This is a genomic window from Arthrobacter sp. AG1021, from assembly GCF_003633665.1.
Taxonomy (GTDB): domain Bacteria; phylum Actinomycetota; class Actinomycetes; order Actinomycetales; family Micrococcaceae; genus Glutamicibacter; species Glutamicibacter soli.
Genome location: NZ_RBLB01000007.1, coordinates 285,417 through 342,145, shown reverse-complemented (window position 1 = coordinate 342,145; position 56,729 = coordinate 285,417). Strand labels below are relative to the sequence as shown.

At 65.0% G+C, this 56,729-nt stretch carries 54 protein-coding genes (2 of these 54 cut by a window edge); 37 read left to right on the top strand and 17 right to left on the bottom strand.

The genetic code is table 11. The features are described 5' to 3' along the window. Both DFO58_RS07080 and DFO58_RS07075 read right to left on the bottom strand, forming a co-directional pair. Positions 1-93: the start of a heparan-alpha-glucosaminide N-acetyltransferase domain-containing protein gene (locus DFO58_RS07080; protein WP_147407216.1), read on the bottom strand. The gene continues 1,329 nt to the left of window position 1, outside the view; 93 of the gene's 1,422 nt are visible here — the first part of the coding sequence; it begins with the start codon at positions 91-93; its stop codon lies off the left edge, out of view. Between the two features lie 166 nt (positions 94-259). Beyond that, positions 260-1,588: a dicarboxylate/amino acid:cation symporter gene (locus DFO58_RS07075; RefSeq protein WP_231735985.1), complete on the bottom strand. Its 1,329-nt coding sequence runs from the start codon at positions 1,586-1,588 to the stop codon at positions 260-262. A gap of 350 nt (positions 1,589-1,938) precedes the next feature. Here DFO58_RS07075 and DFO58_RS07070 point away from each other — a divergent pair, with 350 nt between their 5' ends. Further along, positions 1,939-2,235: a metalloregulator ArsR/SmtB family transcription factor gene (locus DFO58_RS07070; RefSeq protein ID WP_120989873.1), complete on the top strand. Its 297-nt coding sequence runs from the start codon at positions 1,939-1,941 to the stop codon at positions 2,233-2,235. Further along, positions 2,232-2,621 (top strand): VOC family protein, encoded by a 390-nt coding sequence (locus tag DFO58_RS07065; RefSeq protein ID WP_120989871.1) that lies wholly within the window; start codon positions 2,232-2,234, stop codon positions 2,619-2,621. The genes DFO58_RS07070 and DFO58_RS07065 overlap by 4 nt, the downstream gene beginning before the upstream one ends. 91 nt (positions 2,622-2,712) lie before the next feature. On the opposite strand, the gene DFO58_RS07060 is transcribed toward DFO58_RS07065, so the two are convergent. Further along, positions 2,713-4,383: a DUF885 domain-containing protein gene (locus DFO58_RS07060; protein ID WP_120989869.1), complete on the bottom strand. Its 1,671-nt coding sequence runs from the start codon at positions 4,381-4,383 to the stop codon at positions 2,713-2,715. A gap of 182 nt (positions 4,384-4,565) precedes the next feature. On the opposite strand from DFO58_RS07060, the gene DFO58_RS07055 reads away from it, so the two are divergent. Further along, positions 4,566-5,786, top strand: coding sequence for a multidrug effflux MFS transporter (locus DFO58_RS07055; RefSeq protein ID WP_120989867.1), 1,221 nt, complete (start codon positions 4,566-4,568; stop codon positions 5,784-5,786). Positions 5,787-5,825: 39 nt separating this feature from the next. Then, positions 5,826-6,398, top strand: coding sequence for a TetR/AcrR family transcriptional regulator (locus DFO58_RS07050; protein ID WP_120989866.1), 573 nt, complete (start codon positions 5,826-5,828; stop codon positions 6,396-6,398). 103 nt (positions 6,399-6,501) lie between these two features. On the opposite strand, the gene DFO58_RS07045 is transcribed toward DFO58_RS07050, so the two are convergent. Both DFO58_RS07045 and DFO58_RS07040 read right to left on the bottom strand, forming a co-directional pair. Beyond that, the gene (locus tag DFO58_RS07045) at positions 6,502-6,723 is read right to left on the bottom strand and encodes an acyl-CoA carboxylase subunit epsilon (protein ID WP_286163513.1); all 222 of its coding nucleotides are present in this window, start codon (positions 6,721-6,723) and stop codon (positions 6,502-6,504) included. A 49-nt stretch (positions 6,724-6,772) separates the two neighbouring features. Then, complete coding sequence (locus DFO58_RS07040) at positions 6,773-8,383, bottom strand: acyl-CoA carboxylase subunit beta (RefSeq protein WP_113606733.1); 1,611 nt, start codon at positions 8,381-8,383, stop codon at positions 6,773-6,775. 195 nt (positions 8,384-8,578) lie between these two features. Here DFO58_RS07040 and DFO58_RS07035 point away from each other — a divergent pair, with 195 nt between their 5' ends. From DFO58_RS07035 to DFO58_RS07005, 7 genes are all read left to right on the top strand, one after another. Then, positions 8,579-9,436 carry an NAD(P)-dependent oxidoreductase gene (locus tag DFO58_RS07035; protein WP_120989862.1) on the top strand — a complete coding sequence of 286 codons (858 nt, stop codon included), beginning with the start codon at positions 8,579-8,581 and terminating at the stop codon, positions 9,434-9,436. Between the two features lie 42 nt (positions 9,437-9,478). Then, positions 9,479-10,345: a biotin--[acetyl-CoA-carboxylase] ligase gene (locus DFO58_RS07030; protein ID WP_052772278.1), complete on the top strand. Its 867-nt coding sequence runs from the start codon at positions 9,479-9,481 to the stop codon at positions 10,343-10,345. A 147-nt stretch (positions 10,346-10,492) separates the two neighbouring features. Then, a complete protein-coding gene (locus DFO58_RS07025; RefSeq protein WP_146955887.1) occupies positions 10,493-10,981 on the top strand; it encodes a hypothetical protein in 489 nt (162 codons plus the stop codon). Beyond that, on the top strand, positions 10,978-12,186 hold the full coding sequence (locus DFO58_RS07020; protein ID WP_047118516.1) for an adenylate/guanylate cyclase domain-containing protein: 1,209 nt from the start codon (positions 10,978-10,980) through the stop codon (positions 12,184-12,186). The genes DFO58_RS07025 and DFO58_RS07020 overlap by 4 nt, the downstream gene beginning before the upstream one ends. After that, a complete protein-coding gene (locus DFO58_RS07015; RefSeq protein WP_047118517.1) occupies positions 12,186-13,145 on the top strand; it encodes a protein phosphatase 2C domain-containing protein in 960 nt (319 codons plus the stop codon). Before DFO58_RS07020 ends, DFO58_RS07015 begins: the two co-directional genes overlap by 1 nt. A gap of 203 nt (positions 13,146-13,348) precedes the next feature. Further along, positions 13,349-15,619 (top strand): NAD-dependent DNA ligase LigA, encoded by a 2,271-nt coding sequence (ligA, locus tag DFO58_RS07010; protein WP_286163512.1) that lies wholly within the window; start codon positions 13,349-13,351, stop codon positions 15,617-15,619. 4 nt (positions 15,620-15,623) lie between these two features. Continuing rightward, the gene (locus DFO58_RS07005) at positions 15,624-16,421 is read left to right on the top strand and encodes an inositol monophosphatase family protein (RefSeq protein WP_053797562.1); all 798 of its coding nucleotides are present in this window, start codon (positions 15,624-15,626) and stop codon (positions 16,419-16,421) included. 28 nt (positions 16,422-16,449) lie between these two features. Here the strand turns inward: DFO58_RS07005 and DFO58_RS07000 are convergent, their stop codons facing one another. Then, positions 16,450-17,016 (bottom strand): hypothetical protein, encoded by a 567-nt coding sequence (locus tag DFO58_RS07000; RefSeq protein WP_147407215.1) that lies wholly within the window; start codon positions 17,014-17,016, stop codon positions 16,450-16,452. 189 nt (positions 17,017-17,205) lie between these two features. Here DFO58_RS07000 and DFO58_RS06995 point away from each other — a divergent pair, with 189 nt between their 5' ends. After that, entirely contained in the window at positions 17,206-17,667 is a 462-nt protein-coding gene (locus tag DFO58_RS06995; protein ID WP_147407214.1) for a hypothetical protein, read from the top strand. Between the two features lie 84 nt (positions 17,668-17,751). On the opposite strand, the gene DFO58_RS06990 is transcribed toward DFO58_RS06995, so the two are convergent. The 3 genes from DFO58_RS06990 to DFO58_RS06980 form a co-directional block, all read right to left on the bottom strand. Continuing rightward, entirely contained in the window at positions 17,752-18,117 is a 366-nt protein-coding gene (locus tag DFO58_RS06990) for an SRPBCC family protein (protein WP_353616380.1), read from the bottom strand. A 9-nt stretch (positions 18,118-18,126) separates the two neighbouring features. Continuing rightward, positions 18,127-18,933: a glucosamine-6-phosphate deaminase gene (locus tag DFO58_RS06985; protein ID WP_120989858.1), complete on the bottom strand. Its 807-nt coding sequence runs from the start codon at positions 18,931-18,933 to the stop codon at positions 18,127-18,129. Between the two features lie 114 nt (positions 18,934-19,047). Next, positions 19,048-20,283 (bottom strand): glycoside hydrolase family 3 N-terminal domain-containing protein, encoded by a 1,236-nt coding sequence (locus DFO58_RS06980; RefSeq protein ID WP_120989857.1) that lies wholly within the window; start codon positions 20,281-20,283, stop codon positions 19,048-19,050. A gap of 38 nt (positions 20,284-20,321) precedes the next feature. On the opposite strand from DFO58_RS06980, the gene DFO58_RS06975 reads away from it, so the two are divergent. Together DFO58_RS06975 and DFO58_RS06970 are read left to right on the top strand one after the other, a co-directional pair. Beyond that, positions 20,322-20,855, top strand: a complete 534-nt coding sequence (locus DFO58_RS06975; RefSeq protein WP_120989855.1) for a GNAT family N-acetyltransferase — start codon at positions 20,322-20,324, stop codon at positions 20,853-20,855. Positions 20,856-20,902: 47 nt separating this feature from the next. Next, the gene (locus tag DFO58_RS06970; protein WP_120989853.1) at positions 20,903-22,813 is read left to right on the top strand and encodes a penicillin-binding transpeptidase domain-containing protein; all 1,911 of its coding nucleotides are present in this window, start codon (positions 20,903-20,905) and stop codon (positions 22,811-22,813) included. Between the two features lie 56 nt (positions 22,814-22,869). Here DFO58_RS06970 and DFO58_RS18185 read toward each other — a convergent pair whose 3' ends face one another. Then, a complete protein-coding gene (locus DFO58_RS18185; RefSeq protein ID WP_146955883.1) occupies positions 22,870-23,460 on the bottom strand; it encodes a hypothetical protein in 591 nt (196 codons plus the stop codon). Positions 23,461-23,867: 407 nt separating this feature from the next. Beyond that, entirely contained in the window at positions 23,868-24,227 is a 360-nt protein-coding gene (locus DFO58_RS06960) for a hypothetical protein (protein WP_120989851.1), read from the bottom strand. Between the two features lie 69 nt (positions 24,228-24,296). On the opposite strand from DFO58_RS06960, the gene DFO58_RS06955 reads away from it, so the two are divergent. The 4 genes from DFO58_RS06955 (at position 24,297) to gatB (ending at position 28,289) form a co-directional block, all read left to right on the top strand. Beyond that, a complete protein-coding gene (locus DFO58_RS06955; RefSeq protein WP_147407213.1) occupies positions 24,297-24,848 on the top strand; it encodes a 1,4-alpha-glucan branching protein in 552 nt (183 codons plus the stop codon). Between the two features lie 85 nt (positions 24,849-24,933). Continuing rightward, on the top strand, positions 24,934-25,230 hold the full coding sequence (gene gatC / locus DFO58_RS06950) for an Asp-tRNA(Asn)/Glu-tRNA(Gln) amidotransferase subunit GatC (RefSeq protein ID WP_047118529.1): 297 nt from the start codon (positions 24,934-24,936) through the stop codon (positions 25,228-25,230). Continuing rightward, complete coding sequence (gene gatA, locus DFO58_RS06945) at positions 25,227-26,774, top strand: Asp-tRNA(Asn)/Glu-tRNA(Gln) amidotransferase subunit GatA (RefSeq protein ID WP_120989849.1); 1,548 nt, start codon at positions 25,227-25,229, stop codon at positions 26,772-26,774. Before gatC ends, gatA begins: the two co-directional genes overlap by 4 nt. A gap of 6 nt (positions 26,775-26,780) precedes the next feature. Next, a complete protein-coding gene (gene gatB / locus DFO58_RS06940) occupies positions 26,781-28,289 on the top strand; it encodes an Asp-tRNA(Asn)/Glu-tRNA(Gln) amidotransferase subunit GatB (protein WP_047118531.1) in 1,509 nt (502 codons plus the stop codon). 74 nt (positions 28,290-28,363) lie between these two features. Here the strand turns inward: gatB and DFO58_RS06935 are convergent, their stop codons facing one another. Then, positions 28,364-28,720, bottom strand: coding sequence for a hypothetical protein (locus DFO58_RS06935; RefSeq protein ID WP_147407212.1), 357 nt, complete (start codon positions 28,718-28,720; stop codon positions 28,364-28,366). A gap of 23 nt (positions 28,721-28,743) precedes the next feature. On the opposite strand from DFO58_RS06935, the gene DFO58_RS06930 reads away from it, so the two are divergent. The 8 genes from DFO58_RS06930 to DFO58_RS06895 all read left to right on the top strand — a co-directional run bounded on the left by DFO58_RS06930 (position 28,744) and on the right by DFO58_RS06895 (position 37,828). Continuing rightward, positions 28,744-29,652, top strand: coding sequence for an aminoglycoside phosphotransferase family protein (locus tag DFO58_RS06930; RefSeq protein ID WP_052772281.1), 909 nt, complete (start codon positions 28,744-28,746; stop codon positions 29,650-29,652). A gap of 101 nt (positions 29,653-29,753) precedes the next feature. Continuing rightward, positions 29,754-30,941 (top strand): ROK family protein, encoded by a 1,188-nt coding sequence (locus tag DFO58_RS06925; RefSeq protein ID WP_082123823.1) that lies wholly within the window; start codon positions 29,754-29,756, stop codon positions 30,939-30,941. Positions 30,942-31,064: 123 nt separating this feature from the next. Continuing rightward, a complete protein-coding gene (locus DFO58_RS06920) occupies positions 31,065-32,663 on the top strand; it encodes an ABC transporter substrate-binding protein (protein ID WP_047118534.1) in 1,599 nt (532 codons plus the stop codon). 85 nt (positions 32,664-32,748) lie between these two features. Continuing rightward, entirely contained in the window at positions 32,749-33,672 is a 924-nt protein-coding gene (locus tag DFO58_RS06915) for an ABC transporter permease (RefSeq protein ID WP_047118535.1), read from the top strand. Then, on the top strand, positions 33,669-34,574 hold the full coding sequence (locus DFO58_RS06910; RefSeq protein ID WP_052772282.1) for an ABC transporter permease: 906 nt from the start codon (positions 33,669-33,671) through the stop codon (positions 34,572-34,574). Before DFO58_RS06915 ends, DFO58_RS06910 begins: the two co-directional genes overlap by 4 nt. After that, entirely contained in the window at positions 34,574-35,578 is a 1,005-nt protein-coding gene (locus tag DFO58_RS06905; RefSeq protein ID WP_047118537.1) for an ABC transporter ATP-binding protein, read from the top strand. The genes DFO58_RS06910 and DFO58_RS06905 overlap by 1 nt, the downstream gene beginning before the upstream one ends. Beyond that, positions 35,571-36,608 carry a dipeptide ABC transporter ATP-binding protein gene (locus DFO58_RS06900; protein ID WP_120989847.1) on the top strand — a complete coding sequence of 346 codons (1,038 nt, stop codon included), beginning with the start codon at positions 35,571-35,573 and terminating at the stop codon, positions 36,606-36,608. The genes DFO58_RS06905 and DFO58_RS06900 overlap by 8 nt, the downstream gene beginning before the upstream one ends. Before the next feature lie 38 nt (positions 36,609-36,646). After that, the gene (locus DFO58_RS06895) at positions 36,647-37,828 is read left to right on the top strand and encodes a Gfo/Idh/MocA family oxidoreductase (protein ID WP_120989845.1); all 1,182 of its coding nucleotides are present in this window, start codon (positions 36,647-36,649) and stop codon (positions 37,826-37,828) included. A 73-nt stretch (positions 37,829-37,901) separates the two neighbouring features. Here DFO58_RS06895 and DFO58_RS06890 read toward each other — a convergent pair whose 3' ends face one another. The 4 genes from DFO58_RS06890 to DFO58_RS06875 form a co-directional block, all read right to left on the bottom strand. Then, on the bottom strand, positions 37,902-38,579 hold the full coding sequence (locus DFO58_RS06890) for an HAD family phosphatase (RefSeq protein WP_047118540.1): 678 nt from the start codon (positions 38,577-38,579) through the stop codon (positions 37,902-37,904). A 203-nt stretch (positions 38,580-38,782) separates the two neighbouring features. After that, on the bottom strand, positions 38,783-39,391 hold the full coding sequence (locus DFO58_RS06885) for a GNAT family protein (protein ID WP_047118541.1): 609 nt from the start codon (positions 39,389-39,391) through the stop codon (positions 38,783-38,785). A 91-nt stretch (positions 39,392-39,482) separates the two neighbouring features. After that, on the bottom strand, positions 39,483-40,670 hold the full coding sequence (locus tag DFO58_RS06880; protein WP_183043122.1) for an MFS transporter: 1,188 nt from the start codon (positions 40,668-40,670) through the stop codon (positions 39,483-39,485). A 229-nt stretch (positions 40,671-40,899) separates the two neighbouring features. Continuing rightward, positions 40,900-41,805 carry a LysR family transcriptional regulator gene (locus DFO58_RS06875; RefSeq protein ID WP_053797580.1) on the bottom strand — a complete coding sequence of 302 codons (906 nt, stop codon included), beginning with the start codon at positions 41,803-41,805 and terminating at the stop codon, positions 40,900-40,902. Positions 41,806-41,939: 134 nt separating this feature from the next. Between DFO58_RS06875 and tdh the strand changes: the two genes are divergently transcribed. From tdh to DFO58_RS06845, 6 genes are all read left to right on the top strand, one after another. Next, entirely contained in the window at positions 41,940-42,992 is a 1,053-nt protein-coding gene (gene tdh, locus DFO58_RS06870; RefSeq protein WP_053797581.1) for an L-threonine 3-dehydrogenase, read from the top strand. A gap of 32 nt (positions 42,993-43,024) precedes the next feature. Next, positions 43,025-44,224 (top strand): glycine C-acetyltransferase, encoded by a 1,200-nt coding sequence (locus tag DFO58_RS06865; protein WP_120989843.1) that lies wholly within the window; start codon positions 43,025-43,027, stop codon positions 44,222-44,224. Positions 44,225-44,294: 70 nt separating this feature from the next. Then, positions 44,295-45,311, top strand: coding sequence for a LacI family DNA-binding transcriptional regulator (locus tag DFO58_RS06860; RefSeq protein ID WP_047118545.1), 1,017 nt, complete (start codon positions 44,295-44,297; stop codon positions 45,309-45,311). 134 nt (positions 45,312-45,445) lie between these two features. Further along, entirely contained in the window at positions 45,446-46,804 is a 1,359-nt protein-coding gene (locus DFO58_RS06855; protein WP_047118546.1) for an extracellular solute-binding protein, read from the top strand. Between the two features lie 68 nt (positions 46,805-46,872). Further along, positions 46,873-48,012: a sugar ABC transporter permease gene (locus tag DFO58_RS06850; RefSeq protein ID WP_047118547.1), complete on the top strand. Its 1,140-nt coding sequence runs from the start codon at positions 46,873-46,875 to the stop codon at positions 48,010-48,012. Next, entirely contained in the window at positions 48,009-48,956 is a 948-nt protein-coding gene (locus DFO58_RS06845) for a carbohydrate ABC transporter permease (protein WP_053797584.1), read from the top strand. Before DFO58_RS06850 ends, DFO58_RS06845 begins: the two co-directional genes overlap by 4 nt. A gap of 858 nt (positions 48,957-49,814) precedes the next feature. On the opposite strand, the gene DFO58_RS06840 is transcribed toward DFO58_RS06845, so the two are convergent. Then, complete coding sequence (locus DFO58_RS06840; protein ID WP_120989841.1) at positions 49,815-50,432, bottom strand: HutD family protein; 618 nt, start codon at positions 50,430-50,432, stop codon at positions 49,815-49,817. A gap of 203 nt (positions 50,433-50,635) precedes the next feature. Between DFO58_RS06840 and DFO58_RS06835 the strand changes: the two genes are divergently transcribed. The 5 genes from DFO58_RS06835 to DFO58_RS06815 all read left to right on the top strand — a co-directional run. Then, entirely contained in the window at positions 50,636-51,475 is an 840-nt protein-coding gene (locus tag DFO58_RS06835; protein WP_047118549.1) for an IclR family transcriptional regulator, read from the top strand. Positions 51,476-51,687: 212 nt separating this feature from the next. Beyond that, a complete protein-coding gene (gene hutU / locus DFO58_RS06830) occupies positions 51,688-53,367 on the top strand; it encodes a urocanate hydratase (RefSeq protein ID WP_120989839.1) in 1,680 nt (559 codons plus the stop codon). A 4-nt stretch (positions 53,368-53,371) separates the two neighbouring features. Next, entirely contained in the window at positions 53,372-54,721 is a 1,350-nt protein-coding gene (locus tag DFO58_RS06825) for a YjiH family protein (protein ID WP_120989837.1), read from the top strand. 10 nt (positions 54,722-54,731) lie between these two features. Next, complete coding sequence (locus DFO58_RS06820; RefSeq protein WP_120989835.1) at positions 54,732-56,009, top strand: allantoate amidohydrolase; 1,278 nt, start codon at positions 54,732-54,734, stop codon at positions 56,007-56,009. After that, on the top strand, positions 56,006-56,729 hold the 5' portion of the coding sequence (locus tag DFO58_RS06815) for a formimidoylglutamate deiminase (RefSeq protein ID WP_120989834.1). The gene runs 506 nt beyond the window's last position; only the first 724 of its 1,230 coding nucleotides appear in the window; it begins with the start codon at positions 56,006-56,008; its stop codon lies off the right edge, out of view. Before DFO58_RS06820 ends, DFO58_RS06815 begins: the two co-directional genes overlap by 4 nt.

Below are 56,729 nucleotides of genomic sequence, written 5' to 3'. Positions count from 1 at the left end.
TGGGGGCCGTCCAAAATTCTGCAGCCGGGTTCTGAAGCTTGCCTGGGAATGCGCGGGAGCTACCGGATCTTCGCTCTGTTCGATGGTCGTCACAAGCTGAATCTTATAGTCGATTTCGTGTGTGACCTGTAACAATTTGGATACTTTTATTGCCTTGACGTCGCTTTGCCATTTCCCGGCAAGAGCTCTGGGGGCTTAACCGAAGTGACCACCAAACCCCAAAGGGTTTGGTGGTCAAACGACGGCGAATATTCGGGAGCTAGGCCTTGGCTGGCTCCAGTTCCTCGGACAGGTTGTCCTCGGCGAACGGATTCCCGTTGCGCGGCGCGTTGTAGAGGTCCAGATCCAGGATGCCTTCGCGCTTGGCGACGATGGTCGGGACCAGCGCCTGGCCGGCGACGTTAACCGCGGTGCGGCCCATGTCCACGATCGGGTCCACTGCCAACAGCAGGCCTACGCCGGCCAATGGCAGTCCCAGGGTGGACAGCGTCAGGGTCAGCATCACGATGGCCCCGGTGGTGCCAGCGGTGGCCGCCGAGCCCAGAACCGAAACCAGGGCGATCAGCAGGTAGTCGGCCAGCGTCAGGTCGATCTGGAAGAACTGGGCCACGAAGATCGCGGAGATCGCCGGGTAGATCGCCGCGCAGCCGTCCATCTTGGTGGTGGCGCCCAGCGGCACGGCGAAGGAAGCGTAGCCCGAGGGCACGCCGAGGTTGCGCTCGGTCACGCGCTGTGTCAGCGGCAGGGTGCCGATCGAGGAGCGGGAGACGAAGCCCAGCTGGACCGCCGGCCAGACGCCGGAGAAGTACTGCTTGATGGACAGACCGTGCAGGCGGACCAGGACCGGGTAGAGCGCGAAGAGCACCAGGGCCAGGCCGACGTAGATCGCCAGGGTGAACTTGCCCAGCGCGCCGATGGTGTCCCAGCCGTAGGTGGCGACGGCGTTGCCGATCAGGCCCACGGTGCCGATTGGCGCAAGACGGATGATCCACCACAGCACCTTCTGGATGATGGCCAGGATCGATGCGGAGAAGTTCAGGAACGGCTCGGCGGCCTTGCCGACCTTCAGCGCCGCCACGCCCACGGCGATGGCGATCACCAGGATCTGCAGCACGTTGAAGCTGACCGAGGTGCTGGCGACGCCGTCCTCCATCCGGGTGCTGGCGCCCAGGCCCAGGAAGTTCGACGGGATCAACCCAGTGAGGAAGCCCAGCCAGTCGCCGGTTTTGCCGGTGTACTCTTCCGGGGTTCCTTGCCCGGTGTTGGCTCCCGGCTGGAAGACCAGTCCGAGGGCCATGCCGATGGTCACGGAGATCAGCGCGGTGATGCCGAACCACAGCAGGGTCTGCCAGGCCAGTCGGGCCGCGTTGGTGACCTTGGAGAGGTTTGCAATCGAGGCGACCACAGCGAAGAAGATCAGCGGTATGACCGCCGTGCGCAGCAGGGCCACGTAGCTTGAGCCAATGATCTGCAGGGCTTCACCCAGACCGTTGGGCTGTTCGGCAGTGCTGCCGGTGTACTTGGCGGCCAGGCCGAGCAACAGGCCGACGATGAGAGCCGCGATGATCTGCGGCCCAAAGCTTGTCATCCAACGTGGTAGTCGGGAAGAAGGTGCGGTTTTTGACATGTCACACACCGTAGGCCTTAAATTCCCGGGGCGCGCAGTTTCTGTTACGCAACATGACGAATGCGGATTTCCTGTGATTTGTAACGCCCCTGGAAAGCGGGATTGAGCCGCGGATCACTGCCAAGTGGGGAATTTTCTGCCGGGATTTCGAAATATGACGGCTGGATTAGACGGCATGAAACGTGAGCGCTACACGCTAAACGCGGGTGGTGGTTGACAACGCGGCGCTCCGGCCAACAGGTCTCCGCTAAGCGGGAAAAGCCTCGCCGCGAACATTGACAGGCAAGTGGATACTTGCCTATTCTCGTTGCATGGCGGATCTATTCAAGGCTCTGGCAGACAGCACGCGGCGCATCATCATGGACGAACTCGCACAGCGCGATGGCCAGACCCTGTTCGAAATCTGCGGGCGGCTGGCCATGATCCACGAGCTGGCCATGAGCCGGCAGGCCGTCTCGCAGCATCTGGCGGTGCTGGAAGACGCCGGTCTGGTCATCTCGCGCCGGGAGGGCCGCTATAAGTTGCACCACCTGGATACCGCTCCGCTGCGGGAGATCGCCGAACGGTGGCCGCAAACCCATACCAACGACCAAGGGAGGAACCAATGAAGATCTATATCACCAGCGTCTTTGTCGACGACCAAGCCAAGGCGCGCGAGTTCTATACCAAGGTGCTGGGTTTCGTGGTCAAGCACGACATCCCGGTGGGGGAGGACAGCTGGCTGACGCTGACCTCGCCGGACGCGCTCGCCGGTCCCGAGCTGCTGCTGGAGCCCTCCGGCCACCCGGCGGTGGCTCCGTTCCGCGAAGCGCTGGTCAGCGACGGCATCCCATTCACGTCCTTTGCCGTGGAGGATGTCAAAGCCGAATACGAGCGAATGCTTGCCCTGGGTGTCGTCTTCACCCAGCCGCCCACGGAAATGGGTCCGGTCACCACCGCGGTCTTCGATGACACCTGCGGCAACCTGATCCAGCTGTCCAACTACAAGGACTGAATTCGCGGCAGTCCGCAAACGGCGACAGGGTTCCCTCGACCGCGTGGTCGAGGGAACCCTGTCGCATTCATATAAGTTTTCCGGCGGCTTCTCAGCCGTCCAGCAGTGCGCGCTTGAGCGTGTCCAGGCCGACCGAACCCAGCTTCAGCGCCCGGGTGTGGAAGGCCCGCACATCGAAGTTTTCGCCCTCGCGGGCGGCCAGCTCATCGCGGATCTGCTCCCACAGGCGCTGCCCGACCTTGTAGCTCGGAGCCTGCCCCGGCCAGCCCAGGTAGCGCGTGAATTCGAAGTCCAGCTGTCCGGGGGAATCGTCGAAGTTGGCGCGCAGGAAGTCGTAGCCCTTCTCCGGGGTCCAGATTCCTTCGCCCCATGCGGCGGGGATCTCCAGCTCGAGATGCACACCGATGTCGAAGACCACGCGGGCCGCGCGCATCCGCTGCGCGCCGAGCATTCCCATGTAGTCTCCCGGGTCGTCCAGGTAGCCCAGCTGCTGCATCAGCCGCTCCGAGTACAGGGCCCAGCCTTCGCCGTGTCCGGAAACCCAGCACAGGTTGCGGCGCCACTTGTTCAGCGTGTCCGCCTGCAGTTGCGCGGTGCCGATCTGCAGGTGGTGGCCCGGAACGCCCTCGTGGTACACCGTGGTGAGTTCGGACCAGGTGGTGAACTCGTCCTCGCCCGGCGGAATGGACCACCACATGCGTCCGGGGCGGGAGAAGTCCTCGGACGGGCCGGTGTAGTAGATGCCACCGTCCTCGGTCGGGGCGATCATGCACTCGATGCGGTCCATCGGCGCCGGGATGTCGAAGTGTGTTCCGGCCAGGTCCCGGACCGCGGCGTCCGCCTTGGACTGCATCCATTCGCGCAGCGCGTCCTTACCGGCGAGCTTGCGCTCCGGATCCGCGTTCAGGATCTCCTTGGCCTCCGCGATGGAGGCACCGGGCTTGATCTGCTGCGCCACGCGTTCCTGCTCGGCGATGATCCTGCCCAGCTCCTCGACGCCCCAGGCGTAGGTCTCCTCGAGATCGACTTCGGCGCCCAGGAAATCGCGCGAGGCGAGGGCATACTGCTCGCGTCCCACGGCGTCCTTGGCCGGGGCCGCGGGCAGCAGCTCCTCTTCCAGGACCGAGGCTAGTTTGCGGTAGGCAGCCTTGGATGCGTCGGCGCCGGAGGCCAGGGCTTCGCTCAGCGAGGCATCCAGCTTGGCGCCGTCAGCCGCCAGCTCGTCGAAGAAGCCGCCGTCCTTGGCGTAGTCCGTCGACTGCTCCATGACGATCTTCACCTGGCGGCGTGCGGCGACCAGCCCCTTGGAAGCAGAGTCGCGCAGGGACTCGATGTAGCCGTCCATGGCGGCCGGCAGATTCGCCAGTCGCCGGGCGATATGCCCGAAGTCCTCGGCCGAGTCCTGCGGCATGAGGTCGAAGATGGCGCGGATCCCCTGGGCCGGGCAGGCGATGTTGTTCAGTTCGGTGCGGCCGGTGGCAATGATCTCCAGCTCCAGCCCCAGGCGTTCCTGCATGGCATCGAGGGTGACCTTGTCGATGTCGTCCACGGGCTGCAGCTCCCCGAGCTTGGCCAATGTGTTGCGGGCGGCCTCGGCGTAGCGCCGGGTTCCCTCGGGGGAGTAGTCGCCGTACAGGCTTTCGTATCCGGGCAGTCCGAGTTCCGCCCCGAAGTCCGGGTAGATCCGCAGGGTGTGCTCGAAGTGTTCATCTGCTACGGCGTCGATGGCCGTGGCGGCGCGAGGTGATGTCTCGTTGTTCATGCGGCAAGCCTAGTTGATCTGAAACAGATGTTAAAGAGATGAAGTGAAAATGAATCGGCGGTGCCCACCGGCGTCTGAATGGCGCCTCGGAGGAAACGGGGCTATGGTGGTTAACTATTGCCTACCTATCGATAGGTAGGAATCGAGAATCACCTCGCGTCAACCTTTTTGAGGAGAAGCAGATGCCCACAACCCAGACCGCCGCCAAGGTCGGTGCCTGGTTCGCCATCTCGCTGGCTCTGGTCACCATCCTGGGGCCAGCCGGCACCGATATGTACCTTGCGTCCCTTCCTGACATCGTCGCGGACCTGAAGGGCACCGAATCCATGGGCCAACTGACCTTGACGGTCTACCTGCTCGCCATGGGTGTCGGGCAGCTGGTCTTCGGCCCGCTCACCGATGCCTTTGGCCGGCGCAAGCCGCTGCTGGCGGCGCTGGTCGCTTTCCTCGCAGCCTCCTTGTGGGCGGCCGGCAGCCCGAGCCTCGAGGTTCTGCTCGGAGCTCGTGCCCTGCAGGGGCTGGCCGCGGCGCTCACCTTGGTGGTGGCGCTGAGCATGGTGCGCGACGCAGCCCAAGGGGTGCGGGCGGCGCAGCTGTTCGCCCTGCTGATGACCATCGAGGGTTTGCTGCCGGTGCTGGCACCGACCGCCGGCGGATTCATCGACCAGCACTTCGGCTGGCGCATGGTGTTTTTGGTGCTGGCCGGCCTGACCGCCATCGCCACCGTGAACACCACCTTCACCATGCCCGAAACCCTTCCCAAGTCCTCGCGGATCCAGCTTCGCCCGAGGGAAATCCTGCGCACCTACGCGCGCATCGCCAAGGACCCTGCCTTCCTGCTGCCCACGCTCGGGCTGTCCTTGGTCTTCTTTTTCCTGTTCGGCTACATCGGCGGCGCGCCGTTCGTCTACCAGGGCGAGTTCGGCCTGGACGCAGGGCAGTTCGGGCTGCTCTTCGGCTGCACCGGGCTGGCAGTGATGCTCGGCGCCATTGTCACCGGGCGGATGGTTTCCCGCTGGGGCGCGGCCAAGCTCGCGTTCATCGGCACCGCGCTGGTGCTGGGCGGGGCGGTGCTGGCTTTCGCCCTGCATGCGGCCGGGCTGGGGCTGGGCGGCATCGTGGCTGGCATGTTCCTCTCCCTGTTCGGCCTGGGGGTTGCCGAGTCGACGCTGATGGCGTTGGCCATGGGCTCGCAGGACGTTTCGCTGGGTTCAACCGCCGCCCTGCTCGGCGCCCTGCAGCTGACCATTTCCTCGGCGGCCACCCCGCTGTCCGGCCTCGCGGTCGAAGCCGGGGTTCCTGCCTGGCTGGGATTCCTGATGGCAGGCGCGGCGGCGGCTCTTGTTATTGTGGGTATCAGCGCCAAGCGGGCGCCGGTGCTGACCGATTTGGAAAGCCACTAGGAACCACGAGCACGGATCAAGCGGAGCACTCAGCGCACCATGTCACTTTCCCCCTCGGCCCAGAAGATCTGCGACGTCGCGGTCAAGCACTTCGCCCAGTTCGGCTACGACGCCTCGTCCCTGGCAGCCATCGCCGAGGGGGCGGGCATGCGCAAGCCCTCGCTTTATGCGCACTTCGCCGGCAAGGACGCGTTGTTCCTGCAGGTGCTGGAAACCGCGCTGGACGAGGAGAAAGTGGTGGCCCGCGCGGCCCTGGCCGCAGGGGGCGGGTCTTCGGAGGTTCCGGGAGACGGCTATATCTCCGGGCTCCAGGAGCGCTATGACGGTTCGCCGCACTTCCAATTCCTGCTGCGGACCGTCTACGCGCCGCCGGTGGCCCTGCGCGAGCAGGTCATCGAGAAGTACCGCGGCTACGAGTCCGAGCTTCGGGCGGCCTTTATGGAAGGCCTTGACTCGAACCTCGCGGAGGACCGGGCGATTCTGCTGGCCGAGGCGTTTCTCGGAGTGGTCGACAGCCTGCAGGTCGAGTTGATCTACAACGCCCCGCAGACCTTCGAGGTGCGGCGCGATGCCATGCGCCGGATGCTGGGGACGTTCGCCGCGGCGCTGTGACGCAATATTGCCACCGGCACGAAGCGGCCATGCAGTCATAGTGCAGACAAGAATGCCGGAGCATCCCAAGGGAGGTGCTCCGGCATTCTTGTCGCTGGCGTGCTTAGCGGCGTCCCAGGTTCCAGGACAGGCGCGGGGTGCTCAGCGCATTGCGCTTGCGCAAGCGCGTCACGCGCTTGGCCGCCGGCACGGCGCGTGCGGTCTGCTGCTCCTGGCAGTCCAGCGCCATCAGCAACGCGGTCACCGCGGCCAGCTCTTCGGGCGTCGGGTTGCCGCGGGTGACGGTCAGCTGCGCGGCAGCGGAGGCGTAGGCCTGCTGATCCATGGAAGAACTCCTTGTGCGTCGTGGAAGAAGGGTGTGTGCCGTTGGGTCCTTACAGCGGGATGTTGCCGTGCTTCTTCGGAGGCAGGGTGGCATGCTTCTCGCGCAGCGCGCGCAGCCCGCGTACCAGCTGCAGGCGGGTCTCGCTCGGGGCGATGACCGCGTCCACGTAGCCAAGCTCGGCGGCCTGGTACGGGTTGAGCAGCTCGGCCTCGTAGTCGTCGATGATCTGCTTGCGGCGCGCCTCGACGTCTCCGCCCTCGGCCTCCACCGCCGCCAGGTCGCGGCGGTACAGGATGTTGACCGCGCCCTGCGCGCCCATCACGCCGATCTGTGCGGTAGGCCAGGCAAGGTTCAGATCCGCGCCCAGCTTCTTGGAGCCCATCACGATGTACGCTCCGCCGTAGGCCTTGCGGGTGATCACGGTCAGCTTCGGCACGGTGGCCTCGGCGTAGGCGAAGAGCAGCTTGGCGCCGCGGCGGATGATGCCCTGGAATTCCTGGTCCTTGCCGGGCAGGAAGCCTGGCACGTCCACCAGGGTCACGATCGGGATGTTGAAGGCGTCGCAGTGGCGCACGAAGCGCGCCGCCTTCTCCGAGGCGTTGATGTCCAGGGTGCCGGCGAACTGCATCGGCTGGTTGGCCACCAGGCCTACGGTACGGCCCTCGATGCGGGCGTAGCCGATCAGCACGTTGGGCGCGTACAGCGCCTGCATCTCGAAGAACTGCCCGTCGTCCACCACGGACTCGATGACGGTGCGCATATCGTAGGGCTGGTTGGCCGAGTCCGGGATCAGGGTGTCCAGTTCCAGGTCGTCCTCGGTGACCTCCAGCTCTTCGTCGAATTCGGCGATCAGCGCATCGGAGAGGTTGGAGGAGGGCAGGTAGTCCAGCAGGTCCTTGCAGAACTCGATGGCGTCTTCCTCATCGGCGGCCAGATAGGTGGCGGTGCCGGTGTTGGCGTTGTGCTGGCGCGCGCCGCCCAGGGTCTCCATATCGATTTCCTCGCCGGTGACGGTCTTGATGACGTCAGGTCCGGTGATGAACATGTGGCTGGTCTTGTCGACCATGATCACGTAGTCGGTCAGCGCGGGGGAGTAGGCGGCGCCGCCGGCGCTCGGGCCCATGATCAGCGAGATCTGCGGGACCACGCCGGAGGCGTGCACGTTGTTGCGGAAGATGTCCGCGAACATGGCCAGGGAGGCCACGCCTTCCTGAATGCGGGCGCCGCCGCCGTCCAGGATGCCGATGACCGGGCAGGAATTGCGCAGCGCGAATTCCTGGACCTTGACGATCTTCTCGCCGTTGACCTGCGAGAGGGAACCACCGTAGACGGTGAAGTCCTGCGAGTAGACGGCGACCTGGCGGCCGTCCACGGTGCCGTAGCCGGAGACCAGGCCGTCGCCCATCGGCTTCTTCTTCTCCATGCCGAAGGCGGTCGAGCGGTGGACTGCCAGGGCATCGAATTCTACGAAGGAACCCTCGTCCAGCAGCATCTCGATGCGCTCGCGGGCGGTGTGCTTGCCGCGCGCATGCTGCTTCTCGACGGCTGCCTGTCCACTGGGTGCTTCGGAGAGCTTTTGGCGGCGGCGGAACTCAGCGAGCTTGCCGGCGGTGGTGGACAGGTCGATTGCTTCGTCTGCCTCGGTACGGCCCTGCGTCATGCCCTGGTCTCCCTCGGATCGGTCTCAATGTGTAGGAATGGCACAAGAAAATTGCCAACCAAGCCAGTCTAACTGGGAAAACAGCCAGTTTGTTTGTAGGAATCTTACAAATTGGGGCAATCCTGAGCATGACCCACCCCAGAATAAGTTACTCAACAGTAGCTTGCGCGCCCCATCTGCCGTAACCTAGATCACATGACTATTGAATCGCGAACCCTCATCGCCCCCGAGCATTCCCGGCTGGCCGGGCGCACCATCCTGATGAGCGGCGGCAGCCGCGGCATCGGCCTGGCCATCGCGACCGCCGCTGGCCGGGCGGGTGCCAATGTGGTGCTGCTGTCCAAAACCGACACGCCGCACCCAAGCCTGGAAGGCACCATCCATACCGCCGTGCAGCAGATCAACGACGCCGGTGGCAAAGGACTGGCCGTGGTGGGCGACGTGCGGGTGGACGAGGACGTGCAGCGCGCGGTGCAGCAAGCCATCGATGCCTTCGGCGGCATCGACATCGTGGTGAACAATGCCTCGGCGATCAACCTGGCCAAAACCGACCAGCTGGACATGAAACGCTACGACCTCATGCAGGACATCAACGTGCGCGGCACCTTCCTGCTGTCCAAGACCGCGCTGCCGCACCTGCGCGAGTCCGCTCACGCCCACATCCTGACGCTCTCCCCGCCGCTGAACCTGGATCCCAAGTGGGCAGGGATGCACCTGGGCTACACCATGGCCAAGTACGGCATGTCGCTGACCACGCTGGGCCTGGCCGAAGAGCTCAAGGACGCCGGCATCGCGGTGAACTCCCTGTGGCCGGAGACGCTGATCGACACCGCCGCGATCCGCAACCTGCCAGGCGGCCGGCAGATGGTCCACGGCGCGCGCAGCGCGGACATCGTTGCGGACGCCGCCATGGCGATCCTCTCCAGCGATCCTGCCGGAGTCAGCGGCAATTTCTTCACCGACGGCCAGGTGCTGAAGCTGGCCGGGGTCGACGACTTGAGCGGCTATGCGCTGGATCCCGAGGTTCCGCTGGTGGAAGACATCTTCCTGTAAAGCCAGCTGCCGCACAGGCCCGCGTGGCTTAGGGTGGTTTTCATGAGCATTGAGAAGCACTGTGCCCGCGCCGCGCTGGATCCGGCCGTCTTCGACGCCCTGGCCGGCGAGCTGGGACTGGGCCTGGTCAGCATCCGTGAAACCTCCGGCTCGACCAACACCGAGCTGGCGGACCTGGCCGCCTCCGGGCAGGCCGGGAACCTGAGCGTGTACTTCACCGAGCACCAGCAGCAGGGCAAGGGGCGGCTGGGCCGCGACTGGGTCACCCCGGCCGGGTCCTCCCTCACCGTCAGCGTGCTCGCGGTGCCTGGAGAAAGCATGCCCACCGACTCGCTGTCCTGGTACACCATGCTCGCGGCCCTGGCCTGGTGCCAGGCCGTTGAAGAACTCACCGGGGTGGCAGCCCGCATCAAGTGGCCCAACGACGTGCTGGCCGGGGACAAGAAGATCTGCGGCATCCTGGCCCAGCTGGTTTCCACGCCGAAGGGCTTCGGCGTGGTGGTCGGCACCGGCATGAACGTGGACCAGGACGCCACCGAGCTGCCGGTCCCCACCGCCACCTCGCTGCGCCTGGCCAGCGGATCGCCGGTGTCGCGCAGCGCCCTGCTAACCGGCTATCTGCGCCGCTTCGCCGCCCTGGATATCGCCTTCCGCGAAGTCCGCGGCAATGCCGCGGCCGGGATGAATGGCTTCTCCGGGGCCAGCCTGGCTGGCATGGTCGCCGCGAAGCTGGCTACGCTCGGACACGACGTCCGTGTTGAATTCCCAGATGGGAGCCTGCTTGAAGGCCAAGCGGTGGACCTTGAACCCGACGGCGCGCTGCTGGTGCGCGACGGCGCCGCACGCACCCACCGGGTGCTGGCCGGGGACGTCCACCATGTGCGGCGCGCCGATGGAAAGTACGCCTAACCTGCTAGTGCAACTGCACCGGGACTAGTATTAGTAGAACTGAGGCTTCAAGGACCAACCAGGGCAGGAGGGACGAGGATACTGACGATGAAGGTGCCGCTGCATGAGAGGGAACGCGTGATCATCAAGACGCGTGAACATTCCAAAGTGCTGAGACAACCAATTGTCGTTTTCCTGCTGCTGACCGTGGTCTGCACGTTCCTGCTCGGCTACCTCAGCCGCACCGACCTTTCGCCCTGGCTGGCGGAGAACGCCGGACTGTGGGTCGTGGTGACGCTGGTCCTCTGGGCGGCGCTGACGCTGATCTGGTGCGTGGCCCCGTGGGTGCGCTGGCTGCGCAGCCGGATCGTGCTGACCACCGAGCGGATCCTGTTCCGCTCGTCCTTCACCTCCGGCAAGCTGCAGTCGGTGGGTTTGTATACGGTGCGCGACCTGATTGCCCACACCAAGAAGCAGAACGCCATGACCCGCGCCGGCACCTTGGATATCGTGCTGGGCCATGGCTACGTCAGGATTGCCCACGTTCCCTCCGTCCCGTACTTCAGGTCCCTGGCCATCGACGCGATAACCAACCTGCGCAACAACCAGTCCCCGGTGCAGACCGAGGCATCCAAGAGTGAGGGCATGGCTCCATGAGCACCGAGCACAGCAATACGCCACGGGCCGACACTCCGCAGTCCGCCTCCGTCGCGGCCCACCAGGCCCGCGAACACGCCCCGGTGGAGACCGCCCCCGAAGCGGATCCGATCCTGGAACTCGCCCAGGCCATGGAGAAACCGCTGCAGGTCCCGGCCCACACCCCCGACGCCATCCGCGACACCGTCGCGGCTTTGGAACGCCAGCTGATCGGCGGGCAACGCGAGCTGCGCCGCCGCGAGGTGGCGGCCGACGCCGGCATCTCCTTGCATTCGGCCCGCAAGCTCTGGCGCGCGATCGGCTTCCCGGAACTCAGCGACGACGACGTTTTCTTCACCAAGCGTGACGAGGAAGCGCTGGCCACGATGGTCGGCATGGTGCGCGAAGGGCAGCTGACCGAGGAAACCGCCATCTCCCTGATGCGTTCGGTGGGCCAGATGACCGACCGCATGGTGGTCTGGCAGATCGAGGCGCTCGTGGAGGACATGATCGCCAACCAGAACATGTCCGACCGCCAGGCCAGGCGCCAGCTGTTCGACATGCTGCCGGACCTGATCCCGCAGATCGAGAACCTGCTGCTCTACTCATGGCGCCGCCAGCTGAACTCCGCGGTGCACCGCATGGCGCTGCGCGCCGAGGCCGGCGTGGCCGCCTACAACCAGGGCGGGGGCGGGGACGACGACACCCCGCTGCCATTGGCCCGCGCGGTGGGTTTCGCGGACCTGGTCTCCTACACCTCGCTGTCACGGCGCATGAACGAACGCACGCTGGCCAAGATGGTGCAGCGCTTCGAATCCAAGAGCGCGGAGATCATCTCCGTGGGCGGCGGCCGGCTGGTCAAGACCATCGGCGACGAAGTGCTGTACGTGGCCGAAACCCCGCAGGCAGGCGCCCGGATCGCGCTGGCGCTGTCGCAGGAGTTCGAAGCCGATGAAATGCTGCCGCAGACCCGCGGCGCGGTGGTCTGGGGACGCATCCTCTCCCGGCTGGGAGACATCTACGGACCGACGGTGAACATGGCCGCCCGGCTGACCTCGCTGGCTGAACCCGGCACGGTGCTCACCGACGCGCTGACCGCCAATACGCTGAAAAACGATCCGCGGTTCGTGCTCACCGCCCAGGAAATCACTGCGGTGCGCGGCTTCGGGGAGATCCAGCCCTTTGAACTGTCCCATGGCGAGGGCACCGGATTGGTGGTGGACTGATGCACGCAGAAGCCCAGTCCGTCCCCTTCGTCCTTGCCGCTGCCGGGCGCACCGACGTGGGCCGGCGGCGCACCGAGAACCAGGACCGCATCCTGCTGGGCCAGGTGGCCTATGCGGTGGCGGACGGCATGGGCGGCCACGAGGCCGGCGAAGTAGCCAGCCAGCTGGCCGTGGAGACCATGGAAGAGCTGTGCACCCGCGCGGCCAAGACCTCCGTGCCGAGCCTGCCCACCGTGCAGCAGGTCCAGCGGCAGGTGCAGCTGGCCGATGACCGCATCCGCGAGGCGCTGGAGTCCCGCGGCGGCACCACGCTGTGCGCGCTGGTGCTGATTAAGGCCTCCGGGCAGGGCCGCGACTCGGTCACCGCGCCGGTGGCCATCCCTCCGTGGACCCAGGGCTTCGCGGCTCAGGGCACCACCGACGTCATTTCGAAGATCACCCCGGAAATGCTCGAGGCCCACCGCCGCGGACAGGACCCGGCCACCGCCGCGATGCCTGTTATCGAGGAAGTGCCGAACCTGGCGCTGGTCAACGTGGGCGACTCGCGCGGCTACCGTCTGCGCGACGGGGCCCTGCAGCAGCTGACCCGCGACCACTCTGCCGTGCAGGAAATGGTTGATGCCGGCCAGATCACCGAGCTGGAGGCGCGGAACCACCCGCACCGCAACCTGATCACCCGCGCGCTGGGCGCCGGGGCCGAAAGCCATCCGGACATCACCGTGCTGCAGCCGCGCATCGGGGACCGCTATCTGCTGTGCTCGGACGGGCTGAGCGGCGAGCTGACCGAGGACCTGCTGCAGAGCCTGCTGGTCAGCTACAAGGACCGCGAAGTTGCCGCCGAGGTGCTGACCGGCGCCGCGCTGGAAGCCGGAGGGCGGGACAACATCGCTGTGATTGTCATCGACGTGCTGGCGCCCCCCGTGCCGCCTGGAACCGCAACCCAGGCTCCGGCACTGTAGGCCCGCCGGCGTCGTGGCGGCTCCTGGGCCAGGGGCGCACGCTGCCGCTGGTTCAGGGCATTGGATTCCTGCCGCCGTTCCCTGGCGCGCCCTCCGCCGCTGATCCAGTCGCCGCAAGCCCACGTCGGCGGGCCGGGGAGGGCTTCTGGCAATGTGGTGTGGGCGTGGTGAATCCGTCGGCTCCCTGGGGCACAATTGGATACGTGAGTGAAAATGACGTAACGCCAGTTGAGACCACGAACGCCCCGCCTGCACCGGCGCGTGAACGACACGACGAGCTTGTCGAGGCAATCCGGACGCATCGGGAAGCCTACTACCAGCAGGATGCCCCGCTGGTCTCGGACTCCGAATACGACGCGTTGTTCCAGGAGCTGGAACTGCTCGAAGCCCAATACCCCATCCTGGCGGGCCAGGATTCACCCACCCAGGAGGTCGGCGGCGAGGTGTCCGCGGCCTTCGCCCCGGTGACCCACGCCAGCCGCATGTACTCGCTGGAAGACGTGTTCTCCCTGGAGGAATTGGATGCCTGGCTGGAACGCGCCGGCGCCAACGCCAACCGCCTGCACCCGCAGATTCCCGTGCGCTGGTTGTGCGAGGTGAAAATCGACGGCCTGGCCCTGAACCTCACCTACCGCGACGGCAAGCTGGTCCGCGCCGCCACCCGCGGCGACGGCACTACCGGCGAAGACGTCACCCACAACGCCATGACCATCAGCGACATCCCGCAGCAGCTCTCCGGTTCGGGCTGGCCAGCGGAATTCGAGGTCCGCGGCGAGGTCTTCATCGCCACCGACGACTTCAACGCCTACAACGAGGCGCTGATCGAGCAGGGCAAGGCGCCGCTGGCCAACCCGCGCAACGCCGCCGCCGGCTCGCTGCGCCAGAAGGACCCGGAACAGACCGCCAAGCGCCCGCTGCGCATGTTCGTGCACGGGCTGGGGCGCAGCCGCGACTTCCCGATCACCGAGCAGTCCCAGGCCTACGAGCTGATGCGCGAGTGGGGACTGCCGGTGTCCCCGTACGGCCGCGTGGTCGAGTCGCTGGCCCAGGTGAGGGAGTTCATTGCCGAGCACGGCGAGAAGCGCCATGAACTGATCCACGACATCGACGGCATCGTGGTGAAGGTCGACGACCTCTCCACCCAGGAGCAGCTGGGCTACACCTCGCGCGTGCCGCGCTGGGCCGTGGCCTACAAGTACCCGCCGGAAGAAGTGCACACCAAGCTGCTGGACATCCAGGTCCAGGTCGGGCGCACCGGCAGGGTGACCCCTTTCGGCGTCATGGAACCGGTGCTGGTGGCAGGGTCCACCGTGGCCCGCGCGACCCTGCACAACCAGGAGGTCGTCAAGGCCAAGAACGTGAAGATCGGGGACACCGTCATCCTGCGCAAGGCGGGAGATGTGATCCCGGAGATCGTCGGCCCGGTGCTCGCGCTGCGCGACGGCACCGAAGTCGACTTCATCATGCCCACCGAATGCCCCTCCTGCGGCCAGCCGCTGGCCCCGGCCAAGGAAGGCGACGTGGACATCCGCTGCCTGAACGCGGAATCCTGCCCGGTGCAGCTCACCGAACGCGTCGCCTACCTGGGCGGACGCAGCGCCCTGGACATCGAGGCGCTGGGCTACGAGGCCGCGGCCGCGCTGACCAGCGGGCCGGGCGAGGACCCGGCCACCCAGGGCGGGTTGATCCTGCCGGCGGGCCCGGGCCCGCTGCGCAACGAAGCCGAGCTCTTCGACCTGAAGGACAAGCTGGATCAGCTGGCCGAGGTCAAGGTCTGGCGCGAAAAGCGGGTCAAGGGGGAGGGAACGGGCAGGTTCGATCTGGTGCCCTACTTCTTCACCAAGGCCACCGCGAAGAAGCCCTCGGTGCCGACCAAGAGCACCGAGAAGCTGTTCGACGAGCTGGAGAAGGCCAAGGGCAATCCGCTGTGGCGGGTGCTGGTGGCGCTGTCCATCCGCCATGTCGGACCCAACGCCTCCCGCGCCATCGCCACCCGCTACGGTTCCATGGACGCGCTGCTTGAGGTCATTGATGCCGGCAACGCGGTGGAGGAGCTGAGCCAGATCGACTCGGTGGGCTCCATCATCGCCGAGGCCCTGGTCGACTGGTTCAAGGTCGACTGGCACCGCGAGATCGTCAGCGCCTGGCAGGCGGCCGGGGTGAAGATGGTCGACGAGCGCGACGCGAACATCACCAAGAACCTCGAAGGCCTGGCCATCGTGGTCACCGGGACGCTGGAGAACTACTCGCGCGACACCGCCAAGGAAGCGATCATCGTACGCGGCGGCAAGGCCACCGGCAGCGTCTCGAAGAAAACCGATTTCCTGGTGGCCGGCGAGGCCGCCGGATCCAAGCTGGACAAGGCCCAGTCGCTGGGGGTGCCGGTGCTCGATGAAGCCGGTTTCGGCATCCTGCTCGAACAGGGGCCGGATGCAGCCCGCGAAGCGGCGCTTTCCGCACCGGAAGGAGCATAAAGCCATGGATCGAGCCATTTCCCACGATCCGCTGGTGCTGCTGGCGCGCAGGGCGGCAGCAGCCGGCGCCGAGGTCCTTACCCGCCGTGACGAGTCGAAGTTCAACACCAATGAGAAGTCCGCAGCGGGGGACTGGGTCACCGACTTCGACCGCGCCGCGGAAGAAGCCATCCGGGCGACCATCGTGACCACCCGGCCGAATGACGAGCTGACCGGGGAGGAATACCCCAGCGACCGGCCGGCCAATCCCAGCGGTCTGCGCTGGAGCATCGATCCGCTGGACGGCACCACGAACTTCGTGCGCAATATCGCCTACTACTGCTCATCGGTGGCGGCCTGCGAGAAGACCGAGGACGGGATCGAGCGCTGGGTGGCCGCTGCCATTGTGGCCCCGGCGCTGCACGTCGAGTACTTCGCCGGACGCGGGCTGGGCGCCTGGAAGCAGGACCTGCACACCGGCAAGATCACCCAGCTGCACGGACCGGCCGACACCGAGGCCCGAATCCTCGCTACCGGTTTCGGCTACGACCCCGAACGCCGGGAATTCCAGGCATCGGTGCTGCAAGAGGTCATCGGGGACTACGTGAACGTGCGCCGGCTGGGCTCTGCGGCGCTGGACTTGTGCCTGGTGGCCGAGGGCGCGCTGGATGCCTACGCCGAATTCGGCACCCGGGAATACGACTGGGCCGCCGGCGCGCTGATCGCCGAGGAAGCCGGAACCCTGGTCGGGCGGCCCGTGGGTTATCCGGGATGGCAGTACGCGGGACTGGTGGACTCTTCCAAGCTGCCGATGCCCGAGTGAGCGCAAGCGCCGTGAACGTCCCAGCCGCCTAATTCAATACCGTGCCGAGCAGATTGCTCGCATAGTGGATCGCCACGCCGACCAGCACACCGCCGCACACCTGTGAGGCGGTGTGCTCTCCGCTGCGGATCCGCGCCCAGGACAGCACCGCGATGCCGGCGACGACCACAGGCATGTACCCGCCCATGCCGTCGGCGGCCTGCAATGCCACATAGGTTCCCACCGACAGGTGCACGGAGACCTTCCACCACAAATTGACCACCGACACGACAAGCAGGCCAAGCAAGATCGCCAGAACTTCGCGGAACATCGCTGCGCCGGCATTCATGACCTGGAGCAGCAGCAGGCCGCCGAGGATGGACCCGGCAGCCAGCGCGTACAGCCGGTGCCGCTGCCGCCGCTGCGTCACGTGCATGTCGGTGACCATGCCGCGCAGCTTCGCCGCCAGCAGCACCAGCCACGGGATGATCGTGGTGAACAAGGCGGCGACCAGCGCGTCGGACCAGCCCACCTGCGCGCGGCGCAGCGGCGTTGAGAGCAGCAGCAAGGTCGCCAAGGCCGCCGGTGAAAGCACATGCGAAAAAACGAGTGCCAACTGTCGGACTTTCTGGGCAGCGGGAGCATCCCTGGTGAGCTGCATGGAGTAGTACCTCGCAAGTTGTCGTCTTTGGTATGCTCCCAAGCCTAGTGCGGACCGGGGTTTTCGCTCCGGCGCGGCAGTTTGCGGAGGCATCCCGTCTCCACCGGGCAGGCCACCGGTGGCAGAAGATGCGGGAGGGACAGCATGCTCAAGATAGCCAGTTGGGTAACACGAACGGCCTTGATCCTGGCCGGGCTGGTGGGAGTTGCCGCAACTGGAATCGTGGCCTCAATGCTCCTACCCGATACAGGAAAAGATGAATCCTGCGAACTGAATACGCCGTATCTGGTTGGCGGCAAGGGCGCTGCAGGGGAAGACCTCGAAGTGGTGGTGGATCCTGCTGGATGCGACCTGGACCTGCGCGATGGGCAGCTGATCTATCTTGAATTCTCGGTGACGGATGCCCCAGTACCGCAAGAGGGCCAGAGCCAGGCGCAGATGCCGGCGGACGGCTCCATGCACGCGATGCTGCCGGTGGATCCGCGGAACACGAGCGGCCAGCTGGTGGTGACGGTCCACGGCGGCGTTCCGGGCTGCGACGAAGACTACGCCGCGTGTGCCGCATGGATCCATGAACTGGATACTCGCATTGAAGTCTTGAAATAGTCAGCCTACGGTTCCCAGAAGGAAACTATTCCGGCTGCGGATCAGCCGTGGCATGTACCAGCTCAGCACGAGTCTTTCCGCCAGCTAGCCCAGCGGGCCCCACGGCGCGGCGAAGCTGATCTTGTCGATCATCACGGTTTCATGGCCGCAGTCGATGAACTCGTGGACGTGCCGGAAGTGCTTGAACGGGCCACGCAGCTGCTCGTCCGTGAATGATCTGTGCTTCTCCAGCGCGGTGATCCGTGAGGTCATGCGCAGGAGAACGCCAAAGTGCGTCGCCCGCCAAGTCACCTGCTCGCCGAGGCCGATCATTCCAGTGGTGACACCGGCGACGGCCCGCTCTGCGGAATCCTTCATGGATTCCGTGTGAGCGTCGATATTCAGGGACTTGTCCCACAGCGCCTGGACGCTCTGGGACGTGCGGGAGACGCACTCGAAGTAGACGGCCATAAGGCCAGACTAGACGACGACCAGATTCTCTTCGGAAATTCCGGCTGCCGCATCGTCGTAGTATTCGCGCTGGGTCAGCTTGGAGGCAGCTGCCTCGTCCAGTACCACAACGGCGTCGCGGTGCAGCTGCAGTACCGAGCCGGGGCATGCTGCGGACAGCGGGCCTTCGACCGCGGCGGCAATGGCGTCGGCCTTGCCGGCGCCGGTGGCCACGAGAACCAGGCGGCCGGCATCCAGGATGGTGCCAAGGCCCTGGGTGACGCAGTGGGTCGGCACGTGCTCGATGCCGGCGAAAAAGCGGGCGTTGTCCTCGCGCGTCTTGGATGCCAGCCGCTTGATGCGGGTGCGGCTGGTCAGCGCGCTGCCTGGCTCGTTGAAGCCCAGGTGGCCGTTGGCTCCGATGCCAAGGATCTGGACCTGGACGCCGCCGGCTGCCTTGATTGCGGCATCGTAGGCATCCGCTGCTACCTGGACCGCGATTACCGAGTCGCCGGTGCCCTGCGGCACGCAGAGGTTCTCCGGGCGCAGGCCGATGACGTTGCAAACCTCGTTGACCAGGGTCTGGCGGTAGGACTGCTCGTGGGTGTCCGGGATGCCGATGTACTCGTCCAGCGCGAAACCGAGCGTGTCAGAGAAGTCCGCGCGTGATTCGGAGACCGCTTTGCCCAGTTCGCGGTACAGCCCCAACGGGGATGAACCGGTAGCCAAGCCCAGCACCTGCCGCTTGCCGTTCCCGTGCTCGGCCAGGCCGGCCAGGACGTTGTCAGCGGCGATACGAGCTACCTGGTCGGCGCTCGAACCAATCAGTACGCGCATAGAAGGAGGATCCAATCTTCAAATAACGGGGTGCGCCGGGCGGCGCCGCGGCCAGCCGGAGTCAGGGCAAGGGCAGGACCGTGAAATTACTATTCTTGCAGGTTTCCTGCGTCGCTAGCACTTTTGCGCCGCAGGAATCTGCAACATCTCGATCACGGTGCGCGCCAGCACCGGTGAGGCGCCGTAGGTGGTGATGTCGGCGCGCGGGGCCGGCCAACCGAAGTTGACCACCAGTACGCGGTGTCCGTCCTGGCGCAGCTGGGCGGCGAGCTCATGCACGGCATGGGTCTCGGACAGGCCCCACGGCACGTGTCCCACGGCCATGTTGCTGTCGGTGTCCACCTGGACCAGCTGCACTTCGGCAGGATCCGCGATCCAGCCTTCGACCGCGGAGGTGGTTTCGAAGGCCTTGGACCAATCGCCGGTCACCAGCTCGCATGGTTCGCAGGCCTCGTCCTGCACCCGGTAGTGGGTGGCCAAGGCGGTGTTGCGGGCCGCCGCATCGCGCAGGCGCTGGGGATCCAAGGCGCCTTCGTGCACCGCGTGGAGGATGGCGTTGACAACCTGTTCGTAGTCTTCGCGTTTCATGTCGGTGCCCAGGCACAGCAGGTCGGCCCCGGCGCGCAGCGCACGCACGGCGGCCACGGGGATTCCGGTTTCCGCGCTGGCGCCGGCCATGTCCAGGGCGTCGGTGACGATCACGCCGGTGAACCCCAGTTCATCGCGCAGCAGCTTGCCCAAGATGGCACTGGAGAAGGTGGCGGGGTTCTCCGCGTCCAGCGCCGGGACCATGATGTGGCTGGTCATGATGGCGGCGATGCCGGTCTGGATCGCCGCGGTGAACGGGGCCAGCTCGCGTTCGGCCAGGGTGAAGGGATCCACCGCGACCACCGGCAGCGACAGGTGCGAGTCCGTGGAGGTGTCACCGTGGCCGGGGAAGTGCTTGGCGCACGCGGCGACCATTTCCCCCTGCAGCCCCACGGTGAACGCGGCCGTGTGCATTGCCACCTTGCGCGGGCTGATCCCGAAGGAGCGCACCCCGATGACCGGATTCTGCGCGTTGGTGTTCACGTCCGCGTCGGGCGCCAGGTTCAGGTTGAAACCGTAGGCGCGCATCTCCCTGGCGATGGCCCGGGCGCTGGCGCGGGTCAGCTGCGGGTCGTCGAGTCGGCCCAGCACCGCGTTGCCCGGCTGATTGGAGCCGTCGCGGTAGTGCAGCCGGGTGACGTCTCCGCCCTCTTCATCCAGTGCCAGAATGGCGTTGGGGGACGCCTGGCGGATCTGGGTCATGAGGGCGGAGAGCTGTTGGGTGTCCTGGATATTGCCGCCGTAGATGCACAGCGACCCCATGGGATCCGGTAGTCGAACGGTGGCACTATTAACGAACCATGTCTTTGATTGATAAATTTCGCGTGACCTGCGACGGACTGGTTATCGAACCAGCCGCGCCAGCCGACTTTGAGCGAGTCGGCAACCTTACCGTTGACGCCTACCTGGCGGCCGGGCACTTCGACGACCCCCAGCACGAGTACATGCAGTTCGTCCGCAGGGTCGCGGACCGCGCGGCCAAGGCGGAAGTCTACGTGGCCCGTCGCGAGGGCGCGGTCATTGCCTCCATGACCCTGGTTCCCTTCGGCAGCGAATATGCCGACATCGCCCGCGCAGGCGAACTGGAGATCCGCATGCTCAGCGTGGATCCTGCGGTGCAGCGTTCGGGTGCAGGGAAGGCCATGGTGCTTGCCGCGATCGAGCGTGCACGGCAGCTTCCGGGGGTGCAGACGGTCTCGCTGACCACCGGAGGAAACTGGACCGCGGCCCGGGCCCTTTACGAATCCCTGGGATTTGCGCACTGCGCGCAGCGCGACTGGTACGTGCCCAATACCGAGATCCTGCTGGTCGTTTACACCATGGATCTCGGTTAACAGTCATGTCATTGTTGGTTCTCAGCGCCGGGCCATAGAATGGCGCCATGAGTGCACTTCGCCGAAAAGTCATTGCCCTGTCAGTTGCGAGCCTTGTTGCAGGCACCCTGAGCGCCTGCAGTTCAGCCCCTGCAGACCCGGCTCCGTCGGCAGACGCGCTGGCCGCCGCGCTGAATTCCGGCGACTTCTCGGGTGTCGCGTTCAGCAACTCTGATGCGGCCGCGGCCGCGGCGACGCTGGACACGGCATTCGGCAAACTAGATGACATCAAGCGCACCAGCACCGTCAGTTCGGTGGCCACGGATGACCAGAAGCAGGACGGGGTCACCACCGCTACCGCTACCATCCAGACCGTCTGGGATGTGGATGAGACCGAGACGGATCTGAGCTACCAGACCCAGGCCGTCTGGCAATACGACGACGAAGGCAAGAGCTGGCAGCTGCGCTTCGACCCCTCGATCCTCGCGCCGGACATGGCCGAAGGCGACTTCCTGGCGGCCAGATTCGAGCCAGGCCAGCGCGGCAACATCACTGACGGGGAAGACAAGAACATTGTCACCGAGCGTCCGGTGATCAATGTCGGCATCGACAAGACCCGGGCGACCAGCGATGAATGGGCATCCTCAGCAAAGACGCTGGCCAAGCTCGTGGACATCGACGAAGACGCCTTCGTGGCCAAGGTCAAGGCCGCCGGCGAGAAAGCCTGGGTGCAGGCCATCGTCCTGCGCGATGACGCAACCCGCGAGGTCACCGACGAGCAGATCGCCAAAATCCCGGGAGCCGTCGGGCAGGCCGACCAGATCCCGCTCGCTCCGACCCGCTCCTTCGCCCGGCCGCTGCTCGGCTCGGTCGGCGAAGCCACCGCGGAAATCGTCGAGAAGTCCGAGGGCAAGATCCATGCAGGGGACCAGGTAGGCCTCTCCGGCTTGCAGGCAACCTACAACGACACCCTCTCGGGCACCGCAGGGGTAACCATCTCACGCTACAACGCGGCCAAGGAAGCCCAGTCCGAGCTGTTCTCCAGCAACCCGGTGGACGGCAAGGACGTGCAGCTGACGCTGGACCAGGACCTGCAGAAAGAAGCCGACGATTTGCTGCAGGAGGCCGAATCCAACTCGGCCATCGTGGTCATCCGGCCGTCCGACGGCGCGGTGCTTGCCGCTTCCTCCGGCCCGGTGTCCTCGGGACTGAACACCTCATTGCTGGGGAAATATGCCCCGGGCTCATCCTTCAAGGTCATCAGCGCCCTGGCAATGCTCCGTGACGGCGCGAGCGCCAGCACCAAATTCGACTGCAAGGCCACCACCGTGATTGACGGCAAGACCTTCAAGAACTTCGACGGCTACCCGGCCTCGGCACTGGGCAAAATCCCGCTGTCCGAGGCCATCGCCCAGTCCTGCAACACGGTCTTCGTTGACGAAGGCGAAAAGATCGGCGGAACCAAGCTGGCCGAGGCCGCGGCGGCCCTGGGGCTGACCGGTGAGGACGGCACCGGAGCCGGCGCGGTCCTCGGTTCGGTGCCCACCGATTCCACCGGAACCGAGCAGGCGGCGAACATGATCGGCCAGGGTGTGGTGGAAGCCTCGCCGCTGGGCATGGCGACTGTCGCAGCCTCCGTCCAGGCCAAACAAACCGTGTCACCTAAGCTGGTGATCTCACCGGAACCCAAGGCGCCCGAAGCCGCAAAGTCCAAGCTCACCGAGAAGGAAGCCAGCGAGCTGGCCACGATGATGGCCGCCGTCGTCGACCACGGAACGCTCAAGGACCTGAAGGGCACCGGCACCGGGAAGATTATTGGCAAGAGCGGCACCGCCGAATACGACAGCGAGCGCAACGCCCACGCTTGGGCCATTGGCGCCCAGGGTGACATCGCCATTGCCGCATTCGTCAAAGACGGCAACGGAGGAGCGCAGACCGCAGGTCCGCTGGTGAAGGACATGCTCAAGGCTGCACAGTAGGCATCAGGTTCACGCTGCCCTCCAGGAATTTCTGGAGGGCAGTTTCTGATTGCGGCTTACGCCTCTTGGCAGTAGGCCCCGTACGCCTTGCGCGCCGCATCCGGAGCTTTCGCATCCAGCGTCAAGGAGCAGTCCAGAACTCCCGAGTCGGGATCGATCCACGTGGAGAATTCCAGCTTGTACCGGTTTTCCGGCTCATTCTGGCATTGGACGCTGAATTCATGGGTCAGCGGCGTCGCGGCGAGGTACACCAAATTGCCGGCAGATCGATCGGAATTGGCGAGCAGCGAATCAAATTCGCCGGCGCGGGGGAAGGGCAGTTCTTCGAGCCGGTCAGGAGATACGGCATTCACTGCAGTGACAACCGCATCAAGGTTGTCCCATGCGGGCAGCGGGGTCCACGCGACGGAAGATGCAACTTCCTGATCGAGCACTGTTTTGCCCAGATCCTGATCGTAGAACCTGTCGACCCGGATGAATTGGGGTTTTCCTTCGGACTGCCCCGCACTGACCACATATGGTCGATCGCAAGAAGTGGTGGGTGTTGGCGTCGGGATTTCCTCCCCTTGCGGCAGACCAGGGCTCGTACAGGAGACAAGTCCCAAGGACAGGCAAGCTGCCAACGCTGCGATGCGGCCTTGCTTCATCTATTTTCTCCTTGTCGGTCTACCGCTTGACTGCGGCTTTGGCCGCCGGTGAGTATGAATGATACTTCAAGTCAGACTGCAGATATCCTTGTGCAGCCACGGACAGCTTCGGTTGCTTGCCGGTAGCCTATCTGTGCACCTTCGAACTGTACAACCGGCCAAGAATACGGTGTCAGCTGGCGAAGTAGCCGCAGTCCACGATTCCCACGATGAGCTCGTCATGGAAATGCGAATCCCGTTCACTGCCCTCGATATTGAAACCAGCCTTTTCCCAGGCTCGGATGGCCCGGGGTTATAGGAAGCCACGCGCAGGCTGACGGGGTGCAGGCCCAATGCCTTGAAACCATAACTGCACATGAGTTTCATCGCGCGGGTGACCAATCCCTTGTCCACGTATTTCGGGCCGGTCATGATCGACAGGTCGGCAATGCGACGGGGAGCGTGCCGCCGTACAACGTCGCATGCCCCACCAGGGGAGCGGTGGTTTCCTCGAAAATGCTGAAGCCTGCATCGCCGCCCTCCGACCGATTGCGGCACCAGGACGCGAACCGGTCCGCCGGATGCTGGGAAAGCTGGGGCTTGGCAACCTTTTGCTGCGCCCCGGCCCATCGCGGATCGTTCAACGACAGAGATAGCACCGCGAAGTCCTCCGGCTCGGACTCTCGCAGCACAACTGCATCGTCTTCAAACAGCGTTGTCCCGTAGGTCTGGGTTTGCTCCCCGGTGGTCCACTCGCAGTTAGTTTCCAGGCCGTCTATGCTAGGCATAAACGTCCTGGCTCCTGATCATTTGGTGCAGTGCTTGTGCCAAAACAACCCACCTGAAAGTCGATGCGCATGGGAATCATCTACAACACGACGATGAAGCCGAGCAAAAACGAGCTGGTTGAAGACTGGCTGGTCCGCCAGGATTTCTTCACCGGCAAGAAGAAGCCGCAGCTCATCCACGTCGGGGGGTTCCGGCTGGAAGACCCTGCCGGGGAGGTCGGCATCGAGTTCCGTCTTTATGCGGATAACGCCGATCTGAGCGACGTCATCTACCACGTACCGCTGACCTACCGGGACGCGCCGTTGCCCGGGGCCCAGAAGTATCTGCTGGGTACCAGCGAGCATGGCATCCTCGGCACCCGCTACATCTACGACGCCGAAGGAGACCCGGTCTTCACCGCGCAGCTGCAGGCGTTCGCCGACGGCAAGGCCGTCCCGCAGCACCACACCGAATCCTTTACGGACGAACCGCGGGTCGCCCTGACCAAGGACGCCGCCGGAAAGAAGCTGCAGATCATCCGCCGCCCGGTGCGCTTGACCGGAGCCCAGTCCGGGGTCGTGGGATATTGGGAGAACGCCTTGGGGCAGGACCTGACCGGTTTGGTATTGCGCACAGCGTAGCTGATGCGCCACATTACGGCCTGATGGCAGTCCGGCACGGGATAGACTTGTCTATGAAACCCATCCGCCCATTCTAGGGAGATATATGTCTGCCATCAGCCGTGAGGACCTTGTGCACCTGGCACAGTTGGCCCACATCGAGATGAGCGACGCAGAGCTGGACAAGATGACCGGTGAACTCGACGCTATCGTCGGGGCCATCGCGTCTGTCAGCGAAGTCGCCTCCTCCGACATTCCAGCAACCAGCCACCCGATCCCGCTGACCAACGTCCTGCGCGAGGACGTGGTGGGCCAGACGCTGAGCATTGACGACGTGCTGCTCAACGCGCCGGATTCGGACTCGGATCGCTTCAAGGTCCCGGCAATTTTGGATGGTGAATAATCCACGTGAACGAACTGATTAAGCTCTCCGCCGCCGAACTGGCAGCCAAGCTGCGCGCCGGCGAAACCACCTCCGTGGAAGCCGTCCAGGCGCACCTGGACCGCATCGCCGAGGTCGACGGCACCCTGAACGCCTTCCTGCACGTTAACGCCGAGGAAGCGCTCGCCGTGGCCGCAGAGGTGGACGCCATCCGCGCCGCCGGCGGCGCCGAAGCCGAAGCGCTGCACCCGCTGGCCGGCGTGCCGATCGCCATCAAGGACCTGATCGTCACCAAGGGCCAGCCGACCACCGCCGCATCCAAGATGCTCGAGGGCTGGATGAGCCCATACGACGCGACGGTGATTGAGAAGATCCGCGCCGCGAAGCTCCCGATGCTGGGCAAGACCAACCTCGACGAGTTCGCGATGGGTTCCTCCACCGAGCACTCAGCCTACGGCGTGACCCGCAACCCGTGGGACCTGGGCCGCATCCCGGGCGGCTCCGGCGGCGGCTCGGCAGCAGCCGTGGCGGCCTTCGAAGCCCCGCTGGCCCTGGGCACCGACACCGGCGGCTCCATCCGCCAGCCGGGCGCGGTCACCGGCACCGTGGGCGTGAAGCCGACCTACGGCGCGGTCTCGCGCTACGGCGCCATCGCCATGGCCTCCTCGCTGGACCAGATCGGCCCGGTGTCCCGCACCGTGCTGGACTCGGCGCTGCTGCAGGAACTGATCGGCGGGCACGACCCGAAGGATTCCACCTCGCTGCCGCAGGACCTCGAAGGCCTGGTGGCCGCCGCGCAGACCGGCGCCGCCGGCGACCTGACCGGCGTGCGTGTTGGCGTCATCAAGGAACTGCAGGGCGAGGGCTACCAGAAGGGCGTGCAGGCGCGCTTCAACGAGTCCCTTGAGCTGCTCAGGAACGCCGGCGCGGAAATCGTTGAGGTTTCCTGCCCGAACTTCAAGTACGCGCTGGGCGCCTACTACCTGATCATGCCTTCCGAGGTCTCCTCGAACCTCGCCAAGTTCGACGGCGTGCGCTTCGGCCAGCGTGTGCTGCCGACCGAGGGCCCGCTCACCATTGAGCGCGTCATGGGCGCCACCCGCGCCGCCGGCTTCGGCGACGAGGTCAAGCGCCGCATCATCCTGGGCACCTACGCCCTGAGCGCCGGCTACTACGACGCCTACTACGGTTCGGCCCAGAAGGTCCGCACCCTGATCCAGCGCGACTTCGACGCCGCGTTCGAGCAGGCCGACGTGCTGATCTCCCCGACCGCTCCGACCGTGGCTTTCGAGCTCGGCGCGAACGACAACGACCCGGTTGCCATGTACCTCAACGACGTGGCCACCATCCCGGCAAACCTCGCCGGCGTCCCGGGCATCACCGTGCCCGGCGGCCTGTCCGAGGGCCTGCCGGTGGGCATCCAGTTCCTGGCTCCGGCCTACGAGGATGCCCGCCTGTACCGCGCCGGTGCCGCACTGGAGACCCTGCTGGAAAAGCAGTGGGGCCACACCCTGATCTCGCAGGCACCAGCCATTGACACCGCTTCGATCGCGCAGGAGGCCTAGGGAATCATGAGCAACTACACCGATGAACTAGTCGATTTCGACGAGGCCCTGGATCGCTATGATCCGGTGCTGGGCTTCGAGGTCCACGTGGAGCTGAACACCAAAACCAAGATGTTCTCCGACGCCCCGAACGCCTTCGGCGACGCACCGAACACCAACGTCACCCCGGTGGACCTGGGCCTGCCCGGCGTGCTGCCGGTGGTCAACAAGACCGCCGTGGAGTACTCCATCCTGATCGGCCTGGCGCTGAACTGCCAGATCGCCGAAAAGTGCGGTTTCGCCCGCAAGAACTACTTCTACCCGGACACCCCGAAGAACTTCCAGACCTCCCAGTACGATGACCCGATCGCCCATGACGGCTGGCTGGACATCGAGCTGGAGGACGGCGAGGTCTTCCGCGTGGAGATCGAGCGCGCCCACATGGAGGAGGACGCCGGCAAGCTGACCCACATGGGCGGCGCCGCAGGCCGCATCCAGGGCGCCGACTACTCGCTGGTCGACTACAACCGCGCCGGCGTGCCGCTAGTGGAGATCGTGACCAAGCCGATCGTGGGCGCCGGCAAGCGCGCCCCGGAGCTGGCCCGCGCCTACGTGGCAGCGATCCGCGAGATCGTGAAGAACCTGGGTGTCTCGGACGCGAAGATGGAACGCGGCAACGTGCGCTGCGATGCCAACGTTTCGCTGATGCCGAAGGACGCCGAGAAGTTCGGCACCCGAACCGAGACCAAGAACGTGAACTCGCTGCGCGCGGTGGAGCACGCCGTGCGTTTCGAGATCGAGCGCCACGCGGCAGTGCTGGATTCCGGGAACAAGATCGTCCAGGAAACCCGCCACTGGCATGAGGACACCCGCTCCACCACCTCGGGCCGTCCGAAGTCGGATGCGGATGACTACCGCTACTTCCCGGAGCCGGACCTGGTGCCGATCGTCACCACCGCCGAATGGGTCGAGGAGCTGCGCTCCCGCCTGCCGGAGCCTCCGGCAGACCGCCGCAAGCGGCTGAAGGCTGAGTGGGGCTACGCGGACAAGGAGTTCCGCGACGTCGTGAACGCCGGCGTGCTGGACGAGATCGAGGCGACCATCGCCGCCGGTACCTCCGCCGCCGTGGCCCGCAAGTGGTGGATGGGCGAGATCGCCCGTCTGGCCAAGGCCGCCGAGAAGGAGATCGCGGATCTGGGTGTCACGCCGCAGACCATCGTTGAGCTGAACTCGCTGATCGAAGCGAAGAAGATCAATGACAAGATCGCCCGCCAGGTCCTGGAATTCGTGCTGGCAGGGGAGGGCTCCCCGGCGGAGATCGTCGAGAAGCGCTCGCTGGCAGTCGTGAACGACGACGACGCGCTGGGCAAGGCCGTGGATGACGCCATCGCGGCCATGCCAGACGTGGTCGAGAAGATCAAGGGCGGCAAGATGCAGGCCATCGGTGCGCTGATGGGACCGGTCATGAAGGCCACCCGCGGCCAGGCCGACGCCGGTCGCGTCCGCGAGATCGTAATGGAGAAGCTGGGCCTCTAAGGTTCGCTGCTCAAACAACTGAGGCTCCCGTTTCCGTCGCTGACGGAAATGGGAGCCTCGTTTGTTGAATCGGATCAGAGGGGCGCGACAGTAATGCTGTTGAGCGTTCCGCCCTGGACGAATCCGTCGACATTGACCGCGACTTCTTCGAAAGCGTTCAAATGTCCCGTGGCCGAATCGAAGATGAACGAATACCGGTAGGTCAACGTATCGGTGGGTTCGCTGTCCCGCAGCAATTGCCTCCGGGCACCTTGGAAGTCATCGCAATTCCCGCTGACGTGGTCGGGTGCGATGACACTGGGACGAACAATCGGCTGAAAACCACGGATGATCTTGACCGTACTTCCTGCGTCATCCCGATCAAGCTGCTGCAAATCACCCGGTAAGCCCGTCCGCTCCGACCATTTGGCCCCAGCGGATCGGGTCATCACCAGGTCTGCATTAGGATTGCTGGATGACCACCGCCCAACCACTTTCGGGTTTTCCCGAGGCTGAAACGTCCATCGATCTGGCCCTCGTGGAGCGGCTGGTCGCTAGCCAGGCGCCGAAGCAGTGGGTGCGGCTTCCCATCTCCTACCTGGCCACGGGATGGGACAATGAGGTCTATCGGCTGGGGGAGCGGCTGCTGGTGCGCGTGCCCCGCCGGGCCTTGGCCGCGCAGCTGGCCGAGCGCGAACGGCTATGGTTGGACCGGGCCGCGGCCGACAGCGGACTGGATCTGAGTGCGCCGCTGTTTTCCGGGATGCCGACCGCGGAATATCCCTGGAGCTTCTCCATCTGCCGTTATGTTCCCGGAGTGAGTGCAGCCGGCATTTCCCGTGTCCAACGTGACCACTATGCGCGGCAATTTACGGGATACCTGCGCTCCCTGCACGCAGTGGCCCCGCCAGAGGCGCCGCGCAGCGCCTTCCGCGGAAGGCCGTTGCGGGAGCTGGACGATGCAACCCGCGGACGCATTGAGCTGCTGCCCACCGCGCAACGGCCAGCAGCCCAGTCCATCTGGGAAGCCGGGCTGAAGGCCGCCGAATACAACGGACCGGCACACTGGCTCCACGGTGATCCGCACCCGCACAACACCATCGTCCAGAACGGGCCGGACGGTTTCGAACTAGCTGCGCTGGTGGACTTCGGCGATCTGTGCGCGGGCGATCCCTCGTCGGATCTGGGCATGCTGTGGCTGCACTTCAGCGCGGATAGCCGCGACAGCGCGCTGGCCGAGTACGGGGTCCTCAAAGGCAGTGACACGTGGCTGCGGTCCCGGGCTTGGGCCCTGCGCTACGCCATGCTCACCTCACCGCTGGGACCCGATGACCCGCTGGGAAGAATCGGCCTGGAAACTCTGCGGGGGCTGCTTCGACACTAACTAGTCGCCCGGCGCATTGCGAAAGAAAGCATCGCAGATGACAGAATGATGAGAGTCTTCCTTTGCCAGAGTGCGAGGTCAGAGAGAAAGGTGCCCTTGCCATGACCCGCAGGTCAGATCCGGCTCGTGCCAGGAATTTCGCGTCGGTGCTCCAGGAAATCTTCGCGGAGCCCGGGCGCTCGCGCAAGGACATCGCGAATGCCATCGGCATCAGCGCCGCCTCGGTGACCAGCATTGCCGCCAGCCTTCTGGAACATCGGCTGATCAGCGAATCTGCCCCGGTCGCCGCGGGGCAGGGCCGTCCGAGGGTTCCGCTGAGCGTTGACACCGACTCGAACCTGGTTATGGGGATCCACCTCGGCCCGCGAGTCACGGGTATCGTGCTGACCGGGCTGGACGGAGTTGCCAAAGCCTCCGTGCTCGTCCCGCACTCGGGGATGACCGCAGCAGAGGCCTTTGAACTGGTGATCGCCCAGGCAGAGACACTGGTCGCGGACCATGCCGACGGACGGCCGGTCTTGGGCACCGGGGTGGCTACCGGAGGCATCGTAGATCGGGAGCAAGGGCTGATCGTCGAGAACGCCGGAGCCGGATGGTCGCAGGTTCCTGCGCAGCGGATGCTCGAAGCCCTTCCCCAACCGCTGGTCCTGGATAACAACGCCCGCGCCGCAGCCCAGTCCGAGTTGTTCTACGGGCAAGGCGCCAAGGAATCCGACTTCCTGCTGATGGTGATTACCTCCGACCTCGGGGCCGTACTGGTCAGCGACGGCCAGATCCGGGCCGGGCGTTCCCAGCATGCGGGAAACATCGCCCACATCCAGGTTGACGCAGCTGGCTATCCCTGCGCCTGCGGCCGGCGAGGCTGCCTGCAGGTCATGGCCACCGATGAAGCGACCGTGCGCCGTGCCCATGATCTCAATCGCACCGACGTCATTAACTACGGAGACATCGACCGGCTTTATGATGCCGGGGATGCCCAGATTCGGCAGCTCGTGGCACAGCGCGACGGCTATGTCGCCACGGCCGCCGCCCTGCTGTTCGACCTGCTGGACCCGGGGCTGCTGGTGATCGCGGGAACGCCTGCCGAGCGGCCGGAAACCCTGGCGCACGTGCAGCGGACTGTTACCGAGAAGTCCGTGCAGCAAGGAGTTGCCGGGCAGCGTGTGGTGTACTCCAGCGACCACGAGCTTTCGCTGTCGATTTTTGCCGCGAGCATTATGGTCAACGAGGTGTTGAGCAGTCCTTTGGCGTTCATCGAGAACCTGCAGCAGCTGGTTAGCGCTAAGTAATTTTTTTCCTGTTCTTGACATCACACCCCTGTCATGTTTACTTTATTTCATAAAATAAATAAATGTGACGGCAGCAACACCTCGGCGAACAGGCCTGGAATGCCGCATGTAGGAGGAAACAGGATGAAGCAATCCAGGAAATTGGCGCTTGTCGCCGGCGCCGCATCGCTGATGCTCGCCGCGACCGCCTGCTCGGGCTCCGGCAGCCAGGCCGCGTCTGGCAACGGCTCGGACATCGCGACCTTGTCGTTCATGACCAGCGAGCCGAAGAGCATCGTTCCGCAGAAGGATCCGGGAAGCCAGATCGGCATGGCGCTGTGCGCCAACCTGATGGAAGTCAATGTCGAGAGCCAGGAGCTCGAACCGCTGGCCGCCAAGTCCGTGTCCAGCGATGACGCCAAGGTCTGGGACATCGAACTGCAGGACGGGTGGACCTTCCATGACGGAACGCCGGTCACCGCGAACTCCTTCGCCGACGCCTGGAACGCCACCGCCACCGGCGCTAACGCCTGGCAGGGCAACGGAACCTTCGTCTCCTTCGCGGGCTATGACGAGCTGAACCCGCTGGACGGCTCCACGGCGAAGGCCACCGAACTGTCCGGCGTGAAGGTCGTGGACGACACCCACCTGACAGTGACCCTCAAGGCCCCGAACCGTGATTTCCCGGCAATCCTGAGCACCAACCCGACCTGCCCGATGCCTGAAAGCGCCTTCGACGACGAGGCAGCCTACGATGAGGCGCCGGTTTCCAACGGCCCGTACAAGTTCGTTTCCTGGGACCACAACCAGCAGGTCGTCATGGAGAAGTGGGACGGATTCAAGGGCGCTGCCGGCTTCTCCGGCGGCGCGCAGCAGCTGGTCGGAAAAATCTACACCTCGATCGACCCCGCCTACACCGACATGACCGCCGGCAACCTGGACATGATCCGCAACGTGCCTGCCACCATGGTCGACAAGGCCAAGAGCCAGCTGGGCGAGGAATCGCTGTTCGAGGTCAAGATCGGCTCCAAGCAACAGACCCTGCAGATCCCGGCCTATGTCGACGAGCTGTCCTCGAAGGCGCTGCGCGACGCCGTGTCGATGTCCATCGACCGGGAGGCCATCGCGACCTCGCTGCTCAAGGGCCATGCCCAGCCATCGGATTCGCTGGTGCCTCCGGCGCTGGACTCCTACGTTGAAGGCTCCTGCGACGCCTGCACCTTCGATCCTGAGAAGGCCAAGAAGATCCTGGCCGATGACGGCGGATTCGACGGCACCCTGGTCATCGAAAGCAACTCCGCTTCGGACCAGCAGCTGGTCCAGGCCATCGCCAAACAGATCCAGGACAACCTGGGCATCAGCGTGCAGATGAAGCCGATGCTCGGCACCGAGCTCTCGGAGCGCCGCAACAGCCAGAAGCTCGAAGGCGCCGCCTTCGGTTTGTGGGGCTGGTCCTACAAGTCTTCGGACCAGTACCTGAGCCAGTATGAAACCGGCGGCGACGGAAACCTCGCCACCGCCTACTCCAACCCGAAGGTCGACAAGCTGCTCCAGGCAGCCCGCGCCGAAATGGACGACGCCAAGTCGGCCGAGCTGTTCAAACAGGCCGAAGCGATCATCATCAAGGACCTGCCGGCCATCCCGCTGTTCATCCCTACCGACTACGGACTGCAGTCCAAGTGCGCCGTGCTCAACGACGTCCAGGGCGACCTACAGTACTACCGCGCCGGCTACGGCTGCTAGCACGAACCGTGACAGGAAGCCGGGCGCCGGAAATGATTTTCCGGCGCCCGGCTTGCCGGAAACACACAGACAAAAGGGGTAACCAATGCTGGGTTATACCGTACGGCGCATCCTGCAGATGATCCCGGTGCTGCTGGGCGCCACCTTCATCATCTACGCACTGACATTCTTGATGCCCGGCGATCCGATTTCCGCGCTGACCGGCGAGCGCCCGCTGCCGGAGGCCACGGTGGCGCAGATCCGCCAGGCCTACCACCTGGATGACCCGTTCATCATCCAGTACGGAAACTACATCCTGGGCGTCTTCCGCGGAGACTTCGGCATCGACTTCTTCGGCCGTCCGGTGCTCGACCTGATCCTCGAACGCCTCCCCGCGACCTTCGCCTTGGCCATGACCGCCTGGGTGCTCAAGCTGTTCGTCGGCCTGATCATCGGAGTCTACGGCGGACTGCGCCGCGGCCAGGCAGGAGACCATTTCGCTTTGGTATTCACGGTGCTGTTCATGGGTGTTCCCGGGTTCGTGATCGCCCTGGGCGCGCAGACCTACTTCGGGGTGCACCTTGGCTGGGTGGATCCGGCCGGCATCCGCGCGGGCTGGCCCATGGCCTTCATCCTGCCGGCGCTGGTCATGGCCCTGGAAGCGGCCGCCGGCCTGGCCCGGCTCACGCGCACCTCGCTGGTGGACGTGCTGCGGGCCGAATACCTGCGCACCGCCAAGGCCAAGGGCCTTTCGCCCAAGCGCATCATCTGGGGCCATGCCCTGCGCAACGCGATGATCCCGGTGGTCACCTACCTGGGCTTGAGCCTGGCCGGAATGCTCGGCGGCGCGGTGATCATCGAGGCGATCTTCAACATCCCGGGCATCGGGGGACTGATGGTCAGTTCCATCAACAACAAGGAAGGCACCATCGTGGTCGGCATCGCCACCCTGCTGGTGCTGGTGTACCTGGTCTTCAACCTGCTGGTTGACCTGACCTACGGCTTGATCGACCCACGGGTGAGAATATGAGCACGACAACAACGGTTAATCCCCTCGACGGCGCCAAGGCAGTGGACCGCGCCCCGGACAAGGTGCGCGGCGCCCACCGACGCTGGTGGCTGAAACCGCGCTTCGTCATTTCGGGCGCCATCGTGCTGCTGATGATCGTGATGGCCGCGTTCCCTCAGCTGTTCACCGGATTCGGTCCGGGTCCAACCGAGAACTGCGACATCCTCAAGTCCAACCAGCCACCCAGTGCCGAGCACCTGTTCGGCATAGACATCCAGGGCTGCGACTACTACACCAACGTCATCTACGGCGCCCGCGCCTCGATCCTGGTGGGCATCGTGGTCTCGGCCATCGCCTTCGGCATCGCCGCCCTCGTTGGCGCCCTGGCCGGCTACTTCGGCGGCTGGGTGGATGCGGTGATTTCCCGCATCTGCGACATGGCCTTCGGCCTGCCCTTCATCCTCGCCGCCATCGTGGTGCTGCAGCTGTTCGGCGAACGCAATGTCTGGACCGTGATTTTCGCGCTTGCCCTGTTCAGCTGGCCCGGCGGCGTGCGCTTCATGCGCTCTTCCGTGCTGGAGGTGCGCAACCGCGAATACGTGCAGGCCGCCCGCCTGCTCGGCGCCGGCAACGGCCGTATCCTGCGCAAGCACATTGTGCCCAACGCGATCACCCCGCTGCTGGTGTTGCAGACCCTTGGTGTGGGCGGCATGATTTCCGCCGAGGCCGGTCTGACCTTCATCGGCATCGGCCTGACCCCGCCGGCGGTCTCCTGGGGCCTGCAGCTGGCGGCAGCCCGTGAGTATATCGATGCGGCGCCGCACCTGCTGATGTTCCCGGCGATCTTCCTGACCATTACCGTGCTCGGTTTCGTCCTCTTCGGCGAGGCCATGCGCGATGAATTCGACCCGAAGGGCAAGTGATGAACAAGCCGCATGAAGCAGCACCGTCATTGCTGGAGATCAAGGACCTCCGGGTGGAATTCGCAACCCGCCAGGGGGTGGCGACCGCGATCAACGGGGTCAACCTCTCGCTGCAGCGCGGGCGCTCGCTGGGAATCCTGGGCGAGTCGGGTTCCGGCAAGTCGGTGACCGCCCGAACCATCATGGGCCTGCTGGATACTCCTCCGGCGCGGGTGACCCATGGGCAGATCCTGCTCAACGGGGAAGACCTGTTGGCGGTCAGCGCCAAGCGCCGGCGCAGCCTGAACGGCGCCAGCGTGGCCATGGTGTTCCAGGATGCGCTCAGCGCGCTGAACCCGGTGCATCCGGTGGGACGCCAGATCGGCGAGCTGTACCGGGTGCATCGTGGCTACAGCCGGGCGGCGGCCAAGCGGGCGGCCATCGAGATGATGGACCGCGTGCGCATCCCGGCCGCGGCCAAGCGCGTGAACGACTATCCGCACCAGTTCTCCGGCGGCATGCGCCAGCGCATCGTGATCGCCATGGCCTTGGCCCTGGATCCGGAACTGCTGATCGCCGACGAGCCGACCACCGCGCTGGACGTCACGGTCCAGGCACAGATCCTTGAACTGCTCAAGGAACAGCAATCGGAAAACAACATGGGGCTGATCCTGATCACCCACGACATTTCGGTGGTCCGCGAGGTGACCGACGAGGTGGCAGTCATGTATGCAGGACGCATCATCGAGCGTGGCCCGACCGCCGAGGTGCTGGCGCATCCGGCGCACCCCTACACCCGGGGCCTGGCCGCGTCCATCGCTAGCGAAGAGCTCAAGGGGCAGCAGCTGCCTGCCATCCCGGGCAGCCCGCCGGATCTGCTGCGCCTTCCGCAGGGCTGCTCCTTCGCCGCCCGCTGTCCGCTGGCCGACCAGGCATGCACGGCCACGATTCCCGTCCTGCAGCCAGTTGCGCTGCAGCGCGACACCGCGTGCTTCAAATCCGAGGAGGTGCTGGTCCATGCTTAATACCCAGCTTGAACAACAGCCGCAGGATTCAGTCCAAGGCCCGCTCATGGAGCTTCGCGGCGTCAAGATGCACTACCCGGTGGCCCGGGCGATGCCCTTCGGCCCGCGCAAGACCGTCAAGGCCCTGGACGGGGTGGACCTGGAAATCCGGCAGGGCGAAACCCTTGGAATCATCGGGGAAAGCGGCTGCGGCAAGTCCACGCTGGCCCGCGTGCTGAGTGGACTGGGGAAGCCCACCGAGGGACAGGTCCTGTTCGAAGGCCAGGACATCAACACCCTGCACGGAGCTGAACGGGCGCAGATGCGCCGGAACATCCAGCTGATCTTCCAGGACCCCTACGCCTCGCTCAATCCGCGCATGACGATCGAGCAGATCCTCATGGAACCCTTCGAAATCCACCCCGACGCCGTGCCGCGGTCCGGGAGGCGGGCCAAGATCGCCGAACTGATGGAACTGGTGGGGCTGAATCCTGACCATCTGGAACGCTATCCGCACAACTTTTCCGGCGGGCAGCAGCAACGCATCGGCATCGCCCGCGGCATCGCGCTGAATCCCAAGGTGCTCATCTGCGACGAGGCGGTCTCCGCCCTGGACGTTTCGGTGCGCGCGCAGGTGGTGAACCTGCTGGCCTCGCTGCAGCAGGAACTGGGGTTGAGCTACGTGTTCATCGCCCATGACCTGCAGATCGTGCGGCATATTTCCGACACGGTGGCCGCCATGTACCTGGGACGCGTCATTGAAACCGGCACCTACGACCAGGTCTACGACCGCAGCGCGCACCCCTACACGCAGGCGCTGCTGTCCGCCGCGCCGGAGCTTCGCCAGGAGCCAGGCAAGTCCCGGCAGCTGATCATGCTGCAGGGCGACCCGCCGTCTCCGATCGATCCGCCCAGCGGCTGCCGTTTCCACACCCGCTGCCCCGTGGCCCGCCCATCCTGCGCCACCGCCGAGCCGGGCCTCGACCCGGTGGGCGAGGGCCATGCGGCACGGTGCTTTTTCCCCGGGCCTATTGGCCCGACCAACAATTAGTCAGAGCGCACCGACAGGTGACGACAAGGAGAATTCCCATGGATCTTAAAGTTGGAATCGTAGGCTTCGGCCTGCGTGCTTCCCTGCACCGCTATCTGCAGCGCCCCGGCGAGGGCAGCGTGGTGAGCATGGTGTGCGACATCAGCGAACGCGGCCGTGCCGATGCCGCGCAGGCCCTGCCCGAGGCGCTGATCACCGCCGAGCTGGACGAGCTGCTGGCAGCTGACCTCGACGCGGTCCTGGTGCTCACCCCTGATTTCACGCACCGCGAGGTGGTGGTCCGCACCCTGGAGGCGGGCATCCCCACCTTCGTGGAAAAGCCGCTGGACATCACGTTGGAGGCGGCAGATGACATCCTGGCCACCGCGCAGCGCACCGGAACCCGGTTGTACGTGGGCCACAACATGCGCCACATGCCCGTGATCTGGCAGATGAAGCAGCTGATCGACTCGGGTGCCATCGGCGAGGTCAAGGCCGTGTGGTGCCGGCACTTCGTGGGCAACGGCGGGGACTACTACTTCAAGGACTGGCACGCCGAACGCCGCTACGCCAACACCCTGCTGCTGCAGAAGGGCGCCCATGACATCGACGTGATCCACTGGCTGGCCGGGGGCTACAGCACCCAGGTCTCCGGAGTCGGGGCACTTGCCGTCTACGGCGGGGTACAGGACCGCCGGGACAATGCCGACCGGCGCATGCGCGACTGGTTCTCCCTGGAGAACTGGCCTCCTGCCGAACAGCGCGACCTGAACCCGAACCTGGACGTTGAAGACCTATCCATGGTGCAAATGAAGCTGGACAACGGAGTGCTCGCCTCCTACCAGCAGTGCCACTTCACCCCCGACTACTGGCGCAACTACACGGTGATCGGCACCGAGGGGCGGCTGGAGAATTTCGGCGACGGACCGGGAGACTTCATCCATGTCTGGAACACCCGCACCACCCACGGTTTCGCCGAACCGGATGTGAAGGTGGAAATTCACGGCGACGAGGAAGGGCACGGCGGCGCGGACCCGAACCTGATCGCCGAATTCCTACGTTTCGCCCGTGAAGGGGGAGCCACCGAGACCTCACCGCTGGCGGCCCGCGCAGCGGTGGCCGTGGGGGACCTGGGCGCCCGCTCGCTGCGCGATCAGGGGCAGACGCTGCAGATCCCTTCCCCGGACCAGGACGTGGTGCGCTACTTCGAAGCCGGCCAGCAGGCCGAAGCAGTCAAATAGCCGGAAAATGACCGCAGGGCTCGGTGAACCGGACGGTTCACCGAGCCCTGCGTTGTCGTTTTGGCCCGTCGTGCTACTCGACCTCTATGGCCAGTTCCGCCAGCTGGTCCATGTGGGTGAAGATCCTGCTGGCACCGGCCTGGCGCAGTGACTCGGGGTCGGTGCTGGTCGGACCGCCGGAGGAATATCCGTAGACCGTCGCCCCGGCGCCGACTCCGGCAGTCACGCCCGTGGCGGTGTCCTCGATGACCAGCGCCTCTCGGGGATCTATGCCCAGCGCTGTGGCGGCCGCGAGGTACACGTCCGGGGCCGGCTTGCTGCGCGGGAACTCCATGCCGCTGAACACCCGGTCGCCGAAATACTGGTCGAGCCCGGTCAGTTCCAGCTGCATTTCCACCTTGGCGCGGTCCGCGCCGGTGACGCAGGCGATCTTCGAGCCGTAGACGCTGGCGACCGCCGCCACGGCCTGGGCGGACCCTTCCACCGGGCGCAGCTGCGTGCGCAGCGCCTGGTCGCGCCGGGCCCGGAACTGCGCCAGCCAGGCATCGTCGATGCGTACCCCTGTGTGCTGGTAGATCGGTTCCCACTGGTCCTTCAGCGCCTTGCCGATGAAGATCTTGATGCTCTCTTCCATGCTGATCTCCCAGCAGTTTTCCCGCAGGATGTCCCGCAGGACGGAGTTGGTGATGAGCTCGGAGTCCACCAGGACCCCGTCGCAGTCGAAGAGGACGGCGGAGAATTTCTGCTGCAAGGCGTGGGATTCCCATTCGATTAGAAGACGTGGAGAGTGTTTGACCGCGGATTGCAGGAGCAACACTGGGGCAGCGGGCATTCGCCGCCGCCTAGAACAAGATTAGTTTGTTCCCGGGCACCACGCTGTTCCATCAGCGCCAGCCCACTTGCCTCCGCTCCGGCTGCTGTTTTGTTCCGGCCTGCGATGGATGGAGCGGAACCTTACGAATAGGCGGCGATTCGGCGGTCCAGTTCGTTGCGCACCTGCGGCCACTCCGTCTTCAAGATCGAGAAGACCACGGTGTCGCGCAGCGATCCGTCCGGCATCCGACAATGGGCCCGCAACACTCCGTCCTGCTTGGCGCCCAAGCGGCTGATGGCCATGCGCGACTGGAAATTCATCCAGTGCGTGCAGAACACCACGACTTCGCAGCCCAGCGTTTCAAAGGCGTAGCCCAGCAACAGGCGCTTGCTCTCGGCATTGGCCCCTGAACCGTGGGTGCTGGCGGCGTTCCAGGTGTAGCCGATCTCCACGCGGGGCAGTCCGAGGTCGATGCCGCAGTAGGTGGTCATGCCTATAATCCTGCCGGGCAATCCGGTAGCGGGATCATTGAGTCGGGTGGTGAAGGCCAGCATTGAGCCTTCCGACTGCCTCGCCAGGCGCTTGCGGATTTCTTCGCGCATGTCTCCGGGACGCGGTACCGAGGTATACCAGAGGTTCCACAGTTCGCCGTCGCTGGCTGCCTGTACCAGATCGTCATGGTGGTCCATGGACAGCGGCTCGAGGGTGACATGGGTGCCGCGCAGGGTGACGGGGTCAAGGATTTTCATGCGAATACTGTACGTGCTGAGAAATCTCTGCGGCACCCCTGCGCGTCTACGTTCTCCCGGGCGGAAGGCAAACGCCGGACCGGGGACCGGTTCATTCGGTGCCCTTCGGATGATCCGCAGACGAAGCCGGTGAGCGCATCATTATTGCCCCGCCTGCCGCCGCCACCGCGCAGGCGACTGCTAGTGCGCCCAGGCCCAAGGGCAGCGTCGCCGCCCCGGCCACCAGCCCCACGAGGATCGGGCCCCCGGCATCTCCGACCTCCCGCCCGAGCTCGGCGCTGCCCATGGTGCGCCCCATGCGTTCTGGCGGCGTGGTTGCGGCGAGTCGGGCAAATCCTAGTGGCGTAATCAGCCCGACCCCGAGGCCGATTGCCGCGGCGCCAAGCAGAATCACCGGCAGGGACGGGACCACCGCGAGCAGAGCTACTGCGGCAAGCAGCAGTGCTGCGCCGGCGGATATCAGGGTATTGACCCGTTGCGGGGCAGAATCGTGGATCCGTCCGGTCAGAGGTTGCACGAGGGCAGATATGACGGCGAGGATGCTGACAGCGCCCATGCCGATGATCGGGTCAGCACCGAGTCGGGCTGCTAGCAACGGGATGAAACCCACCGCGACGCCCAAAACCGCGGTGGCAACGGCCAACAGGAGTACTGGTCCGAGGAATGCCGGCGCCGTGGATTGTTTCACAATATCTGCCAGCGTGGAACAGTGTTTCGGCAGGACCGGCACGGAAGGCATTGAGATGGCCGTCCACAGGGCTGCGACCAGTGAGAGCCCAGCCAGCACCAGGAACAGTGCCGGCAAGCCCGCCCACGTGATGAGGGCCGCTCCGAGCAGCGGGCCGCCGGCATACCCGAGCCCCTTCCACGAACCGTATTTGCCAAAGTAGCGTCCAGCGAGAGAAGGGCCCACCAGCCGGGCAACGGCCGAGGAAGAAGCGGGGGAGAAGCCTGCGGCGGCCGCACCTTGGGCCAGCCTCGCTAGGGCGAGCAGCAACGGTGATGCGGCGAAGACGCCGAGCAGCGAGGCCGCCGCGAAAACCAGCAGTCCTCCCACGATTACCGGCTTCACGCCGACCCGGTCGCTTAGCGTGCCGAAGACGGGTTTCAGGATCACCTCGGCGATGTCATATGTCGCCAGGATCAAGCCGAGCGTGGCAAAGGCCAGCCCGAGATTCTCCGTTTCGGTGCCCAGCGCAGCAGCAACGCCGTGGGCGCCGAATGCCGTCGTGAATCCCGCCAAGTACAGCGGACCCAATCCGCCCTTCTGATCAACCACGCACCCAGCGTAACCGTGGTGGATTGGCGTGGACGAGAGGAAACGGATGAATTCTTGGCACGTTACGCGAAGGAAATCGGCGTGGCACGGGCCATCGGCGGCGTTCGCCAAGCAGGTCCGTCGCAGTGGTTTTCCTCAGAGCCCCCAGCGCGCGCTGAATTCGTCGAATCCAGAGCGCGAGGAGCTCTTGAACATGTGCATTCACCTCGGGGTGCATGTACGCGTGAAGCTATCCTCCGACAAGCTCTTGGATGGTCTGCCGGATCGCTTCAACGACAGCCACGACGGGCTCTCGATAAAGATGCTCCGCGCGGATCAAGACGTCGATTTGTCGACCTGCTGAAAGGCCTTTGATTGGTCGTAAAGTCACCGTGTCGTCCAGGGATTTCCGCGCGGTATAGCGAGGCAGGATCCCGAGGCAGCCGCTGGCCTCGATCAGCGACCCTGCGGTGGCGTAGTCGTTGACCCGATGCTCGACCGTCGGTGCACGGCCGGCCAGGGCGGCAATCGTTTCCAAGACGTCGGCAGGGGAGTAGCCGGATCTCGACACAACCCAGCGCTCGCCGATCACCTGTTCCGGAGAGAGCTCTTCGAACGCTGCCAGCGGGTGATCCCGGTGCAGCGCGATATCCAAGGGCTCGAAGGCCAGCGGGATGACTGCCACATGGTTTTGCGGCCACGGCGCGGTGTGGGGCATGCGGTGCGCCAGCACCAGGTCGTAGGCGGATGTCAGCGCAGGGAAGTCCTGTTGCGAGACATCTTCGTCGGAAAACCTCAGGGGTGGCAGCGAGCGCTCCGTCCACGTCAGCAGCGGGGCGAAGATCGTCTGGCCGATGGAATGGAATCCTGCGACCTTGACGGGGGTCTGCCGGTCCTGATCCTGCGCCTGGATCTTCGCCGAAGCCTCGGCCAGGGTCGAGGCGACCTGCGCCGCGGCCGAAGCCAGCAGCCTGCCTTCGGCGGTCAGAACCAGGCGCCGGCCGTCCTTCATGGTCAATGGTGCCGCGAAATTGCGCTGGAGCTGGGCCAGATGCTGGGAAACGGCCGAGGGGGAGACGTAGAGTGCCTTGGCTACGGCGTTGACGCTTCCCAGGTCCTCCAATTCGCGCAGGATTCTCAGCTGATGTAATTCCATGAAGTAAATACTAAATCGTCAGATCAGTATTTCGATGATCAACTAAGGTGTCATCCGTGCTTGGTCGGTGCGACACTTGAACTGATCCCACCATTCGTGCTCATGACGCAGCTTCTTGATCAAAGGAATCCCTGATGAAAGCCTTGTACAAGTCCGGACCACACGCCGGTTTGGAACTCGTTGAACGTCCGGAGCCGGAAGTAGGCGTCCACGACGTCAAGATCCGCGTCATGACCACCGGCATCTGCGGCACCGACCTGCACATCGAAGCCTACGACGAGGCCGCCAAGGCCATGATCAACACCCCTCTGGTTCCAGGCCACGAATTCTACGGCGAGGTCGTCGAGGTCGGGGACTTCGTTCACAACGTCAAGGTCGGCGACCGCGTCTCCGGCGAAGGCCACGTGGTGTGCGGGCTGTGCCGCAACTGCCGGGCCGGACGCAAGCAGATGTGCATCAATGTCAGCTCCGTTGGCGTGCAGCGCGACGGAGCCTTCGCCGAGTTCGTCTCCATCCCGGAGAGCAACGTCTACGTGCATCGCGACGAGCGTATCACCCCTCTGCTGGGCGCCATCTTCGACCCCTTCGGGAACGCCGTGCATACCGCCCTGCAGTTCCCAATGGTCGGTGAGGACGTGCTGATCACCGGCGCCGGGCCTATCGGCCTGATGGCCGCCGCTGTGGCCCGCCACATCGGCGCCCGCAAGATCGCCATCACCGACATCTCCGAGCAGCGCCTGGACCTGGCCAAGACCATGGGCGTGGATCTGGCCGTGAACGTCGCCAAGCAGCGCATCAAGGACGCCCAGGGCGAGCTGGGCATGATCGAGGGCTTCGACTACGGCATGGAGATGTCCGGACACAAGACCGCGCTGCCGGAAATGATCGAGAACATGAACCACGGCGGCAAGATCTGCATGCTCGGCCTGCCCAGCGAGTCCATCGACATCAACTGGGGCAAGGTCGTGACCCACATGCTGACCCTGCGCGGCATCTACGGCCGTGAAATGTTCGAAACCTGGTATGCCATGAGCGCCATGCTCACCAGCTCCGAGCTGATGCGCGAGCGCATCTCCTCGGTCGTCACCGATTTCCTGCCGGCCAGCGAATGGCAGCAGGGCTTCGAGGCAGCCCGTGGCGGCCACGGAGGCAAGGTCGTGCTGGACTGGACAGTCTTCAGCAGCTAAGAATCGCTCGGATCAACAAGGAGTAATTGGGAATGTATACCGACCTCAAGGAACAGCTTGCCGGGGAACTGGATGAGCTGCGCACCGCGGGCCTGTTCAAGGCCGAACGCCACATCGACTCGGCGCAGTCCGCGTCCATCCTGGCCGGCTCGCTGGGCCAGGACGCCCGCAAGGTGCTGAACTTCTGCGCCAACAACTACCTGGGTCTGGCCGACGACCCGCGCATCATCGAGGCCGCCAAGCAGGCCATGGACGAGCGCGGCTTCGGCATGGCTTCAGTCCGTTTCATCTGCGGCACCCAGGACCTGCACCTGGAACTGGAGTCCGCCGTCTCCAAGTTCCTGGGCACCGAGGACACCATCTTGTTCTCCAGCTGCTTCGACGCCAACGGCGGCGTCTTCGAGTCGCTGTTCGGCCCGGAAGACGCGATCATCTCCGATGCGCTGAACCACGCCTCGATCATCGACGGAATCCGCCTGTCCAAGGCCGCGCGCTTCCGCTACGCCAACCAGGACACGACAGACCTGGAAGTCCAGCTGAAGGCCGCGGCCGCCATGAACGACGGGGCCGGGGCACGGCGCACCATCATCGTCACCGACGGCATCTTCTCCATGGACGGCTACATCGCCCCGCTGGAAGCCATCTGCGACTTGGCCGAGCAGTACAACGCGCTGGTCATGGTGGACGACTCGCACGCCGTGGGCTTCATGGGCGCCACCGGCGCCGGCACCCCGGAGCATGCCGGGGTTTCGGACCGCGTGGACATCTACACAGGCACCTTCGGCAAGGCGCTGGGCGGCGCCTCGGGCGGCTACGTGTCCGGCCGCGGCGAAATCGTTGCGATGCTGCGCCAGAAGGCCCGCCCGTACCTGTTCTCCAACTCGCTGGCCCCGGCCATCGTGGCGGCGACGTTGAAGGCGCTGGAGCTCGTGGAGGGCTCCGGCGAGCTGCGCGAGAAGCTCTTCGCCAACGCAGCGCTCTTCCGCCGCCGCATGAGCGAGGAAGGCTTCGACCTGCTGGACGGGGAGCACGCCATCGTCCCGGTCATGTTCGGGGATGCGGTCAAGGCCGCAGAGGTGGCAGGCAAGATGCTGGAGCACGGCGTCTACGTGACCGCCTTCAGCTTCCCGGTGGTTCCGAAGGGCGCAGCGCGCATCCGCGTGCAGCTCTCCGCCGCCCACTCGGCCGAGGACATCGAGGCTTGCGTGCAGGCCTTCGTCGCCAGCCGCTGACCAGCTCGGTTGGCCCGGCGCCGTGGTTCAATAGGGATGACGAGTTGGCATAACCAAAGGCGGAGGGCTCATGGCTACCAGGGATGAGGTGGCGCGCTTGGCCGGCGTATCTCCCAGTACCGTGTCCTACGTGATCAGCGGCCGGCGCACCATTTCCGAGGCGACCAAGGCCAGGGTCCTGGCGGCCATGCGGGAGCTGAGCTACACCCCGGATGCCTTTGCCCAGGGCCTGGCCGGGTCGCGCCGGGGGATCCTTGCCCTGCACTTTCCTACCAGCGTGGACGGCTATTCTTCCACCGAGTTCGAATACGTCACCGCCGCCATGGAGCGTGCCCGCGCGCTGGGCTACCACATGCTGTTGTGGTCCAATCCGATGACCGATGTCATGGGATTGGAAAGCTTGGTCGGGCAGAAGCTGGTGGCCGGGGTGCTGCTCATGGAAGTGTCGATCAATGACCCGCGCTTCGATGTCTTGCGGCGCGCGGGCATACCTTTCGCTTCCATTGGCCGGCCCGATGACAGCGCTGACCTGTCCTATGTCGATAATGATTTTGCCGAGGCCGGGCGCATGGCGGTGGACTACCTGGCAGGCCTCGGCCACCAATCCATCATGTACATCAACGTCTCCGTGGAAGACCAGGACGCCGGCAACGGCCCGGCCATCCGCACGGCCCGTGCCATCTCGGATGCCGTGCGCGTCCAAGGCATGTCGATGCGGGAGGTGCCGGTGGAAAACAACGCGCGCGGCGGCCGCGCGGCGCTGGACGCCTATCTGGACCTGCACCCGCGCCCTACTGCGGTGCTGGCGCTCAAGGAATTCGCCACCGCTGGATTCGTCAACGCCGCGGGCATGGCATCGTTGCGCATCCCCGAAAACCTCTCGGTGATTGCACTGGGTGTCGGTGATCGATCGGCCGAAATGGTTGCCCCGGCACTGACCACGGTGGCACCGCCGGGGGAGGTCGTTTCCCATGCGGCGGTCGACGCACTGGTGCAGAAAATCGAAGGCAGTTCCCAAGGCGCCGTGCAACAGCTCATCGCGCCGCTGATGACGGTCCGCGACAGCACCGGCCCGGCACCGCGCTGACAGTTCCACGCCAAATTCTCCACGCTGTTCCCGCATAGGTGTTGACGCGCGTCGATGACCTGCGTCACTATTGAGGGGATCATTCGTGCCAGGCCGCTTCACTCGGCAAGGTACTAGTCAACGTGGAGGGCATCATGAAGAAAGCACAACGCAGGCTGAAGCTCGCGCCGGTTATCTCGATGGCAGCCATCGGCATGCTCCTGGCCGGTTGCTCGGGCGGAGCAGACCCCAATGACCCCAACGCCTCCGGCGGCGCGGCCGCCCAGGTGGGCCAAGCCGACGGGGTCGTCGACATCTATGGTCCGGTCACCGGCCTTGAAGCGGAATTGCTGGAAAAGTCGTGGGCCAAGTGGTCCGAGGAGAACGGCATCAAGATCCGCTACACCGGCGACAAGAACTTCGAATCCCAGATCGGGATCAAGGTCCAAGGCGGCGACACCCCGGATTTGGCAGTCTTCCCGCAGCCCGGCCTGCTGCAGGCCACCGTGGCCCAGGGCAAGGTGCAGCAGCTGCCCGAAGCAGTGCAGTCCCAGCTGCAGAACAACTGGTCCGAGGATTGGCAGAACTACGGCAAGGTCGATGGTGTGCAGTACGGCGTGCCGCTGATGGCCAGCGTCAAGGGCTACATCTGGTACTCGCCCAAGCAGTTCGAGCAGTGGGGTGTGAGCGTGCCTCAGACCTGGGATGAGATGACCGCACTGGGCGCCGAAATCTCAAAGAAGACCGATGAGCCGGCCTGGTGCGCCGGATTCGCTTCGGGCGAGGCATCGGGATGGCCGGGCACCGACTGGATTGAAGACGCGGTGCTGCGCCAGTCCGGACCCGAGGCCTATGACAAGTGGGTAGCCGGCGAGCTGGAATTCACCTCGCCAGAAATTGCCAGCGCCTTCGATTCCGTTGGAAAGATCCTGCTTGACCCCGAGCAGGTCAACGCCGGATATGGCGATGTGAAGTCGATCAACGCCACCGCCTTCGGCGATGTCGGTACTGCAGTGGCCAAGGGAACCTGCCCGCTGACCCACCAGGCCTCCTTCCTGGAAGGATATGTACTGGATTCCAAGAACGCCGATGGCGAGAAGGCCACCGTGGCACCTGACGGAGATGTCTGGGCCTTCGTCGCCCCGCCAGTCAAGGCCGATGACCCGGTATCCATCGTCGGCGGCGGCGAATTCGTGGCAGCCTTCTCCAACGATGAAGAGACCGCCAAGGTCCAGGAATACTTGGCCAGCGCGGATTGGGCCAATAGCCGAGTCTCACTCGGCGGCGTGATCTCCGCCAACTCCGGACTTGATCCAGCGAACGCCAGCAGCGACCTGCTGCGCTCCGCCGTTGAACTGCTACAGGATCCGAACACCACCTTCCGCTTCGACGGTTCTGATCTGATGCCCAAGAGCGTCGGCTCCGACTCCTTCTGGAAGGGCCTGGTGGACTGGATCGACGGCAAACCGACCAAGGAAGTGCTTGAAAACATCCAGTCCGGTTATGACTCCTAGTCACCACCTTGCCAGCCGCCAACGGCCGGGAACCCCGGCCGTTGGCGAGATTACAGGAGCCTGAGGCCATGTCCGAATTCTTCCAATGGCTTGCCGGCGTCCCGCCGCTGATCCAGGTGCCGGTGGTGCTGCTTGCCTTCGCGATCCTGATCGGGGCGATCCTCGGCTTTGTCGAGGTAGCGACCAATGGCGGACGAGCATTTACCGTGGTGCGTTTTCTCGCCGCGGTCGTGGTTCCTGTGGCGATCCTGCTGGTACTGGGCCTGTACAACTCGGTGATGTGGGTGGCCGCGCTGGCCGCGGTGCTCGGCGCGGTGCTGTTCTTCGTGGACCGGCGCTCGCGATCCGGAGCCGGCTCGCTGCTGCAGCTGTCCGGCTTCCTGGCTCCGGCCATGCTGCTGCTCGCGATCGGATTGATCTACCCCACGATCCGCACCGCCATCAGCGCCTTCATGGCCAATGACGGGTCGGGCTTCGTGGGCCTGGGCAATTTCCGCTGGGTGTTCACCAGCCCCGATGGCCTGACCGCACTGCTCAACACCCTGATCTGGGTTCTGGTGGCGCCCGTGGTCTCCACCATCATCGGATTGGCCTATGCGGTCTTCATCGACAAGAGCCGCGGCGAGAAGTACTTCAAGCTTCTGGTATTCATGCCCATGGCGATTTCCTTCGTGGGCGCTTCGATTATCTTCAAATTCTTCTACGACGTTCGCCAGGGCGATCAAATCGGCGTGCTCAACGCGATCATCACGGCATTCGGCGCCAAGCCGGTCGACTGGCTCGGGCTTGAACCGTGGAACACGTTGTTCCTGGTGGTCATCCTGATTTGGACACAGGCGGGATTCGCCATGGTCATCCTGTCCGCGGCCATCAAGGGCGTGCCGGCTGAGCAATTGGAAGCAGCGGCCCTGGACGGAGCCAGCCCATGGCAGCGCTTCGCCAATGTCACCCTGCCGGGGATTCGTTCCACGGTTATCGTCGTCTTGACCACCATTTCCATTGCGTCGCTCAAGGTCTTCGACATCGTCTCATCGATGACCGGCGGCCGCTCGGATACGACGGTCCTGGCCTACGAAATGGTGCGCCAGTTCCAGCTCGGGGCACGCACCGGATACAGCTCGGCCCTGGCCGTCATCCTGTTCATCCTGGTACTGCCGATCATCATCTACAACGTCCGACAGCATAAGAAGCAAGGGGTAATGCGATGAGCACCGTGGGTGAATCCTCTCGGCGCCTGATGGCGGCCACCGAGAGAACCAGCGGGAAACTGCGCAAAGCCACCACCTCCCGCGGAGCCACGATTGCGGCGTTCATCATTGCCGCAGTGTGGACCATTCCCACCTTCGGGCTGTTCGTCTCCTCCTTCCGGCAGGCTGACGACATCAAGACCTCGGGCTGGTGGACGGCCCTGTCCAACCCGTCGTTCACGCTGGATAACTACGCGCAGGCCTTTGCCTCCGGCGACAGCCTTCCGCTGTCCAAGGCCTTCCTGAATTCGCTGGTCATCACCATCCCGGCGGCCGTTGTGCCGATCCTGATCGCCAGCTTGGCAGCCTACGCTTTCGCCTGGATCAACTTCAAGGGACGCAATACGCTCTTCGTGCTGGTTTTCGCACTGCAGATCGTCCCAATCCAGATGGCGCTGGTTCCGCTGCTCCAGCTCTTCTCGGACGGCGTGAAAATTGGCGGGCTATACATCCTGCCCGGTTTGGGAGTCAACGGATTGGACGGCGCCTACGCCAAGGTCTGGATCGCCCACACGATCTTCGCCTTGCCGTTGGCGATCTTCATGTTGCACAACTTCATTTCGGAGATCCCGGATGAGGTCATAGAGGCCGCGCGCGTTGACGGTGCCGGGCACGGGAAGATCTTCTCGAAAATCGTCCTGCCCTTGACAATGCCGGCCATTGCTTCCTTCGGAATTTTCCAGTTCCTCTGGGTATGGAATGACCTGCTGGTGGCAACGGTCTTCACTTCGGGTGGAGAATTGCCGATTACGAAGGCGCTCCAGGACCTCTCGGGTACGTACGGGCAATCCTGGGAACTGCTCACCGCAGGTGCTTTCATCTCGATGATCATTCCGCTGGCCGTTTTTTTCGCGCTGCAGCGGTTCTTCGTGCGCGGATTGTTGGCTGGCGCCACCAAGGGTTGAGACAACGTGGATTGCATCAGCGCACTTGGCCCTCGGCTCCCCGATGCATTTGGCATTTGCCCGGGGAGCTAGGCATTGGTCAATTAGCCGGATGCTGGCAAGCTGCGTCTGGAATCCCAGAGCGCAGCAGGATCTGACAATGGATGCGCTTTCCGAATAACGCGTAGCTTCTGATTGACGACGCAATCGGAACTGTTCTGGGAAACTGCGTGATTCCAGTGCCGACTCGCCTCACCACATTGCCCGATTCTTGCTAGCGTCTGGCACTCGGTGCGGATCACGCCGCGGAAGCCGCGAGGCGTTTGTCCGGAAAGTACTACGGGACTGGTGGCCTTGCATTGACCCGATCGAAAACCAGCTAGCTCGGTAACGGTGAACTTCGCATTCTGATTTGTCAGTGGGCATGGGTCTGCCCGGAACCGCAGGGATCAGAAGGCAAAACCCATGAAGTCTCCTGCGGCTGCAATGGCCAGGTTTCCCCGGGCGATTTCGCGAATGAACATACGTGAAGATTCGAGGACCGGTGGGATCCTTCGCGGCAGTCCCGAGTTTTGTGCAGCTTCGCCAATGCCCGGGCTTTGACCCTAGCTAGGGCCTCGTCGCGGGTCGGGGCTCCAAAGATGGCCATGGGACCGGCTTCGATTCCAAGCCGTTCACCCCGGTCGGAGTGCCGGGGTCTCTGCCAAGTCATCTCGTCTACCCGGTTTGTTCCCTCATCGGTTTGTTTTCACGGTGCTCGTTCCAACTTTGGGGGACAAATCAGACCGGTGCTCTTTTTTTGATCCAAGCTTTAAAAGGCCCCGCGACCAGATTTTTGTTCTGCTCAAGGGGCTTTGCTCAGGTCCGGGGTATGAGGACTTATTCATCTGTGAGATCCAGTGAGATGACCGCCATGAAGCCGCGGCCGCTGATGCGCGGCGAATCCTCTTCGCCGCCGATCACGGTGTCGCGAAGCTCCAGCGCCGACTCGGAGTTCTCGCGCAGGACGCTGGCCTTGCCCTGCAGCAGCACCCCGAACTGGGAGCCGAACAGGTGCTGTTCACGTTTCTTCGACAGCTCCACGATGCGCACGTTGCCGCGTACCTTGCCGTTGCGGGTGATGAGGTTCAGCGCCAGGATCTCCCCGGTGGGCAGCGCCGCGGAGGTGGCCGCCGCGCCGGGGAACTTGAAGGGACGGTAGATCTCCAGCGCCTGCGAGGCGTCGTCGACGGTGAGTTCAAGCAGCTCCCCGGCGATGACCGTGAGGGTGCGTTCGCAACCGTCGTAGGGCGTGAAGTCCCCGGCTTTCTCGATGGATGCGACCGAAATCCGCCAGTCCCAACCGCATTCCGGAGCAGTGGCCAGTGATCCGTCATCGGCCAGGATGCCCTTGGCGATTTCCCGGATCTGCCCCTGGGCTGCTCCCCACGGTTTCTTGGGGCTTGAAGAAAGCTGGATCTGAGTTCCGGTGGACAGCGAGGCATTGCTTTGGCTCATGGTTCGAGCCTAATCGTCCGGACTCGTGAATGCGGGCCCTGACACTTATTGAGCTAGCTACAATTTGCCGTGCACGGGAGCAACACCGTGCGCTGCCGCCGCTGGAACCAACTGGAACAACCAATGGGACGCCGAGCCGCTCGCCGGTGGGCCCCAATGCCAGGGGAGGCGCGGAGCCCCTTCTATGCGCATAGGATCAGCGCATGGGGAAAAACAACCATCCGCAGGTGCCGGCCGCAAAAAATGTTCTCTCGGTGCTGCGTTATATCGCGGCACAGGCGGGCCCTGTCGGCGCGGGCACGATCATCAGGGATGTCGGATTGCCCCGGTCGACGACCTACCACCTGCTGGCCGCATTAATCGATGACGGATTTGTAGTCCACCTGCCCGAGGAACGCAAATACGCGCTGGGTGTGACCGCCCATGAACTGGGTACGGGGTATTCCAGGCAAGCACCATTGCAACGGATCGCGCGGTTCCCGATGCAGCGGCTTGTTGAACGGACCAAGCGCACGGCGCACCTGGCCATCATGCACGGCCGCGACGTCATCTACGTCATTGAGGAGCGTGCCAAAAGACAAGCTGAACTTGTCACCAACCCCGGGGTGAGGCTGCCGGCCCATCTCACCGCCAGCGGGCGAGCCATGCTGGCGACATTTTCCGCGGATCAGCTGGCGGCCCTGTACCCGGGCCCGGAAGCCTTTCCCACGAGATACGAGACCGGAGTTCATTCCGTCGAAGCGCTCAAAGAACTTCTGGCCCAAATTCGCGAGGTGGGTTACTCCTGGGAACAGGACGAAGTGACCGAAGGGTTCTCGTCCATCGCCGTCCCCGTAAAGGACCACGCGGGGCACGCAGTTGCCAGCGTGACTCTGACCATCGCCAACAGGGCGAAAGCCGGCAAAGCGGTTTCGGCCCGCAGCGCATCGCCCGGGCTCGCGGCAGAGAGAACGGTGCACTTGGAAGACCTGGTGTCCCAGTGGCTTCCCGAGGTGACAAGAACAGCAACCGAAATTTCCCGCCGCCTACGTCCGGCCGGTTAAGACGAACTTGTCAGCGGTGACGCCCCGCGCAAGGACCGCCCCGTCCGGCAAATCAGAAGATTCCTGCCCACATCGCATCAAAGTCTCGTATCCCAGACTGATTAGTGTGCCTCAGGGCACATTTCCGCTCGTATGAATGCTTGGATGGAAATCAAGCAACGGGCCGCAGAACAACAACCTGCGTCTTCATTATTACGAACGAAGGAATTTCGATGCGCTTCACCCAGCACGACCCGTCACGGGTCATCCGCGCACCTCGCGGCACCACCCTCACCGCCAAGTCCTGGGCCACCGAAGCCCCGCTGCGCATGCTGATGAACAACCTCGACCCGGAGGTCGCCGAGCGTCCCGAAGACCTAGTGGTCTACGGCGGCACCGGCCGCGCCGCCCGCTCCTGGGAAGCCTACGACGCCATTATCAAGACCCTGACCGATCTTGAAGAGGATGAGACCCTGCTGGTCCAGTCCGGCAAGCCGGTCGGCGTGTTCAAGACCAACAAGTGGGCGCCGCGCGTGCTGATCGCCAACTCGAACCTGGTGGGCGACTGGGCCACCTGGCCCGAGTTCCGCAAGCTCGAGGCCGAGGGCCTGATGATGTACGGCCAGATGACCGCCGGTTCCTGGATCTATATCGGCACCCAGGGCATCCTGCAGGGCACCTACGAGACCTTCGCCGCCATCGGTGTCAAGCGATTCAACGGGACCTTGGCCGGCACCTTGACCCTGACCGGCGGCTGCGGCGGCATGGGCGGCGCCCAGCCGCTGGCCGTCACCCTCAACGGCGGCGCCTGCCTGATCGTTGACGTCTCCGAGGACCGCCTGCGCCGCCGCATGGGCAAGCGCTACCTGGACGACGTGGAGCTGGACCTGGACGCGGCCGTCGCCAAGGTCACTGCAGCCAAGAACGAAGGCCGCGCACTGTCCGTGGGCTACGTCGGCAACGCCGCCGAGGTCTTCCCTGAACTGCTGCGCCGCCAGAAGGCCGGCGAGATCTCCATCGACATCGTCACCGACCAGACCTCGGCCCACGACCCGCTGTCCTACCTTCCGGTGGAATACACCGTGGAGCAGTGGGACGCCGAGGCGAAGGCCGACGAAATCGGCTTCACCAAGAAGGCCCAGGCCGCCATGGCCGCCCACGTCGAAGCCATGGTCGGCTTCCAGGACATCGGCGCCGAGGTCTTCGACTACGGCAACTCGATCCGCGACGAGGCACGCAAGGGCGGCTACATGCGGGCCTTCGAATTCCCGGGCTTCGTTCCGGCCTACATCCGCCCGCTGTTCTGCGAGGGCCTTGGCCCGTTCCGCTGGGTGGCCCTGTCCGGCGATCCGGAGGATATCCGCGTCACCGACGAGGCGCTCAAGGAGCTCTTCCCCCAGAACGAGCACCTGCGCCGCTGGCTCGATGCGGCCGCCGAGCACGTTGAATTCGAGGGTCTTCCGGCCCGCATTTGCTGGCTGGGCTACGGCGAGCGCCACAAGGCCGGCCTGCTGTTCAACAAGCTGGTCGCCGAGGGCAAAATCTCCGCACCGATCGTGATCGGCCGCGACCACCTGGATTCCGGTTCGGTGGCCTCTCCGTACCGTGAAACCGAAGCCATGAAGGACGGCTCGGACGCGATTGCCGACTGGCCGCTGCTCAACGCGCTGACCGCCACCTCTTCCGGCGCCAGCTGGGTTTCGCTGCACCACGGCGGCGGAGTCGGCATTGGCCGCTCCATCCACGCCGGCCAGGTCTCGGTGGCCGATGGCACCGAGCTGGCAGCGGCCAAGCTCGAAGCGCTGCTGACGAACGACCCGGGCATGGGCGTCATCCGCCACGTGGATGCCGGCTATGAGCGCGCGGTAGAAGTTGCCAGCGAGCGCGGCGTGCGCATCCCGATGGCGGAGTAGCGACATGTCGAATGACGGCGCCATCGGACGGCTTGTAGAACGCGAACGCGAGGACGACGGCCCGCGCGGGGTCTGGCGGTTCTTCGTCTTCTCCCTGATCGGGATCTTCATGTTCTTCATCCCGATCAGCATCGGGGGCAAGGAGACCATTCCGCTGGACCACCTGGTGGGCTGGATTACCGGCCTGCTGGGTCCGGCCGTGAAGTACCTGATCCTGGGAGTGATCCTCGCAGGGACCATCTATCCCTTCGCGACCGGACGGTGGAAGGAATCCAGGCTGAAGACGCTCTTCGGGTTCCTGAACGTGCTGGGTCTGGCCACGGGTATTGCGCTGGTCTTCAACGTGGGACCGGCCTGGCTCTTCGACCCGGATATGGGTCCTTTCCTGTTCAACAAGTTGGTGATCCCGGTAGGGATGATCGTTCCGATTGGCGCCGTCTTCCTGGCCCTGCTGGTGGGCTACGGCCTGATGGAGTTCGTCGGGGTGCTGGTGCAACCGGTCATGCGCCCCGTCTGGCGGACCCCAGGCCGCTCGGCCATCGACGCGGTGGCCTCCTTCGTAGGCAGCTACTCGCTGGGCCTGCTGATCACCGACCGCATGTACCAGGCCGGCCGGTACACCGGGCGGGAGGCGGCCATTATCGCCACCGGCTTCTCCACGGTCTCCGTCACGTTCATGCTGATTGTGGCCAAGACTCTGGACATCATGCATCTGTGGCTGCCGTACTTCTTTCTGGCTTTCGGCGTCACCTTCCTGGTGACCGCGATCGCCGTGAGGATTCCGCCGCTCAGCCGCATCCCGGATGAGTACTTCCACCTGTCCACCCCGCAGCCGGAGGCGAAGGTCACCAGCCGACGCTTCGCCACGGCGTGGAAGGAAGCCATGGGGATGCTGGGCAACGCACCGAAGCTCGGCGCGAACATCCGCGAGAATTTCAAGGACGGGTTGCTGATGGCCATGGCCATCCTTCCCTCCATCCTCTCCGTGGGCCTGATCGGCCTGGTGCTGGCCCGCTTCACCCCGGTCTTCGACTGGCTGGGCTACCTGTTCCTGCCGATCACCTGGGCGCTGGGCCTGCCCGACCCGCTGCTGGCGGCCAAGGCCTCCTCGGTGGGCATCGCGGAGATGTTCCTTCCGGCGACCATCGTCGCCGGGCACGAATCCGACGCGCTGCGCCTGGTCATTGCGGTAGTCTGCGTGTCGGCGATCATTTTCTTCTCCGCCCTGGTGCCCTGCATCCTCGCAACCCGCATTCCCATCAAGGTATGGCATCTGCTGGTCATCTGGGCGCAGCGTGTCGCCCTGACCCTGCTGATCACCACCCCGATCGCCTACCTGATGGTGGGCAGATAGGACCATGACGATGCCTACACACGGCGTAAATTCCCTGCTAGCCGCGATCAGCGGCGAGGGCCGCGACGCCAAGCGCGGCGGCTACTCGCGCCCGGTCTACTCGGACGCCGAGATTACGCTGCGCGAGTGGTTCATTGCCGAAGCCTCCGTGCGTGGGCTGGAGGTGTCCACGGATGCCAACGGCATCATCTGGGCTTGGTGGGATCTTCCTGGGTCCGCCGGGGACGACGCCTCGCGCAAGGGTTCGCTGGTCACCGGCTCCCACCTGGACTCCGTGCCCGGCGGCGGCGCCTTCGACGGCCCGCTGGGCGTGGCCAGCGCGCTGGCCGCCTATGACGTGCTGGCCGACCGGGAAGCCTCCGGCGAACTGGTGCGAAACCGTGCCCTGGCGCTGGCCGTCTTCCCGGAGGAGGAAGGCTCGCGCTTCGGAGTGGCCTGCCTGGGTTCCCGGCTGCTCAGCGGCGCCATCGACCCGGTGAAGGCGCTGAACTTGCGCGACGCGGAGGGCAACACCTTCGCTGACATCGCCGCCGCCAACGGGCTGGACCCGGCGCGCATGGGCCGCGACGAGAAGGCCCTGGCCCGGATCGGCGACTTCATCGAGCTGCATGTGGAGCAGGGCCGCGGGCTGAACACCGAACAATACACCGACGCCGCCGGCCGCGGGCCGGCCGTCGCGGTGGGCAGCTCCATCCTTGGCCACGGCCGCTGGCGGCTGAGCTTCAGCGGCCAGGGCAACCACGCCGGCACCACCTTGATGATCGACCGCGCCGACCCGATGGTGGCCGCAGCCCAGCTGGTGCTCAAGGTCCGCGAGATCGCCACGGCGCAGCCCGACGCCCGCGCCACCGTGGGCCGGCTGGAGCCGGTGCCCGGCGGCACCAACGTGATCGCCTCCCGCGTGGACATCTGGCTGGACGTGCGCCACCCGGAGGACGCGGTCACCGCCCTGCTGGTGGAGAAGATCCACGGCCAGGCGCAGAAGATCGCCGCCTTCGAGGGCTGCTCCGTGGTGCTGACCGAGGAATCGCTCTCCGGCACCGTGCACTTCGACGCCGCGCTGAGCGCCTCGCTGGAACGCTCCGTGCACCGCCTGGTTCCCGACGCCCCGGCGTTGCCCACCGGCGCCGGCCACGACGCCGGCGTGCTGGCCGCCTACCTGCCCACCGGCATGCTGTACGTGCGCAACCCTTCGGGCATCAGCCACTCGCCGGAAGAATACGTGGAAGACGCCGATGCCGAGGCCGGCGTGCTGGCCCTGGCCGATGCCCTGGAGGACCTGCTGTGAGCGGAAAAACCACTACCGTTCCGGCGCCAGTCAACGCGCACTCGCACGCCTTCCACCGGATCCTGCGCGGCCGCACCCACCAGGGGGAAAACGGCGGAGCCGGGAACTTCTGGACCTGGCGCGAACAGATGTACGCCGCCGCCGCCGGGCTCACCCCGGCCGGCTACGAGCAGCTGGCCACCGCGGTCTTCGCGGAAATGGTCGTCAACGGCTACAGCGCGGTGGGGGAGTTCCACTACCTGCACCACGACGCGACCGGTGCACCCTACGCCGGGACAGATGAGCACGGCATGGAGCTCGCGCTGGGCCGCGCGGCGAAGGCCGCGGGCATCCGCCTGGTCCTGCTGGACACCTGCTACCTGCAGGGCGGGCTGGACGCCCTGGGCAACGCCATCGAGGTGAACGAAACCCAGCGGCGCTTCACCGACGGGGACGCCGCCGGCTGGCTGGCCCGCCACGCGCGGCTGCGCGAGGCCCTGGCCGAGCTGGACGCACGGGAAGGGCTGCTGAGCCTGGGAGCCGCCATCCACTCGGTGCGCGCGGTGCCGCCGGCCCAGCTGGAAGCCATCGCCGCCGGGCTGGACCCTGCCTTGCCGCTGCATGTGCACCTGTCCGAGCAGCCGGCCGAGAACGCGTCCTGCCAGGCGGCCTTCGGGCTGAGCCCGACCGGGCTGCTTGAACGCCACGGCCTGCTGGCCCCGCGGCTCTCGGCAGTGCACG

Coding starts and splice junctions, on each gene's coding strand:
- DFO58_RS07075 (WP_231735985.1), bottom strand. CDS start 1,588: ATGACAAGCTTTGGGCCGCAGATCATCGCGGCTCTCATCGTCGGCCTG.
- DFO58_RS07070 (WP_120989873.1), top strand. CDS start 1,939: ATGGCGGATCTATTCAAGGCTCTGGCAGACAGCACGCGGCGCATCATC.
- DFO58_RS07065 (WP_120989871.1), top strand. CDS start 2,232: ATGAAGATCTATATCACCAGCGTCTTTGTCGACGACCAAGCCAAGGCG.
- DFO58_RS07060 (WP_120989869.1), bottom strand. CDS start 4,383: ATGAACAACGAGACATCACCTCGCGCCGCCACGGCCATCGACGCCGTA.
- DFO58_RS07055 (WP_120989867.1), top strand. CDS start 4,566: ATGCCCACAACCCAGACCGCCGCCAAGGTCGGTGCCTGGTTCGCCATC.
- DFO58_RS07050 (WP_120989866.1), top strand. CDS start 5,826: ATGTCACTTTCCCCCTCGGCCCAGAAGATCTGCGACGTCGCGGTCAAG.
- DFO58_RS07045 (WP_286163513.1), bottom strand. CDS start 6,723: ATGGATCAGCAGGCCTACGCCTCCGCTGCCGCGCAGCTGACCGTCACC.
- DFO58_RS07040 (WP_113606733.1), bottom strand. CDS start 8,383: ATGACGCAGGGCCGTACCGAGGCAGACGAAGCAATCGACCTGTCCACC.
- DFO58_RS07035 (WP_120989862.1), top strand. CDS start 8,579: ATGACTATTGAATCGCGAACCCTCATCGCCCCCGAGCATTCCCGGCTG.
- DFO58_RS07030 (WP_052772278.1), top strand. CDS start 9,479: ATGAGCATTGAGAAGCACTGTGCCCGCGCCGCGCTGGATCCGGCCGTC.
- DFO58_RS07020 (WP_047118516.1), top strand. CDS start 10,978: ATGAGCACCGAGCACAGCAATACGCCACGGGCCGACACTCCGCAGTCC.
- DFO58_RS07015 (WP_047118517.1), top strand. CDS start 12,186: ATGCACGCAGAAGCCCAGTCCGTCCCCTTCGTCCTTGCCGCTGCCGGG.
- DFO58_RS07005 (WP_053797562.1), top strand. CDS start 15,624: ATGGATCGAGCCATTTCCCACGATCCGCTGGTGCTGCTGGCGCGCAGG.
- DFO58_RS06995 (WP_147407214.1), top strand. CDS start 17,206: ATGCTCAAGATAGCCAGTTGGGTAACACGAACGGCCTTGATCCTGGCC.
- DFO58_RS06990 (WP_353616380.1), bottom strand. CDS start 18,117: ATGGCCGTCTACTTCGAGTGCGTCTCCCGCACGTCCCAGAGCGTCCAG.
- DFO58_RS06985 (WP_120989858.1), bottom strand. CDS start 18,933: ATGCGCGTACTGATTGGTTCGAGCGCCGACCAGGTAGCTCGTATCGCC.
- DFO58_RS06980 (WP_120989857.1), bottom strand. CDS start 20,283: ATGGGGTCGCTGTGCATCTACGGCGGCAATATCCAGGACACCCAACAG.
- DFO58_RS06975 (WP_120989855.1), top strand. CDS start 20,322: ATGTCTTTGATTGATAAATTTCGCGTGACCTGCGACGGACTGGTTATC.
- DFO58_RS06970 (WP_120989853.1), top strand. CDS start 20,903: ATGAGTGCACTTCGCCGAAAAGTCATTGCCCTGTCAGTTGCGAGCCTT.
- DFO58_RS18185 (WP_146955883.1), bottom strand. CDS start 23,460: ATGAAGCAAGGCCGCATCGCAGCGTTGGCAGCTTGCCTGTCCTTGGGA.
- DFO58_RS06960 (WP_120989851.1), bottom strand. CDS start 24,227: ATGCCTAGCATAGACGGCCTGGAAACTAACTGCGAGTGGACCACCGGG.
- DFO58_RS06955 (WP_147407213.1), top strand. CDS start 24,297: ATGGGAATCATCTACAACACGACGATGAAGCCGAGCAAAAACGAGCTG.
- gatC (WP_047118529.1), top strand. CDS start 24,934: ATGTCTGCCATCAGCCGTGAGGACCTTGTGCACCTGGCACAGTTGGCC.
- gatB (WP_047118531.1), top strand. CDS start 26,781: ATGAGCAACTACACCGATGAACTAGTCGATTTCGACGAGGCCCTGGAT.
- DFO58_RS06930 (WP_052772281.1), top strand. CDS start 28,744: ATGACCACCGCCCAACCACTTTCGGGTTTTCCCGAGGCTGAAACGTCC.
- DFO58_RS06925 (WP_082123823.1), top strand. CDS start 29,754: ATGACCCGCAGGTCAGATCCGGCTCGTGCCAGGAATTTCGCGTCGGTG.
- DFO58_RS06920 (WP_047118534.1), top strand. CDS start 31,065: ATGAAGCAATCCAGGAAATTGGCGCTTGTCGCCGGCGCCGCATCGCTG.
- DFO58_RS06915 (WP_047118535.1), top strand. CDS start 32,749: ATGCTGGGTTATACCGTACGGCGCATCCTGCAGATGATCCCGGTGCTG.
- DFO58_RS06910 (WP_052772282.1), top strand. CDS start 33,669: ATGAGCACGACAACAACGGTTAATCCCCTCGACGGCGCCAAGGCAGTG.
- DFO58_RS06905 (WP_047118537.1), top strand. CDS start 34,574: ATGAACAAGCCGCATGAAGCAGCACCGTCATTGCTGGAGATCAAGGAC.
- DFO58_RS06900 (WP_120989847.1), top strand. CDS start 35,571: ATGCTTAATACCCAGCTTGAACAACAGCCGCAGGATTCAGTCCAAGGC.
- DFO58_RS06895 (WP_120989845.1), top strand. CDS start 36,647: ATGGATCTTAAAGTTGGAATCGTAGGCTTCGGCCTGCGTGCTTCCCTG.
- DFO58_RS06885 (WP_047118541.1), bottom strand. CDS start 39,391: ATGAAAATCCTTGACCCCGTCACCCTGCGCGGCACCCATGTCACCCTC.
- DFO58_RS06875 (WP_053797580.1), bottom strand. CDS start 41,805: ATGGAATTACATCAGCTGAGAATCCTGCGCGAATTGGAGGACCTGGGA.
- tdh (WP_053797581.1), top strand. CDS start 41,940: ATGAAAGCCTTGTACAAGTCCGGACCACACGCCGGTTTGGAACTCGTT.
- DFO58_RS06865 (WP_120989843.1), top strand. CDS start 43,025: ATGTATACCGACCTCAAGGAACAGCTTGCCGGGGAACTGGATGAGCTG.
- DFO58_RS06860 (WP_047118545.1), top strand. CDS start 44,295: ATGGCTACCAGGGATGAGGTGGCGCGCTTGGCCGGCGTATCTCCCAGT.
- DFO58_RS06855 (WP_047118546.1), top strand. CDS start 45,446: ATGAAGAAAGCACAACGCAGGCTGAAGCTCGCGCCGGTTATCTCGATG.
- DFO58_RS06850 (WP_047118547.1), top strand. CDS start 46,873: ATGTCCGAATTCTTCCAATGGCTTGCCGGCGTCCCGCCGCTGATCCAG.
- DFO58_RS06845 (WP_053797584.1), top strand. CDS start 48,009: ATGAGCACCGTGGGTGAATCCTCTCGGCGCCTGATGGCGGCCACCGAG.
- DFO58_RS06840 (WP_120989841.1), bottom strand. CDS start 50,432: ATGAGCCAAAGCAATGCCTCGCTGTCCACCGGAACTCAGATCCAGCTT.
- DFO58_RS06835 (WP_047118549.1), top strand. CDS start 50,636: ATGGGGAAAAACAACCATCCGCAGGTGCCGGCCGCAAAAAATGTTCTC.
- hutU (WP_120989839.1), top strand. CDS start 51,688: ATGCGCTTCACCCAGCACGACCCGTCACGGGTCATCCGCGCACCTCGC.
- DFO58_RS06825 (WP_120989837.1), top strand. CDS start 53,372: ATGTCGAATGACGGCGCCATCGGACGGCTTGTAGAACGCGAACGCGAG.
- DFO58_RS06820 (WP_120989835.1), top strand. CDS start 54,732: ATGCCTACACACGGCGTAAATTCCCTGCTAGCCGCGATCAGCGGCGAG.